At 72.5% G+C, this 57,240-nt stretch carries 51 protein-coding genes (1 of these 51 only partly in view); 36 read left to right on the forward strand and 15 right to left on the reverse strand.

Annotated features, from left to right (window positions below; translation table 11 throughout):
* The first annotated feature begins 99 nt into the window (after positions 1-99).
* The 9 genes from M1L56_RS10160 to M1L56_RS10200 all read left to right on the forward strand — a co-directional run bounded on the left by M1L56_RS10160 (position 100) and on the right by M1L56_RS10200 (position 6,202).
* A complete protein-coding gene (locus M1L56_RS10160) occupies positions 100-474 on the forward strand; it encodes a holo-ACP synthase (RefSeq protein ID WP_067948519.1) in 375 nt (124 codons plus the stop codon).
* Positions 471-1,610, forward strand: coding sequence for an alanine racemase (alr, locus tag M1L56_RS10165; protein ID WP_248599149.1), 1,140 nt, complete (start codon positions 471-473; stop codon positions 1,608-1,610). Before M1L56_RS10160 ends, alr begins: the two co-directional genes overlap by 4 nt.
* Complete coding sequence (gene tsaE, locus M1L56_RS10170; protein WP_248599150.1) at positions 1,607-2,170, forward strand: tRNA (adenosine(37)-N6)-threonylcarbamoyltransferase complex ATPase subunit type 1 TsaE; 564 nt, start codon at positions 1,607-1,609, stop codon at positions 2,168-2,170. The genes alr and tsaE overlap by 4 nt, the downstream gene beginning before the upstream one ends.
* A gap of 10 nt (positions 2,171-2,180) precedes the next feature.
* Positions 2,181-2,804: a tRNA (adenosine(37)-N6)-threonylcarbamoyltransferase complex dimerization subunit type 1 TsaB gene (gene tsaB, locus M1L56_RS10175; RefSeq protein WP_248599151.1), complete on the forward strand. Its 624-nt coding sequence runs from the start codon at positions 2,181-2,183 to the stop codon at positions 2,802-2,804.
* Complete coding sequence (rimI, locus tag M1L56_RS10180; protein WP_248599152.1) at positions 2,801-3,361, forward strand: ribosomal protein S18-alanine N-acetyltransferase; 561 nt, start codon at positions 2,801-2,803, stop codon at positions 3,359-3,361. The genes tsaB and rimI overlap by 4 nt, the downstream gene beginning before the upstream one ends.
* Entirely contained in the window at positions 3,358-4,407 is a 1,050-nt protein-coding gene (gene tsaD / locus M1L56_RS10185; RefSeq protein ID WP_067948513.1) for a tRNA (adenosine(37)-N6)-threonylcarbamoyltransferase complex transferase subunit TsaD, read from the forward strand. The genes rimI and tsaD overlap by 4 nt, the downstream gene beginning before the upstream one ends.
* Before the next feature lie 164 nt (positions 4,408-4,571).
* A complete protein-coding gene (locus M1L56_RS10190; protein ID WP_067948511.1) occupies positions 4,572-4,937 on the forward strand; it encodes a DUF4190 domain-containing protein in 366 nt (121 codons plus the stop codon).
* A gap of 27 nt (positions 4,938-4,964) precedes the next feature.
* Positions 4,965-5,720 (forward strand): DUF4190 domain-containing protein, encoded by a 756-nt coding sequence (locus M1L56_RS10195; protein WP_248599153.1) that lies wholly within the window; start codon positions 4,965-4,967, stop codon positions 5,718-5,720.
* An 11-nt stretch (positions 5,721-5,731) separates the two neighbouring features.
* The gene (locus M1L56_RS10200) at positions 5,732-6,202 is read left to right on the forward strand and encodes a hypothetical protein (protein WP_248599154.1); all 471 of its coding nucleotides are present in this window, start codon (positions 5,732-5,734) and stop codon (positions 6,200-6,202) included.
* A gap of 36 nt (positions 6,203-6,238) precedes the next feature.
* Here the strand turns inward: M1L56_RS10200 and M1L56_RS10205 are convergent, their stop codons facing one another.
* Entirely contained in the window at positions 6,239-7,426 is a 1,188-nt protein-coding gene (locus tag M1L56_RS10205) for an SAM-dependent methyltransferase (RefSeq protein WP_248599155.1), read from the reverse strand.
* Positions 7,427-7,555: 129 nt separating this feature from the next.
* Here M1L56_RS10205 and groES point away from each other — a divergent pair, with 129 nt between their 5' ends.
* The 3 genes from groES (at position 7,556) to M1L56_RS10220 (ending at position 10,538) form a co-directional block, all read left to right on the forward strand.
* Positions 7,556-7,852, forward strand: a complete 297-nt coding sequence (groES, locus tag M1L56_RS10210) for a co-chaperone GroES (RefSeq protein ID WP_067944992.1) — start codon at positions 7,556-7,558, stop codon at positions 7,850-7,852.
* A gap of 175 nt (positions 7,853-8,027) precedes the next feature.
* Positions 8,028-8,978, forward strand: a complete 951-nt coding sequence (gene rarD, locus M1L56_RS10215; protein WP_248599156.1) for an EamA family transporter RarD — start codon at positions 8,028-8,030, stop codon at positions 8,976-8,978.
* A 255-nt stretch (positions 8,979-9,233) separates the two neighbouring features.
* Positions 9,234-10,538: an ABC transporter substrate-binding protein gene (locus M1L56_RS10220; protein WP_067944994.1), complete on the forward strand. Its 1,305-nt coding sequence runs from the start codon at positions 9,234-9,236 to the stop codon at positions 10,536-10,538.
* 525 nt (positions 10,539-11,063) lie between these two features.
* Here the strand turns inward: M1L56_RS10220 and M1L56_RS10225 are convergent.
* Genes M1L56_RS10225 through M1L56_RS10240 form a run of 4 tightly spaced genes read right to left on the reverse strand, consistent with a single transcriptional unit; the run spans position 11,064 to position 14,998 of the window.
* Positions 11,064-11,834, reverse strand: coding sequence for an ABC transporter ATP-binding protein (locus M1L56_RS10225; RefSeq protein WP_248599157.1), 771 nt, complete (start codon positions 11,832-11,834; stop codon positions 11,064-11,066).
* Positions 11,821-12,735, reverse strand: a complete 915-nt coding sequence (locus M1L56_RS10230) for an ABC transporter ATP-binding protein (protein ID WP_067944998.1) — start codon at positions 12,733-12,735, stop codon at positions 11,821-11,823. The genes M1L56_RS10225 and M1L56_RS10230 overlap by 14 nt, the downstream gene beginning before the upstream one ends.
* A complete protein-coding gene (locus M1L56_RS10235; protein WP_067944999.1) occupies positions 12,725-13,705 on the reverse strand; it encodes a branched-chain amino acid ABC transporter permease in 981 nt (326 codons plus the stop codon). The genes M1L56_RS10230 and M1L56_RS10235 overlap by 11 nt, the downstream gene beginning before the upstream one ends.
* Positions 13,706-13,717: 12 nt before the next feature.
* Positions 13,718-14,998, reverse strand: a complete 1,281-nt coding sequence (locus tag M1L56_RS10240) for a branched-chain amino acid ABC transporter permease (protein ID WP_374256570.1) — start codon at positions 14,996-14,998, stop codon at positions 13,718-13,720.
* 297 nt (positions 14,999-15,295) lie between these two features.
* Here M1L56_RS10240 and guaB point away from each other — a divergent pair, with 297 nt between their 5' ends.
* Complete coding sequence (gene guaB, locus M1L56_RS10245; RefSeq protein WP_248599158.1) at positions 15,296-16,798, forward strand: IMP dehydrogenase; 1,503 nt, start codon at positions 15,296-15,298, stop codon at positions 16,796-16,798.
* 30 nt (positions 16,799-16,828) lie between these two features.
* Here the strand turns inward: guaB and M1L56_RS10250 are convergent, their stop codons facing one another.
* A complete protein-coding gene (locus M1L56_RS10250) occupies positions 16,829-17,995 on the reverse strand; it encodes a MalY/PatB family protein (protein WP_248599159.1) in 1,167 nt (388 codons plus the stop codon).
* Positions 17,996-18,134: 139 nt separating this feature from the next.
* Here M1L56_RS10250 and M1L56_RS10255 point away from each other — a divergent pair, with 139 nt between their 5' ends.
* Complete coding sequence (locus M1L56_RS10255) at positions 18,135-19,835, forward strand: ABC-F family ATP-binding cassette domain-containing protein (protein ID WP_248599160.1); 1,701 nt, start codon at positions 18,135-18,137, stop codon at positions 19,833-19,835.
* A gap of 12 nt (positions 19,836-19,847) precedes the next feature.
* Here the strand turns inward: M1L56_RS10255 and M1L56_RS10260 are convergent, their stop codons facing one another.
* On the reverse strand, positions 19,848-22,859 hold the full coding sequence (locus M1L56_RS10260) for a carboxypeptidase regulatory-like domain-containing protein (protein ID WP_248599161.1): 3,012 nt from the start codon (positions 22,857-22,859) through the stop codon (positions 19,848-19,850).
* A 230-nt stretch (positions 22,860-23,089) separates the two neighbouring features.
* Here M1L56_RS10260 and M1L56_RS10265 point away from each other — a divergent pair, with 230 nt between their 5' ends.
* The 4 genes from M1L56_RS10265 (at position 23,090) to M1L56_RS10280 (ending at position 27,975) form a co-directional block, all read left to right on the forward strand.
* Positions 23,090-24,217, forward strand: coding sequence for a GuaB3 family IMP dehydrogenase-related protein (locus M1L56_RS10265; protein ID WP_248599162.1), 1,128 nt, complete (start codon positions 23,090-23,092; stop codon positions 24,215-24,217).
* Between the two features lie 103 nt (positions 24,218-24,320).
* Complete coding sequence (locus M1L56_RS10270; RefSeq protein WP_067945011.1) at positions 24,321-26,051, forward strand: glycerol-3-phosphate dehydrogenase/oxidase; 1,731 nt, start codon at positions 24,321-24,323, stop codon at positions 26,049-26,051.
* Positions 26,052-26,137: 86 nt separating this feature from the next.
* A complete protein-coding gene (locus M1L56_RS10275) occupies positions 26,138-26,932 on the forward strand; it encodes an SURF1 family protein (protein WP_248599163.1) in 795 nt (264 codons plus the stop codon).
* 158 nt (positions 26,933-27,090) lie between these two features.
* On the forward strand, positions 27,091-27,975 hold the full coding sequence (locus M1L56_RS10280; RefSeq protein WP_248599269.1) for a S1C family serine protease: 885 nt from the start codon (positions 27,091-27,093) through the stop codon (positions 27,973-27,975).
* 20 nt (positions 27,976-27,995) lie between these two features.
* On the opposite strand, the gene M1L56_RS10285 is transcribed toward M1L56_RS10280, so the two are convergent.
* The gene (locus tag M1L56_RS10285) at positions 27,996-28,406 is read right to left on the reverse strand and encodes a VOC family protein (protein ID WP_248599164.1); all 411 of its coding nucleotides are present in this window, start codon (positions 28,404-28,406) and stop codon (positions 27,996-27,998) included.
* 86 nt (positions 28,407-28,492) lie between these two features.
* On the opposite strand from M1L56_RS10285, the gene M1L56_RS10290 reads away from it, so the two are divergent.
* From M1L56_RS10290 to M1L56_RS10320, 7 genes are read left to right on the forward strand one after another with little or no spacing between them, the layout of a single operon-like run.
* On the forward strand, positions 28,493-29,113 hold the full coding sequence (locus tag M1L56_RS10290; RefSeq protein WP_248599165.1) for a TetR/AcrR family transcriptional regulator: 621 nt from the start codon (positions 28,493-28,495) through the stop codon (positions 29,111-29,113).
* A gap of 10 nt (positions 29,114-29,123) precedes the next feature.
* A complete protein-coding gene (locus M1L56_RS10295) occupies positions 29,124-29,618 on the forward strand; it encodes a DUF3817 domain-containing protein (RefSeq protein WP_248599166.1) in 495 nt (164 codons plus the stop codon).
* Positions 29,615-31,192: a glutamine-hydrolyzing GMP synthase gene (gene guaA / locus M1L56_RS10300; RefSeq protein WP_248599167.1), complete on the forward strand. Its 1,578-nt coding sequence runs from the start codon at positions 29,615-29,617 to the stop codon at positions 31,190-31,192. Before M1L56_RS10295 ends, guaA begins: the two co-directional genes overlap by 4 nt.
* A gap of 18 nt (positions 31,193-31,210) precedes the next feature.
* Positions 31,211-32,158: an L-lactate dehydrogenase gene (locus tag M1L56_RS10305; protein ID WP_248599168.1), complete on the forward strand. Its 948-nt coding sequence runs from the start codon at positions 31,211-31,213 to the stop codon at positions 32,156-32,158.
* Positions 32,159-32,166: 8 nt separating this feature from the next.
* A complete protein-coding gene (locus M1L56_RS10310) occupies positions 32,167-32,979 on the forward strand; it encodes a hypothetical protein (RefSeq protein WP_248599169.1) in 813 nt (270 codons plus the stop codon).
* A gap of 46 nt (positions 32,980-33,025) precedes the next feature.
* Positions 33,026-33,457 carry a YciI family protein gene (locus tag M1L56_RS10315; RefSeq protein ID WP_067945026.1) on the forward strand — a complete coding sequence of 144 codons (432 nt, stop codon included), beginning with the start codon at positions 33,026-33,028 and terminating at the stop codon, positions 33,455-33,457.
* A gap of 25 nt (positions 33,458-33,482) precedes the next feature.
* The gene (locus tag M1L56_RS10320; protein WP_248599170.1) at positions 33,483-34,790 is read left to right on the forward strand and encodes an RNA polymerase sigma factor; all 1,308 of its coding nucleotides are present in this window, start codon (positions 33,483-33,485) and stop codon (positions 34,788-34,790) included.
* Positions 34,791-34,868: 78 nt separating this feature from the next.
* Here the strand turns inward: M1L56_RS10320 and M1L56_RS10325 are convergent, their stop codons facing one another.
* Positions 34,869-35,678 carry a Bax inhibitor-1/YccA family protein gene (locus tag M1L56_RS10325; protein ID WP_067945030.1) on the reverse strand — a complete coding sequence of 270 codons (810 nt, stop codon included), beginning with the start codon at positions 35,676-35,678 and terminating at the stop codon, positions 34,869-34,871.
* 158 nt (positions 35,679-35,836) lie between these two features.
* On the opposite strand from M1L56_RS10325, the gene M1L56_RS10330 reads away from it, so the two are divergent.
* Positions 35,837-36,907, forward strand: coding sequence for a glycerophosphodiester phosphodiesterase family protein (locus tag M1L56_RS10330; RefSeq protein WP_248599171.1), 1,071 nt, complete (start codon positions 35,837-35,839; stop codon positions 36,905-36,907).
* Positions 36,908-37,055: 148 nt separating this feature from the next.
* On the forward strand, positions 37,056-39,566 hold the full coding sequence (locus M1L56_RS10335; protein ID WP_248599172.1) for an ATP-dependent helicase: 2,511 nt from the start codon (positions 37,056-37,058) through the stop codon (positions 39,564-39,566).
* Between the two features lie 46 nt (positions 39,567-39,612).
* Here M1L56_RS10335 and M1L56_RS10340 read toward each other — a convergent pair whose 3' ends face one another.
* The 3 genes from M1L56_RS10340 to M1L56_RS10350 form a co-directional block, all read right to left on the reverse strand.
* Positions 39,613-42,078, reverse strand: coding sequence for a hypothetical protein (locus tag M1L56_RS10340; protein ID WP_248599173.1), 2,466 nt, complete (start codon positions 42,076-42,078; stop codon positions 39,613-39,615).
* Positions 42,079-42,157: 79 nt separating this feature from the next.
* Positions 42,158-43,042 carry a DUF72 domain-containing protein gene (locus M1L56_RS10345; protein WP_248599270.1) on the reverse strand — a complete coding sequence of 295 codons (885 nt, stop codon included), beginning with the start codon at positions 43,040-43,042 and terminating at the stop codon, positions 42,158-42,160.
* A gap of 10 nt (positions 43,043-43,052) precedes the next feature.
* Entirely contained in the window at positions 43,053-43,778 is a 726-nt protein-coding gene (locus M1L56_RS10350; RefSeq protein WP_248599174.1) for a VIT family protein, read from the reverse strand.
* A 226-nt stretch (positions 43,779-44,004) separates the two neighbouring features.
* On the opposite strand from M1L56_RS10350, the gene sucC reads away from it, so the two are divergent.
* From sucC to ddaH, 9 genes are all read left to right on the forward strand, one after another.
* A complete protein-coding gene (gene sucC / locus M1L56_RS10355; protein WP_248599175.1) occupies positions 44,005-45,171 on the forward strand; it encodes an ADP-forming succinate--CoA ligase subunit beta in 1,167 nt (388 codons plus the stop codon).
* 16 nt (positions 45,172-45,187) lie between these two features.
* On the forward strand, positions 45,188-46,096 hold the full coding sequence (sucD, locus tag M1L56_RS10360; protein WP_067945041.1) for a succinate--CoA ligase subunit alpha: 909 nt from the start codon (positions 45,188-45,190) through the stop codon (positions 46,094-46,096).
* Positions 46,097-46,198: 102 nt separating this feature from the next.
* Complete coding sequence (locus M1L56_RS10365) at positions 46,199-46,705, forward strand: hypothetical protein (protein ID WP_067945043.1); 507 nt, start codon at positions 46,199-46,201, stop codon at positions 46,703-46,705.
* Between the two features lie 97 nt (positions 46,706-46,802).
* Positions 46,803-48,260, forward strand: coding sequence for a hypothetical protein (locus M1L56_RS10370; RefSeq protein WP_248599176.1), 1,458 nt, complete (start codon positions 46,803-46,805; stop codon positions 48,258-48,260).
* 30 nt (positions 48,261-48,290) lie between these two features.
* Entirely contained in the window at positions 48,291-49,559 is a 1,269-nt protein-coding gene (locus tag M1L56_RS10375; RefSeq protein ID WP_248599177.1) for a DUF6350 family protein, read from the forward strand.
* A 67-nt stretch (positions 49,560-49,626) separates the two neighbouring features.
* A complete protein-coding gene (gene purN / locus M1L56_RS10380; RefSeq protein WP_067945049.1) occupies positions 49,627-50,217 on the forward strand; it encodes a phosphoribosylglycinamide formyltransferase in 591 nt (196 codons plus the stop codon).
* On the forward strand, positions 50,214-51,824 hold the full coding sequence (purH, locus tag M1L56_RS10385) for a bifunctional phosphoribosylaminoimidazolecarboxamide formyltransferase/IMP cyclohydrolase (protein WP_248599178.1): 1,611 nt from the start codon (positions 50,214-50,216) through the stop codon (positions 51,822-51,824). Before purN ends, purH begins: the two co-directional genes overlap by 4 nt.
* A 121-nt stretch (positions 51,825-51,945) precedes the next feature.
* The gene (locus M1L56_RS10390) at positions 51,946-53,037 is read left to right on the forward strand and encodes a Glu/Leu/Phe/Val dehydrogenase dimerization domain-containing protein (RefSeq protein ID WP_248599179.1); all 1,092 of its coding nucleotides are present in this window, start codon (positions 51,946-51,948) and stop codon (positions 53,035-53,037) included.
* 144 nt (positions 53,038-53,181) lie between these two features.
* Positions 53,182-54,441 (forward strand): dimethylargininase, encoded by a 1,260-nt coding sequence (gene ddaH, locus M1L56_RS15940; RefSeq protein WP_282573485.1) that lies wholly within the window; start codon positions 53,182-53,184, stop codon positions 54,439-54,441.
* Here ddaH and M1L56_RS10400 read toward each other — a convergent pair.
* The 3 genes in view from M1L56_RS10400 to M1L56_RS10410 are tightly spaced (at most 2 nt apart) and all read right to left on the reverse strand, a layout consistent with a single transcriptional unit that may run on beyond the window.
* Positions 54,428-55,111 carry an ABC transporter ATP-binding protein gene (locus M1L56_RS10400; protein WP_248599180.1) on the reverse strand — a complete coding sequence of 228 codons (684 nt, stop codon included), beginning with the start codon at positions 55,109-55,111 and terminating at the stop codon, positions 54,428-54,430. The genes ddaH and M1L56_RS10400 overlap by 14 nt on opposite strands.
* The gene (locus M1L56_RS10405; RefSeq protein ID WP_248599181.1) at positions 55,108-56,070 is read right to left on the reverse strand and encodes an ABC transporter ATP-binding protein; all 963 of its coding nucleotides are present in this window, start codon (positions 56,068-56,070) and stop codon (positions 55,108-55,110) included. The genes M1L56_RS10400 and M1L56_RS10405 overlap by 4 nt, the downstream gene beginning before the upstream one ends.
* Positions 56,071-56,072: 2 nt before the next feature.
* A protein-coding gene (locus tag M1L56_RS10410) for an FtsX-like permease family protein (protein WP_248599182.1) crosses the window boundary here: on the reverse strand, positions 56,073-57,240 show its end. The gene runs 1,625 nt beyond the window's last position; the window shows 1,168 of its 2,793 coding nt (coding positions 1,626-2,793); its start codon lies off the right edge, out of view — the gene reads right to left on this strand; it ends in the stop codon at positions 56,073-56,075.

Here is a 57,240-nt window from a genome sequence, read left to right on the forward strand (position 1 = left end):
GGGGGGGGGGGGGGGGGGGGGGCCGCGCGCCCCCCCCCCCCCCCCCCCCCCACGGCACGGGTACGGCAGACTCGGAAACGTGGAGTCGAGGAGGATCGCGTGATCGCGGGCATCGGCATCGACGTGGTCGACATCGCGCGCTTCGAGCGCTCGCTCGAGCGCACCCCGGCCCTGCGCGACCGGTTGTTCGCTGAGAGCGAACGCAACCGTCCCGCGCGGTCGCTCGCCGCCCGCTTCGCCGCCAAGGAGGCGCTGATCAAGGCGCTCGGGGGGCACGCCGTCATCCGCTGGCACGACATGCGCATCGTGAACGACGCCGACGGCAATCCCGACTTCGCGCTGTCCGGCGCGCTCTCCCGACACGTCGCCGACCTCGGCATCGACCGGGTGCACCTCTCCATGAGCCACGACGCCGGCATCGCGAGCGCCTTCGTGGTGCTCGAGCGAGCCGAGACCCGAGGAACCACGCCGTGACCGACCGATCCCTGCCCGGCCCCTTCCGCGAGGCGGTCATCGACCTCGATGCCGTCCGCCGCAACCTCCGCACCATCGGCGAGCGGGTGGCCCCTGCCGCCGTCATGGCGGTCGTCAAGGCCGACGCGTACGGTCACGGCGCCGTGCCGGTCGCCCGCGCCGCGCTCGAGGGTGGCGCCGGATGGCTCGGCGTGGCCGACCTCCACGAGGCGCTCGCGCTCCGCGCCGCGGGCATCGACGCGCCCGTCCTCGCATGGCTGCACGACCCCGACGCCCGGTTCGCCGACGCGATCGAGCGCGACGTCGACCTCGGCGTCTCGTCCGTCGCCCAGCTCGAGGCGATGGCGGATGCCGCGGCATCCGTCGACCGCACGGCGAACGTGCACCTCAAGCTCGACACCGGCCTCAGCCGCAACGGCATCGCCCCCGAGGACTGGCCGGCCGCCGTCGAACGCGCCGCGGAGCTCGAGACCGCCGGACGCATCCACGTGCGAGGGATCTTCAGCCACCTCGCGAACACCTCGCCGGACGCCGACGCCGAGCAGCTCGCCGCGTTCCTCCGCGGCGTCGACGAGGCGCGCCGGGCGGGCCTCCGCCCCGAACTGCGGCACCTCGCGTCCACGGCCGCGGCCCTGCGGTTCCCCGAGGCCCGGCTCGACCTGGTCCGCATCGGCATCGGACTCTACGGCGTCCCCCCGTTCGGCGACGGCACGACCGCGGCCGACCTCGGCCTGACGCCCGTCATGACCCTGCGCGGCCGCGTCGCCGCGGTGCGGCGGGTCGGCCCCGGCACGGGGGTCTCGTACAACCACGTCTGGCGCGCGGAGCGCGAGACCACGCTCGCGCTCGTGCCGCTGGGCTACGCGGACGGCGTGCCGCGGCAGGCGTCGGGTCGGGCCGAGGTCCTCATCGGCGGACGCCGCCATCCCGTGGTGGGCCGCATCGCGATGGACCAGTTCCTGGTGGACGTGGGCGACGACGAGGTGGCCGTGGGCGACGAGGTGGTGCTCGTCGGCGACCCGCAGGCGGGAGCGCCCTCCGCCGACGAGTGGGGCGCCGCCGCCGACACGATCGGCTACGAGATCGTCACGCGCATCGGGCCGCGAGTTCCGCGCATCCACGTGGAGGACGCATGAGCACCCGCATCGTGCCCGACGCCGACGCGATGGAGGAGCTCGGCCGCGAACTCGGCCGGCAGCTGCGTGCGGGCGACCTCGTCGTGCTCACCGGACCCCTGGGCGCCGGCAAGACCACGCTGACGCGCGGCATCGGCGACGGACTCGGGGTCCGCGGTCCGGTGCAGAGTCCGACCTTCGTGCTCGCCCGCACGCACCCCAGCCTCGCCGGCGGGGCGCCGCTCGTGCACGTCGACGCCTACCGCCTGTCCGGGGCGGCCGAACTCGAGGACCTCGACCTCGACTTCGACCACGCGGCCGTCGTCGTCGAGTGGGGCGCGGGCCTGCTCGACGGGGTCAGCGACTCGTGGCTCGAGGTGGTGATCGCCCGACGGCGGGGCGGCGCCGCGACCGACGGAGACGACGCGGAGCACGCGTCGGACGCCGAGGAGGACCTCGAGTCCGACGAGCCCCGCACCGTGGAGCTCGTCGGGCACGGGCCGCGCTGGGCGGACACGCCGTACGCCACGGCGGTTCGGCTCGAGGCCGGACCCGGCTCCGCACGCGACGCCGCGAACTAGGCTGGAAGCCATGCTCCTCGCGATCGACACGTCCACGGGCACGAGCGTCGCCGTGGTCGACCGGGAGGCCGGCGTCCTCGCCGAGGCGGGCACGGCCGACACCATGCGGCACGCCGAGGTCGTCGGCGGGTTCATCCGCGACGCCCTGGCGGCCGCGGGCGTCCGGCCCGCCGACCTCTCCGCCGTCGCGGCGGGCATGGGGCCCGGTCCCTTCACCGGCCTGCGCGTCGGGATCGCCGCCGCCCACGCCTTCGCCCTCGGCGCCAACCGGCCGTTCGTCCCGGTGGTGAGCCACGACGCGATCGCCCTCGCCTGGTACGTCGACGGCGGCACCGGGAGGCTGCAGGTCGTCACCGATGCTCGACGGCGCGAGTCCGCCGTGTCCGAGTACGACGGACTCGACGCCGACGGCCTGCCCGTGCGCAGCGGCGGTCCGCGCCTCGCTCCGCGGGACGCGGTGCCCGAGGCCGGCGGCATGCGCCTCGACGCCGACCGCGTGTCGGCCGGCGCGCTCGGACTGCTCGCCGAGCTCGCGTACGCCACCGGGCGCCTGCCGCTCGCCGACGACGAGCCGCTCTACCTCCGCGCACCCGACGTGACCGTGTCGGCCGGCCCGAAGCGGGTGCTCGGATGAGCCTCATGCTGCGGCACGCGCGTCCCGACGACCTCGACGCCGTCATGGCGCTCGAGCGCGCGACGTTCGCCTCCGACGCCTGGCCGGAGTCGGCGATGCGCTCGGAGCTGTCGGCGCAGCACACCCACTACCTCGTGGCGATCGACGACCGGGACCCCGAGGCGATCCTCGCCTATGCCGGGCTCCTCGCCCCGCGGGGCTCCGGCCAGGGCGACATCCAGACCATCGCCGTCGACCCGTCGCGTCGCGGTGCCGGGCTCGGGCGCGCCCTGATGCACGCGCTCATCGACGAGGCGCGACGCCGCGGCGTCACCGAGCTCTTCCTCGAGGTGCGGGCCGACAATCCGGTCGCTCGCGGCCTGTACGAGTCGCTCGGCTTCGTCGAGATCGACGTGCGCCGCGGCTACTACCAGCCCGACGGCGTCGACGCGGTCGTCACGCGACTGGCGGTGCCGCCGGCGGTCGCCCGCCCCGCGTCATCCGTCGCCATCGTCGACGACGCACGCGACCCGGCCCCGACGCCCACCACGCAGACCCCCGCAGGAGACGCCCCGTGAACCGCGACGCCCCGCTCGTGCTCGGCATCGAGACCTCGTGCGACGAGACCGGCGTCGGGATCGTCCGAGGCACCGAGCTCCTCGCCAACGCGATCGCCTCGTCGATGGAGGAGCACGCGCGCTACGGCGGCGTGGTGCCCGAGGTCGCCGCACGCGCGCATCTCGAGGCCCTCGGCCCGACCATCCGGGCGGCCCTCGACGAGGCGTCCGTCGACCTCGCCGACCTCGATGCGGTCGCCGTGACGAACGGGCCCGGGCTCGCCGGGGCGCTGATGGTCGGGGTGGGGGCGGCGAAGGCGCTCGCGCTCTCGCTCGAGAAGCCGGTCTACGCCGTGAACCACCTCGTGGGCCATGTCGGCGCCGATCTCATCGGCGACCGCCCGCTCGAGACGCCGAGCGTGGCCCTGCTCGTGTCGGGCGGGCACACATCGCTGCTGCTCGTGCGCGACCTCGACTCCGACGTCGAGCTGCTCGGCGAGACCATCGACGACGCGGCGGGCGAGGCGTTCGACAAGGTCGCCCGGCTGCTCGGGCTGCCCTACCCGGGCGGGCCCGAGATCGACCGTGCCGCCGTGGGCGGCGACCCCGACGCGATCCGCTTCCCGCGCGGACTCACGCGGCCCAAGGACCTCGAGCGCCACCGCTACGACTTCTCGTTCTCGGGCCTGAAGACCGCGGTCGCCCGCTGGGTCGAGCAGCGCGAAGCGGCCGGCGAGCCCGTGCCGCTCGCCGACGTCGCCGCGAGCTTCCGCGAGGCCGTCGTCGACGTGCTCGTGTCGAAGGCGATCGCCGCGTGCACCGACCTCGGCGTGCCGCGGCTGCTCCTCGGCGGCGGCGTCGTCGCCAACCGGCGACTGCGCGAGGTGGCCGAGCAGCGAGCGGATGCCGCGGGCGTGGCCCTGCGCATCCCGCCGCTGTCGCTGTGCACCGACAACGGCGCCATGATCGCGGCGCTGGGTGCACGGCTCATCATGGCCGGGCACGAGCCGTCGGGACTCGACTTCGGTGCCGACTCGACCCTCCCGGTCACCGACATCCAGGGCTGAACGCGAATGGGGAGTCCTCCCCGATGCGCGGCGCCCGAGCGGGGCGCTACTGTGGCGTGTGCGCCCCCATGACGGGGTGCGTCGACCCGCGTCGCCGGTCGTTGACATCACCCGGTGGCGCTGCCAGCATGGCCGGGTCCAGGCAACCACACGAGGAGTCCAGCATGACCGACCCCAACGAGCCCAACCGCTCCGACGTCCCGCCGCCCCCGCCCGCGCCCGCGCCCGCCTACGGCAGCGCGCCCTCGTACGGTTCGGGTACGGAGTCCTACGGCGCCCCGGCGTCGCAGAAGACCAACGTCCTGGCGATCGTCTCGCTGGTGTCGTCGTTCTTCATCCCGCTCGTCGGCATCATCACGGGCCACATCGCGCTCAGCCAGATCAAGAAGACGGGCGAGCAGGGCCGCGGCCTCGCGATCGCCGGCCTGATCATCGGATACGTCCTCCTGGTCGTCGGCATCATCATCGCGATCGTCTGGTTCGCCATCCTCGGCGCCGCCATCAGCAGCGGCAACGTCACCACCTACTGATCGAAGGAAGTACGAGAGGGGCTCGACATGAGCGATCCCAGGCAGCCCGACGAGCCGGCAGAGCCGCTCACGCCGTCCGAGCCGTCGGTCCCGGCCGAGCCGGTCGAGCCCACCGTACCCGCCGAGCCGAGTGAGCCGGTCGGGCCGACGATCCCCGACGAGCCCAACCCGCCGAGCGAGCCCGAGACGCCCGCCGTGCCGGTCGAGCCGTCGGAGCCCGTCGGACCGGCCGAGCCGCTCGCGCCCCCGGCTCCGCCGGCGCCTCCCGCGCCACCGGCACCGCCCGCTCCGCCTGCGCCGCCGGCTCCGCCCGCCTACGGCGGCGGGTCGCCGTTCGACACCGGCGCCGCCGAGTCGCCTGCCGCCGCCGCAGCGTACGACGGGATGCCCCAGTCCGCCTACGGCGCCGCGCCGAGCGCGGCCTACGGCTCCGCGCCGGGGGCCCCGGACGCGGGATACGGCGCCGGATACGGCTCCGCGCCCTACCAGCCGGCCCCGGCCAAGCCCACCGCGGTGTTCAGCATCATCTCGCTGATCGCGGGCATCATCGGCATCATCGGCTCCGGCATCGTGATCATCCCCTTCGTCGGCGGCATCCTGCAGCTGATCGTGCCCGCCGCGGCCGTCGTGCTGGGCTTCATCGGCCGCCGCAAGGAGCCCTGGGCCAAGGGCATGTGGCTGACCGGCATCGTGCTCGGCTTCGTCGGGATCGCGATCGCGCTCATCTCGATCGTCGCCTGGGCGGCGCTCTTCGCGGTCAGCGACACCTCGTACACGTACTGAGGACGGCGCGGGTGAGCGACGAGCGGATGCCCCGCGGCGACGAGCGCGCCGCGCCGGGCGGATCGCCGTCGCCACCCGAGCCCGACGCGCTCCGCGGGATCGACACGTCCCCGCCGGCGCCCCAGCGGGAATTCGACGTGCCGTACGACACGGGCGAGCTGCACGGGCTCCCCACGGGGCAGCTCCTCGCGCTCGGGCGCCCGGCCCCCGAGCCGGAGTACGTCGAAGAGGAGGAGCAGCGTCGGTTCTGGAGCCGGCTCTCGGCGGGGCTCGGCATCCCGGGCGCCGTCGCGTCGCTGTTCGTCGGCTGGATGCTCCCGCTGTCGATCGCGGCGATCGTGTTCGGGGTGATGGGCCTCCGCCGCGAGGAGGGCGCGCGCGTCCCGGCCTTCATCGGCATCGGCACCGGCATCACGGGGCTCGTCTTCTCGGGCGTGTGGATCGGCTACTACGCGATCGTCTTCGGCGCGCTGCCGCGCTGAGTCGTCCCGGCGGATGCCGCGGGCGATCCTCGCCGGTCAGAGCCGCTCGACGAGCAGGGCGACGTGGCGACCCTCCTCGCGCGTCAGCACGACGGTCGCCGCGGTGTCGCCCTTCAGCTTCAGGCGCGTGCGGAGCGCCGCCGGGTCGACGTCGACGCCGCGCTTCTTGATCTCGAGCGTGCCGACCCCGCGGGAGTGCAGCGCCTGGCGGAGGTGCCGCTCATCGGCGGGCAGCCGCTCGATCACGCGGAATCCCCGGGCGAACGGGCTGTCGATCTCGCGATCGGCCGTGAGGTAGGCGATGCCTTCGCTGAGCATCCAGCCGCCGTTGGCCCGCGCGAGGTCGCCGATCAGCCGCGCTCGGATGACCGCGCCGTCGGGCTCGTACAGGTAGTCGCCGAGCGGGCCCACGGGCGCGTCCTCGCTGTCGGCCGGGGCGACGAGCTCGTGCGCCGCGTCCCCGCGGATGACGAGGGCGGCGCGTCCGACGCCCGGCCGGGCCAGCGGCCCGGTCCAGACCGCGAGCTCGACCACGTCGCCGTCGACCGACACCCACTGCGCCTCGGTGCCGGCGGGGACGAGGCCGCGGTCGGTGCCGGGCCCGAGCTTCACGCCGACCGGCATCCGCTCGGCCAGGCCGAACGCGAAGTCGAGCGACGGCGAGTAGTCGGCGGCATCCGCGATCCGCTTGGTCGTGCCGCCCGCGGTGGTGCGTCGCGCCGGGTCGAGCCACGCGGCGTCGATGCCGCCGAGGGGCACGTCCTCTGCCGCGGAGTGCAGCACCTGCGCATGCGGGAACGGCGTCAGGTTGAACGCGGCGATCGCCGCGGTCACCTCGTCGGCGTCGGCGGCGGTCACCTCCAGGTCCATCGCGGCGAACGCCAGCGCGTCGCCGCCGATGCCGCAGCCGAGGTCGGCGACGTGGCGGAGGCCGGCCCGCGCGTACCGGCCGGCGTGGAGGGCGGCGACGCGGAGCCGGGTCGCCTGCTCGAGCCCGGGCTCGGTGAAGAGCATGCGGTCGGCGAACTCGCCGAACTTCGCGCGCGCCCTGGCCCGCAGACGCGACTGCGTCAGGACGGCGGCGACGAGGCCGGGGGAGTGCCCCCTGCGTCGCAGGTCGGCGACCGTCTTCACGACGTCCTCGCGGCCGGTCCAGGCGGGCAGGGAGTCGAGCAGGTCGAGCCCTTCGGGTGAGAGCAGTTCGACGAGCTCGGCGCGTTCCACGCGGACACGCTAGCACCGCGGCATCCGCTGGCACTCACGTTGCACGAGTGCCAGAACCGCCCTAGACTCCTGTTAGCACTCTCATTCAGAGGCTGCTAACCCCAGTCTTCGTCAAGAAAGAGGTCAACCGTGTCGGTTTCCATCAAGCCGCTCGAGGATCGCATCGTCATCAAGCAGGTCGAGGCCGAGCAGACCACCGCGTCGGGTCTGGTCATCCCCGACACCGCCAAGGAGAAGCCCCAGGAGGGCGAGGTCGTGGCCGTGGGCCCGGGCCGCATCGACGACAACGGCAACCGGATCCCGCTCGACGTGGCCGTCGGCGACAAGGTCATCTACTCCAAGTACGGCGGCACCGAGGTGAAGTTCGGCGGCGACGAGTTCCTCGTCCTCTCGGCCCGCGACGTGCTCGCGGTCGTCGTCCGCTAGTCGGTCCGACAACCTCCGCGGCCCGGATGCCACACGGCATCCGGGCCGCGTCGTCGTCTCCGGCGGGGGATCGTCCCCGGGGCCGACCGGGCGGGAGCGCCTGCGGCGGGATGTCGACGAATTCCGGCAGTCCCGCAGCGTCGGGCGTGTCGGCCGCCGAGCGTAGGCTTTCCCGGTGAGCACCGCACCCACCGTCGCCGACGCCCGCCCCTCGCCCGCGGGCGTGAGCCGGAGCGGGCTCGTCTACGCCGTCGCGGCCTACGGGCTCTGGGGATTCCTGCCGATCTACTTCATCGCCCTGGCGCCTACGGGGCCGGTCGAGATCGTCGCCTGGCGCATCCTGCTCTCGCTCGTGTTCTGCGCCCTCCTCATCGCCGTCACGAGGTCCTGGCGGGCCTTCCGCGCGCTGCTGCGCGACCGCCGCGTCGTGCTGACGATGGGGGCCGCCGGCGCGCTCATCTTCGTCAACTGGCTCACCTACGTCTTCGCGACGCTCAACGGGCAGGTCGTCGAGGCTGCGCTCGGCTACTTCATCAACCCGATCGTCACCGTCTTCCTCGGGGTGATCGTCCTGCGCGAGCGCCTCAACGCGACGCAGTGGACCGCCGTCGGGATCTCGATCGTCGCGGTCGTCGTTCTCGCCGTCGGCTACGGGCAGCTGCCGTGGATCGCGCTGGTGCTCGCCTTCAGCTTCGGCTTCTACGGGCTCATCAAGAAGCGCGTGGGCCACCGCGTCGACGCCGTGTCGGGACTGACGCTCGAGACCGCGTGGCTCGCCCCGTTCGCCGCCGTGCTGCTCGTGGTCGTGGGCGCGACCGGCGCCATGACGATGGGAACTGCGGGGGTGTGGCACACGGTGCTGCTGCTCGCCGCGGGGGCCGTGACCGCGATCCCGCTCCTGCTGTTCGCCGCCGCATCGCGCCGGCTGCCGCTGACCTACATGGGCTTCATCCAGTACTTCGCGCCATTCATCCAGTTCCTGGTCGGCGTGGTCGTGCTGCGCGAGCCGATGCCGCTCGAACGGTGGATCGGGTTCGGACTGGTCTGGGTCGCCCTCGCGGTGCTCACGTTCGATCTCCTGCGGGGGGCTCGCGCCCGTCGTGCGGCGGCCGTCGAGCCCGTCTGACCCGCCCCCGATCTGGGGGTCCGAGCGCGGCTGCGGGCCGGATTCCGCTTTGCCGGAAGCGTGCGCGAACCGGCTGGTCGACGCGGGTTTCGTGCGCAGAACGACGCATGCGCGGCGATGTCGTCGCGAAGCGGTGGGTGTTACCGGGTTGTGATCCGATGTCCTTGTTTCCGCATTGGCCGGGCAATACTGTCAAGACCATCGGTGTCGCAAGGCACCGGGAAGTGTCCCAATCCTTCAGTCCCAAGGAGCAACATGAGCGTATTCGCGAAGGCACGGGCCTCGCGCTCGGGTCGCGCAGCTTGGACGGGCATCGCCATCGCCGGCGTCAGTGCCCTCCTCCTGACCGCGTGCAGCACGGGCGGCACCAGCGAGCCCGAGGAGTCCGAGGCGCCCGCCGAGACCGGCGACGCCCAGCCCATCGAGGCGGGCGAGCGCGACCTCACCCTCAAGGTCGGCACGATCCTCCCGCAGTCGGGTGCGCTCGCGTTCCTCGGCCCGCCCGAGGAGGCCGGCGTGGCGCTCGCCGCGCAGGACATCAACGACGCCGACCTGGGCCTCCAGGTCGAGGTCGTCTACCGCGACTCCGGCGACACCACGACCGACACCGCGACCGTCTCGGTCACCGACCTCCTCTCGCAGGACGTGTCGGCGATCATCGGCGCCGCCTCGTCGGGTGTGTCGAAGACCGTCATCGACCAGATCGTCGCCGCGGGCGTGGTGCAGTTCTCGCCCGCCAACACGTCGGCCGACTTCACCAACTACGACGACAACAACCTGTACTGGCGCACGGCTCCGTCCGACGTCCTGCAGGGCGAGGTGCTCGGCAACCTCATCGCCGAGGACGGCAACGCCACGCTCGGCATGATCGTCCTGAACGACGCCTATGGCACGGGCCTCGCGCAGTTCACGCGCGACGCGTTCGAGGCCGCGGGCGGCGAGGTCGTCGCCGAGGCGCTCTTCAACGAGGGCGACTCGAGCTTCGACGCGCAGATCTCCGAGGTCACGGCGGCCAACCCCGACGCGATCGCGCTGATCACGTTCGACCAGGCGAAGATCATCACGCCGGCCCTCGTCGGCAGCGGCTACCCCGGCGACAAGCTGTACTTCGTCGACGGCAACCTGTCCGACTACAGCGCGGACTTCGCGCCCGGCCTCGTCGCCGGCTCGAAGGGCACGCTGCCCGGTCTCGACGTGGGCACCCTCGGTGACTTCACCGACCGCCTGCTCGAGGTCGACCCGGCCCTGCAGGACTACAGCTACGCGGCTGAGTCCTACGACGCGCTGGTCCTCATCGCGCTCGCGGCCTACGCGGCCAACAGCGTCGAGGGCACCGACATCGCGTCGTACCTGCGCCAGGTCTCGGGCGGTTCGGGCGAGGGCGAGAAGGTCGACACCTTCGCCGCCGGTGCCGAGGCGCTCGCCGAGGGCAACCAGATCGACTACGACGGCCCGTCCGGCCCGGTCACGTTCGACGAGAACGGCGACCCGACCGAGGCGACCATCGGTATCTTCCAGTACCTCGACGACAACACGTACGAGCGCATCGGCGACGGCTGATCCACTCGCACACGAAGGGCCCCGGCTTCCGGCCGGGGCCCTTCGGCGTGTTCGGGGGTCGGTGGCCGGAGGCGGCGGCATCAGGAACCTCACGCGGGGCGGCACCACCCGACGCAGGTGTACCGGGCGCAGCTCGGCGGCCGTCAGCGGGGCGTCGGCCATGTACCGATGACGGACGCGCAGGCGACCGCATGCGGCCGGCGCGGTCGCATGCGGCTTCATGAGGCCGCGCACGCGGCACGCGGCCATACGCGACCGGCACGTGACCCGGCACGCGGCCGTACGCGCCCGTACGCGGCCGCACACGGACGCTCCGGACGAAGACCGCTCATTCCCATCGACGCGCTCAGCGCCCCGCTGGCGGCCCGTGCGTCCTCGAGCAGGTCCCGGCCGCCTGCCGCGCCGCCTCGGGCGCGACGTCGGCCCGTGCGGCCTCCTCCGTTGCCCCGGGCCTCGGGGCGCAGACAGACGAACGGGGCGGAGGATGCCGTAGCATCCTCCGCCCCGTCGTGTGCGAGTACGGTCCTACTCGTCCGTCCCGAGCGTGCCCAGGTAGAGCCCGATCACCTTGGGATCGTTGAGGAGGTCGCGACCGGTGCCCGTGTAGGCGTCGCGGCCCTGGTCGAGCACGTAGCCGCGGTCGCAGATCTGCAGGCAGCGGCGCGCGTTCTGCTCGACCATGATGGTCGTCACCCCGGCGCGGTTGATCTCCTTGACCCGGAGGAACGCCTCGTCCTGGCGCACCGGCGAGAGGCCGGCGCTCGGCTCGTCGAGCAGCAGCACGTGCGGGCCCATCATGAGCGCCCGCGACATCGCGACCATCTGCCGTTCGCCGCCCGAGAGCGAACCGGCGCGCTGGCCGAGTCGCTTCTTGAGGTCCGGGAAGATCTCGGTCACGAACTCGAGCCGCTGCTTGAGATCCTTGGGCTTCTGGAAGACGCCCATCTCGAGGTTCTCCTGGATGGAGAGCGAGGGGAACACGTTGTTCGTCTGCGGAACGAACCCGACGCCCTTGGCGACCAGCTTGTTCGCCTTGAGGTTGGTGATCTCCTCACCCTGCAGGAAGATGCCGCCCTCGCGGACCTTCACGAGACCGAAGATCGACTTCAGCAGCGTCGACTTGCCGGCGCCGTTCGGCCCGATGATGCCGATGAGCTCGCCCTCCCGGGCGGTCAGCGAGCAGCTGTTGAGAATGTTGACGCCCGGCAGGTAGCCGGCCGTGACGTCCCGCACCTCGACGACCATGTCGCCCGTGGGCTCGAGCACCGGGCTCGCGGTGGGTTCACTGTTCGTCATCGATGAGCTCCTTGATCGCCTCGACGTGGCCGGTGTCGGTCGAGCCGAGGTCCGTGTCGTGGTGGGCGCCGAGGTAGGCGTCGATCACGGCCTGGTCCTGCATGACCTCGTGCGGGTCGCCCTCGGCGACCACGCGGCCCTCGGCCATCACGATCACCCAGTCGGCGATGTGACGGACCATGTGCATGTCGTGCTCGACGAACAGCACGGTCATGCCCTGGGCCTTGAGGTCGAGGATGTGGTCGAGCAGCGACTGGGTCAGCGCCGGGTTGACGCCGGCCATCGGCTCGTCGAGCATCACGAGGGTCGGGTCGCTCATGAGCGCCCGCGCCATTTCGAGGAGCTTGCGCTGTCCGCCCGAGAGGCTCGCCGCGTAGTCGTCCTTCTTGGCGTCGAGCTTGAACCGCTTGAGCAGGTCCAGCGCCTTGTCCTCGATCTCGCGATCCTGCTTGCGCCACAGCGACGGGATCAGTCCGCGGAAGATGTTCTCCCCGGTCTGGTCCTTGGCGCCGAGCTTCATGTTCTCCATGACGGAGAGCAGGCCCAGCGACTTCGTCAGCTGGAACGTGCGGATCAGGCCCATGCGCGCGACCCGGTAGGCCGGGATGTGCGCGAGCGAGCGGCCCTCGAAGGACCAGTCGCCCGTGTCGGGCTTGTCGAAGCCGGTCAGCAGGTTGAAGAAGGTCGTCTTGCCGGCACCGTTCGGCCCGATGAGCGCCGTGATGGCGTTGCGCGGGATCTCGACGTGCTCGACGTCGACGGCCGTGAGGCCGCCGAACGTGCGCTTGACGCCGTCGGCGATGAGGATCGGGTCGACCTTCTTGACGCCCGGGGCGGGGTCGCCGACGTGGAGCCCGGTCGACTTGACGGGCTTGGCCTTGGGTGTGATTTCACTTGACAAAAGCAAGCTCCTTCTTGTTGCCCAGGATGCCCTGTGGCATGAACACCACTATCAGCATGATCGCCACGCCGACCAGGATGAACCGGAGCTGACCGGCCTGCACCTGCGTCATGAACGGCAGCCACCCCGCCTCGACGGCTCGGGCGATGAAGCCCGAGAAGAACGAGAGCAGCACCCAGAAGACGATGGAGCCGAGGATGGGCCCCAGGATGGTCGCGGCCCCGCCCAGGAGGAGGATCGCGTAGATGAAGAACGTCAGCGTCGGCTGGAAGTAGCTCGGCACGACCGCGCGTGGCATCACGAAGATGATGCCGGCGACGGTGCCGAACAGGCCGCCGAGGATGAGGCTCTGCATCTTGTAGGAGTAGACGTTCTTGCCGAGCGCGCGCACGGCGTCCTCGTCCTCGCGGATGCCCTTGATGACGCGGCCCCAGGGGCTGCGCATCAGCAGCCACGTGAGCAGCGCCGCGAGGATCACGACGATCCATCCGAGGATGAGGAAGAACCACGCCCGGTCGCTGAACACCCACGGGCCGAAGCCGTAGCGTCCGTCGGGCAGCGGGTTCAGCGTGAGCAGGTCGCGCTGGTACTCCGAGAGGCCGTTCGCCGAGCCCGTGACGGGGGCGAACTCGTTGGTCGTGAACGTCAACCGCAGCACCTCGGCCGCGGCGATCGTCACGATCGCGAGGTAGTCGGCGCGCAGGCGCAGCGTCGGGATACCCAGGATGAGTGCGAAGATCACCGACGCCAGCAGCGACGTCAGGAGGCAGGCCCACCACGGCCAGCCGAGCTTCAGTGCCGGGATGGCGTACCCGTAGGCGCCGAGCAGCATGAAGCCCGCCTGTCCGAAGTTCAGCAGGCCCGTGAAACCGAAGTGGATCGCGAGACCCAGTGCGGCCAGTGCGTAGGCGGCGGTGGTCGGGCTGATCAGCTCGACGGCCGCGTTTCCGAAGATTGCTCCCCAGTCCATATCGTCGCCCTCCTATCCGATTCGCTCTCGACGACCGAGGATGCCCTGCGGTCGGAACAGCAGCACCACGATCAGGATGACCAGGGCGCCCACGTACTTCATGTCGCTCGGCAGCCACAGCGTGGAGACCTCGACGAACAGGCCCACGATGAGCGAGCCGACGAGGGCGCCGAACGCCGTGCCCAGGCCGCCGAGCGTGACCGCGGCGAACACGAGCAGGAGGATCTGGAAGCCCATGTCCCAGCTGACGCCGGGGCGGAAGTAGGCCCACAGGATGCCGGCGAGACCGGCCAGCAGCGCGCCGAGCACCCAGACGATGCGGATGACGCGGTCGACGTCGATGCCGCTCGCCGAGGCGAGGGGCGCGTTGTCGGAGACCGCGCGCGTGGCCTTGCCGATGCGGGTGCGCAGCAGGAAGAACGCCACGGCGAGGAGCACCACGATGCTCACGCCCATGCTGACGAGGTCGACCCACGACAGCGCGACGGCGCCGAAGCGGATGTCGGACGGCAGCGTCGCGCCCGGGAGCTGGCTCGTCGAGCCGCCGTAGAAGAACTGGTACGTGTACCGGAGGGCGAGCGAGAGACCGATGCTGACGATCATCAACTGGATCAGGCCGACCCCGCGCCGTCGCAACGGCTTCCACAGGGCGGCGTCGAGCGTCCAGCCGAGCGCCGCGCTGAGCACCAGCGCCACGATGATCGCGAGCCACAGCGGCCACGCCAGGTTCACGCCGAATGTCAGCACCATCAGCGCACCGAACGTGACGAGCTCCGCGTGGGCGAAGTTCGACAGTCCGGTGGTGCCGAAGATGAGCGACAGGCCGATCGCCGCGAGGGCGAGGAGGAGGCCGAAGTTCAGACCGCTCACCACGCGTTGGACGACCTGGTCGAAGTAGTTGACGGTGACCCGCTGACCCTCGCCGAGGAAGAAGTTCACCGCCTTGCGGCTGGTCAGTCCGAACTCGGCGGTGACGGTGTCCTGGCCCTCGAGCACGACGACGCCCTCGGGGAGCGTGTCCTGGTCGAGGGTGACCTCGTACTCCGCCTTCTCGGGCACGCCGATCGTCCAGCGCCCATCGGCGTTGCTCTCGGTCTCGGCGTCGAATCCGTTGCCCTCGACGGTGATGAGCACGCCCTCGAGCGGCTCACCCTCGAACTGCACGTTCCCGGTGAAGAAGTACTCGTACTCCTCCTCGGTGGCCGGATCGTCCGTACCCCCTTCGTCCGCCACCGCAGGGGACGCTGCGATGCCGGACAGAGTGAGTGCGGAGATCAGTATTCCGAGGAGGATGAGCCACCTCCCGCGAGAACGTGTGGGGACTGTTCGCGTGGGTTCCACTGCACCTCCAAAGGTCCCGACCGCGGATGGGGTCGGGATCTGGCTTCCTGACGACGACGTCGTCGACAGTACGTGCCGATTATGTCCCAAGTGTTTCGCACGAGAGCACAAACGGCCCTCGATTGTTATCCGGGGAATGCCGACGGCGCAAACTCGCTTAAGATCGATGTACCGCACCGACGCTCGCACCCGGCAGATCCGCCGGGTAGACGGCTCGTGCGCCCGACTCCACTCAGACGAAGGGGCGACATGGATCAGGCAGATCCGTTCGGTTTCACCGGGCTCACCTATGACGACGTCCTGCTCCTGCCGGGGCACACCGACGTGATCCCGAGCGAGGCCGACACGAGTTCTCGCCTGACCAAGCGGATCACCGTCGCGACGCCGCTCCTGTCGGCCGCAATGGACACGGTGACCGAGGCGCGCATGGCGATCGCCATGGCCCGCCAGGGCGGCATCGGCATCCTGCACCGCAACCTGTCGATCGCCGAGCAGGCCGAGATGGTCGACCGCGTGAAGCGCAGCGAGTCGGGCATGGTCTCGAACCCCGTGACGACGACCCCGGATGCCACCGTGGCCGAGGTCGACCAGCTGTGCGCCACGTACCGCGTCTCGGGTCTGCCCGTCGTCGACGCCGAGGGCACCCTGGTCGGCATCATCACCAACCGCGACATGCGGTTCGTCTCCGACTTCGAGAAGCCGGCGACCAAGGTCGCCGACGTCATGACGCGGATGCCGCTCATCACCGGACGCGTCGGGATGGACCCCGATGAGGCGATCGCGATCTTCGCGCAGCACAAGGTGGAGAAGCTCCCGCTCGTCGACGAGCAGGGCCGGCTGACCGGGCTCATCACGGTGAAGGACTTCGACAAGTCCGAGCAGTACCCCAACGCCACGAAGGACGCCGAGGGCCGGCTGCGCGTCGGCGCGGCGATGGGCTTCTTCGGCGACGCGTGGGAGCGCGCCGAGGCGCTGCGCGACGCGGGCGTCGACGTGCTCGTCGTCGACACGGCGAACGGCGAGTCGGCGGGCGTGCTCGACATCATCCGTCGGATCAAGGCCGACCCCACCTTTGCCCACATCGACGTGATCGGCGGCAACGTCGCGACCCGCGAGGGCGCCCAGGCGCTGGTGGACGCGGGGGCGGACGCCGTGAAGGTCGGCGTCGGGCCGGGTTCGATCTGCACGACCCGCGTGGTCGCGGGCGTCGGCGTGCCCCAGGTCACGGCGGTCTACGAGGCCTCGAAGGCGACCAAGCCGGCCGGCGTGCCGCTCATCGCCGACGGCGGCCTCCAGTACTCGGGCGACATCGCGAAGGCGCTCGTCGCGGGCGCCGACACCGTCATGCTCGGTTCGCTGCTCGCCGGCACCGCTGAGAGCCCGGGCGAACTCGTCTTCCAGAACGGCAAGCAGTTCAAGACGTACCGCGGCATGGGCTCGCTCGGGGCGCTGCAGACGCGCGGCAAGAAGACGTCGTACTCGAAGGACCGCTACTTCCAGGCCGACGTGCCGAGCGACGAGAAGCTCATCCCCGAGGGCATCGAGGGCCAGGTGCCGTTCCGCGGCCCGGTGTCGGCGGTGGCGTACCAGCTCGTGGGCGGGCTGCGTCAGTCGATGTTCTACGTCGGCGCGCGAACGGTCGAGGAGCTCAAGGCGAAGGGTCGCTTTGTTCGTATCACGCCGGCCGGGCTGAAGGAATCGCACCCGCACGACGTGCAGTTCGTCGTCGAGGCTCCGAACTACACGAGGTAGGTCTCGGTACGCGCCGGCCTGCGGCCGGTGCTACTCGGCCGCCGATCCCCGGGCCTCGGCGAGGCGCGTGATCGCCTCCGAGAGCACCTCGGGCGAGCACGCGAGGTTGAGCCGGGCGTGCCCGCGCCCCGCCTCGGCGCCGAACATCGGTCCGTTGGCGAGCGCGACGCGGGCCCGCTCGAGTGCGACGGCGGCGGGGTCGTCGCCCCAGCCGAGCGCCGAGAGGTCGAGCCACGCGAGGTAGGTGGCCTGCGGCATCCGGTACCGCACCTCGGGGAGCTCGTCGGCGAGGAGGTCGGCGAGCAGGCGCCGGTTGTCGTCGATCGAGCCGAGGACCCCGTCGAGCCAGCGGCCACCGTGCCGGAACGCCGCGATCGACGCGATCGCCCCGAACTGGCTCATCCGCCATTCCACCTCGTACGGGAACGCCGTGCGCACCGCGTCGCCGCGCTCGCTCGCGCTCAGCACCAGCGCCGCCTTGAGGCCGGCGATGTTGAACGCCTTCGTGGCCCCGGCGACCGTGACGCCGTGCTCGCGGGCGGCGTCCGACACCGTCAGGAACGGCACGTACGGCGTCTCCGGCTGCGAGAGCGGCCCGTGCACCTCGTCGGACACGATCACGGCGTCGAAGCGCGCCGCGAGGTCCGCCAGCGCGGCGAGCTGCTCGCGCGGGTGCACGAGCCCCACCGGATTGTGCGGGTTGCACAGCACCATCGCGCGCGCACCCGCGGCGAACGCCGCCTCGATGCCGTCGAGGTCGAGCGCCCACCCCTCGTCGATGCCGCCCGCGAGGGGCACCTCGACGACCGCGCCGCCCGCCTCGGTGACGAGGTCGAAGAACGGGGGGTAGATGGGCGGGTTCACGATCACGCCCTCGCCGGGGGAGATCACCTGCCGGAGCACCTCGACGATGCCCATGCTGACGTCGGCCGTGCAGGTCACGCGGGCCGGGTCCGGCTCCCACCCGAGACGCGCCGCCGCGAACTCCGCGAACGCATCGGCGACGGGCCGACTGCCCGAGTTGTAGCCCGTGTCGGAGCGGCGCACGGCCGCGTGGAGCGCCTCGGCGATCGGCTCGGCGAGCGGGTAGTCCATCTCGGCGACCGGCAGCGGCAGCACGTCCGGGTCGTAGGAGCGCCACTTCGCGCTGGTGCGCGTGCGGAGCTGGTCGAGCGGGTCGGCGGCGACGCGATGCATGGCCCCCAGCCTGCCGCACCGGGTCGTGCGGCGACAGGGTGGCGGAAAGGCGTGCCGCGGCATCCGTCGCTGTGTATTCTGGTCGGCTGCCCGATCGGGCGCCGCGGCGGATGCCGCGTACCGAACGGATCGCACACCCATGGGCTTCATCGACGTCAACGGCGTCTCCTTCTCGCTGCCCGACGGCCGCCCCCTGCTGTCGGATCTCGCCTTCCGCGTCACGGAAGGGCGCACGACGGCCCTCATCGGCCAGAACGGGGCGGGCAAGACCACGCTCCTGCGCATCATCCGCGGTGACGTGCGGCCCGACGAGGGCAGCGTGCAGGTCGACGGGGGACTCGGGGTCATGGACCAGTTCGTCGGCCGCGGGGAGGTCGTCGACGGCGTGGACCGCACCGTGCACGGGTTGCTCGTGTCGGTCGCCCCGACGCGAGTGCGGGCGGCGGCCGTCGAGCTCGAGCGGGCCGAGAACGCGCTCATCGAGACGGATGACACGGCCGCGCAGATGCGGTACGCGTCGGCGCTCGCCGAGTACGCCGAAGCCGACGGCTACGACCAGGAGGTGATCTGGGACCACTGCACCACGGCCGCGCTCGGCGTGCCCTTCGAGCGGGCCAGGTGGCGCGAGCTGTCGACCCTCTCGGGCGGCGAGCAGAAGCGGCTCGCGCTCGAGGCACTGCTGCGCGGACCCGAGCAGGTGCTCATCCTCGACGAACCCGACAACTCGCTCGACGTGCCGGGCAAGCGGTGGCTCGAGCAGCAGCTGCGGGCCACCCCGAAGACGGTGCTGCTCGTGTCGCACGACCGGGAGCTGCTCGCGCGGGCGGCCGACCGGATCGTGACCCTCGAGGCGGGCGGTGCGGGCAGCACCGCGTGGGTCCACGGGGGTGGCTTCCGGGGCTACCACGAGGCTCGCGAGGAGCGGTTCGCGCGGCTCGACGAGCTGCGCCGGCGATGGGACGAGCAGCACGCGCAGCTGAAGCAGCTGGTGCAGAACCTCAAGGTGAAGGCGACGTACAACGATGGCATGGCCTCCCGCTACCAGGCGGCGCTCACGCGGCTGCGGAAGTTCGAGGAGGCCGGTCCGCCCGAGGAGCGGCCGCCCGCGCAGGCCCTGTCGATGCGCCTGCGCGGATCCCGCACCGGCAAGCGCTCGGTCGTGTGCGAGCGGCTCGAGCTGACCGGCCTCATGAAGCCCTTCGACCTCGAGGTCTGGTACGGCGACCGCGTGGCGGTGCTCGGGTCGAACGGCTCGGGCAAGTCGCACTTCCTGCGCCTGCTCGCGGGCGGCGGCAGCGACCCCGACGCGGCGAAGGGCCACGTGACGGATGTCGGCGCCACGCTCGCCCGCGTGCCGCATACGGGTTCGGCGGTGCTCGGCGCCCGCGTCGTGCCGGGCTGGTTCGCGCAGGGCCACGAGCTGCCCGGGCTGCGCGGACGCACGCTCCTCGACATCCTGCACCGCGGCGACGCGAACCGCGACGGCATGGCCCGCGAGGCGGCGAGTTCCGCACTCGATCGGTACGGGCTCGCGGCATCCGCCCAGCAGCGCTTCGAAGACCTGTCGGGCGGCCAGCAGGCGCGGCTGCAGATCCTCCTGCTGGAGCTGTCGGGCGCGACCCTGCTGCTGCTCGACGAACCGACCGACAACCTCGACCTGGTCTCCGCGGAGGCGCTCGAGGACGCGCTGTCGCGGTTCGACGGCACCGTGCTCGCCGTCACCCACGACCGCTGGTTCACGCGCTCGTTCGACCGGTTCCTCGTGTTCCGCTCCGACGGCGAGGTCGTCGAGACGGATCAGCCGGTGTTCGACGAGGCGCGCGTCGCGCGCGCCCGCTGACGTCGGAGTCGATCACGGCGCCACGAGCCGGCGGATCGGCCGTGGTTCGGCGCCCGGCGCGGCGTCGATCGCCGAGGTCGAACCGGGCAGCACCTCGGCGGTCGACCCGGAGGTTCTCGAGACGCTCGGGTATCCCACCTTGGTACCGGTCACCTGCACGCTGATCTTCTTGCCCGCGTGGGCCCCGGTGGGGACCAGGGTCGCGCCGGTGGCGTTCGGGATGGTGACTCCGTCCGCGAACCATCGGTACGACAGGGTCGTTCCGGATGACCAGGAGCCGGGCCGGGCGGTCAGGGTCGAGCCGATCGTCGGCGTGCCGTCGATCGTCGGGGTCGAGACGCGGAGCACAGGGGCCGTCGACGCCGAGGTCCTCGAAACGGTCGCATAGCCCCACTTGGCCCCGGTCACCTGCACCGTGATCGGCTCGTCCTCCTCGGCGGCGCCGAGTGCGAGCGAAGTTCCGGTGGCGCCGACGATCGGCGTCCCACCGGCGAACCACTGATAGGTCAGCGTCGTCCCTCCGGTCCACGTCCCGGCGGACGCGCTGAGCGTCGCGCCGCTCACCGGAGCCCCGGTGATCGTCGGGACCGCAGCGTCCAGCGTGCCGGCGATCACCTGACTCGTTCTCGCCGACTCGCTCGACTGGGACGCGTACCCCGGCGCGGACGCCGTCACGCGAACCGAGATCCGGCGGCCGAGTGCCTCGGCGTCCAGCGTGAGCGTGGGCGCGGTCTCATCGATCATCGTGTTCCCGTCGGCCAGCCACTGGTAGGCGAGCGTCGCGCCCGGCGTCGTGGAGGCGGCCGTCGCACTCAGGGTCGAACCGACGGCCGCCGTGCCCGACACCTTCGGGATCGACAGGTTCGTCTGCGGCATCGCCGTGACGGCATCCGTCTGCGGCGATTCCTGGACCTGGGTGACGTAGCCGGGCATGGACGCGGTGACCGTGACGCTGATGCGGGCACCCAGGTGGTCATCGGTGAGACGGAGGGCCTGGCCGACCTGGCCGACGAGTTCGACGCCGTCGGCGAACCAGGCGTACGCGAGCTCGGCCTCGGGATCGGTGGTCGTCGTCGACGCGGTCAACGTCGATCCGACCGTGGCGGTGCCCAGGAGGGTCGGGGTCGAGAGCGAGACCAGTCGGGTGAGGGTCGCATCGACGCCGGGGATCGCCTGGCCGGCGACCACGTCGACCGGGGTCGAATGCGCCGAGTCGGTCTGGTCGTCCCACCACTCGCGGACGTACGGGGAGAGCGGCGGGGGTCGGAACTCGATCACGTAGGACCCGGTCATGAGGCTGAGCAGCGAATAGCGACCGTCGGCATCGGTGTACGCAGATCCGGAGGGTCGGTAGAGACCGCTCGCATCTTGCCGGTAGGACTGCACGAGGACGTTGAGCAGGGGCTTGCCGTCGATGCCGACGACCTCGCCGACGATGGAACCCGCGCGCGCGAGAACGACGTCGCGACCGCCCGCGACGTCGCCGAGCGCCACCGAGATGGGGTCGGCGGAGGCCTTGTCCGGCTTGTCGTTCCAGCATTCGAAGAGCAGGTTCGCCGCGTTCGGTGGGGTGAAGCAGAGCACGTAGGCGCCGGCTTCGAGGCCGATGAACTCGTATCGTCCCTGCGCGTCGGTGCGGCCTTCGGTGAGGTGTCTCCTCGCGTCATCCGCGTCGTACACGTAGACCCGCACGCTCCCGACCGGCTCGGCCCCCTCGTTGCGCACCTGACCCGAGATGGAGGCTCCGGCGAGGAGCTCGACGTCGATCCGCCTCTGCTCGAGCGCGTCGAGCACCATGGTGTCAGCCGAGGCGGCATCGACCTGGCCGTTCCACCACTGATCCGCGTACGGCGAGACGAAGGGCGCCTCCACGCGGACGGTGTAGGGGCCCGGCTCCATCGCCATGAACGCGAAGGCGCCGGTCGCGTCCGATTCCGTGAAGCGCTCGAACACCGGCTCCCCGTCGACCATGGAGTGCAGTTCGACGCGGGCCCCGGACACGGGCTCTCCGTCCGATCCCCGTACGTGGCCCGACAGGGAGGTCCGCAGCGGGAGCGCGAGATCGATGCCGGTGATGACCTCGTCCTTCCCGACGTGGATCACCTCCGCCGTCGCGCGTTCGACGGAATCGTTCCACCACTCGTCGGCGTACCATGACCGATCCGACACCGCCGACCTCACGACGTAGTCGCCGCGGGGCAGGCGGGGGAACTGGAAGCCGCCGGTCGAGGAGTTCGAGATCGTACTCCCGACGCGGTGGTCGCCGTCAGCTCGGACCTCGTACAGCCAGACGTCCTCGTGTGGAACCGGGGCGCCGGCCTCGTTGCGGACGGTCCCGGAGATCGACGCGCCGGGGTCGAGTTGCACGTCCAGGCCGCTGACGACGCCTCCGGTCTCGATCTCGATACGGTCGGCGAGGTCGTTTCGCGGCTGGTCGTTCCACCACTCCTCGGCGTAGGGCGTCGACGACCGCGGGACGGCGTGGAACGTGTACGACCCAGCGAGCAGATGATCGAACCGGTACGTGCCGTCGGATCCGGCGTGCCACCGACCGCGGTAGGCGAGCTTGCCGTCGTCGCCGACGACATAGAGGTAGAGCTCCGTGAACAGCACGCTCGTCGTGCCGTCGCCGCGCACCACGCCGCTGATCGAGGCCTCCGGGCTCAGACGCACGTCCATCCCGGTCACCGTGGCCCCGGCGCCGACGTCGAACCGGGCGGCTGAGAAGGCGTCCGCCGTTCCGCCCCACCACTCCCAGGCGAAGGGACCCGTCGGGCGGAACTCCATCGTGTAGGTCCCTGCTTCGACTCCGGTGAACCGGTACGATCCGGCGCTGTCCGAAGAGGCCCACTTCGTGACATGTGTGGTGTCGTCCAGCCACGCGAGCCGCACCTCCACACCGGAGACCGGGCGGCCGTCCGGGTCGGTGATGGTACCGGTGATCTCCGCACCAGTGGCGGCATCGCCGACCGCGGCCTGGATGCCCGAGGCGCCGAGCACGACGGCGAGGAGAGCCGCGAGCACGGTGCGGACGAGGGTTCGGGCAGGGGAGCGGCGGGGGGCGCTGCCGGGCAATCGGGTCTCCAGGGCGTTCGGGTCGAAGAGGGCCCGCGTCGTGGAGTGGCGTCGAACGAGGGTGCCACGATCGAACCACAGATCCCCGGTGCGGTGGTAGTGACATCCGCTCGGCCCGCGGATGTCGGTTCGCCGACTTCGACGAGGCGCGCGTCGCGCGCGCTCGGTAGGGTTGAACGGTGACTCAGGAGATCGAGATCGGCCGCTCCAAGCGGGGCCGTCGCGTGTACGCGTTCGACGACATCGCCATCGTGCCGAGCCGGCGCACGCGCGACCCGGAGGACGTGTCGGTGTCGTGGAGCATCGACGCCTACCAGTTCGACATCCCCTTCCTCGCGGCGCCCATGGACTCCGTCGTCTCCCCGCAGACGGCGATCATGATGGGTCAGCTCGGCGGCATCGGCGTACTCGACCTCGAGGGCCTCTGGACCCGCTACGAGGACCCGGAGCCCGTACTCGCCGAGATCCGGAACCTGCCCGACGACCGGGCGACCGCGCGCATGCAGGAGCTGTACTCCGAGCCGATCAAGCCCGAGCTCGTGACCCAGCGCCTCGCCGAGGTGCGGGCGGCGGGCGTGACGGTCGCCGGGGCGCTCTCGCCGCAGCGCACGCAGGAGCTCTACGAGACGGTCGTCGCGGCGGGCGTCGACCTGTTCGTGATCCGCGGCACCACGGTGTCGGCCGAGCACGTCTCCAAGAACCAGGAGCCCCTGAACCTCAAGAAGTTCATCTACGAGCTCGACGTGCCCGTCATCGTGGGCGGCGCGGCCACCTACACGGCGGCGCTCCACCTCATGCGCACGGGCGCGGCCGGCGTCCTCGTCGGGTTCGGCGGCGGTGCGGCGTCCACGACGCGCACCGCGCTCGGCATCCACGCGCCGATGGCCACGGCGGTGGCGGATGTCGCGGGTGCGCGCCGCGATTACCTCGACGAGTCCGGCGGCCGGTACGTGCACGTCATCGCCGACGGCGGCGTCGGCGCGGCCGGCGACATCGTGAAGGCGATCGCGTGCGGTGCCGACGCGGTCATGCTCGGTGCGGCGCTCGCCCGGGCGACCGATGCACCCGGCGGCGGATGGCACTGGGGGCCCGAGGCGCACCACGCCAAGCTGCCGCGCGGCGAGCGCGTCCAGGTGGGCCAGGTCGCCCCGCTCGAGGAGATCCTGTACGGCCCGGCGCCCGGCGCCGACGGCAAGGCGAACCTCGTCGGCGCGCTGCGCAAGTCGATGGCGACGACCGGCTACTCCGACCTGAAGGAGTTCCAGCGCGTCGAGGTCGTCGTCGCGCCCTACCACCACACGGTCTGACGGCGCACCCCCAGCGGATTCCATGGTGCCCGCGCGACCGGCTCGGGTAGCGTGGGTGACGACGGGCGGCACCGCCGCGGTCCGCCCGGGATGGGGAGCGACGATGGCGAGACTGAAGTCGGTGACGCGTTCGAACAAGCTCGGACCCGAGGAGCGCGAGGCGGCGATCGCCCGCCTGAAGGACAAGGAACTCGACATCCTCGTCGTCGGCGGCGGCATCGTGGGCACGGGCGCCGCGCTCGACGCGGTGACCCGCGGGCTGTCCACGGGGCTCCTCGAGGCGCGCGACTGGGCCTCGGGCACGTCGAGCCGGTCGTCCAAGCTCGTGCACGGCGGCATCCGCTACCTCGAGCAGCTCGACTTCCGGCTCGTCCGCGAGGCGCTCATCGAGCGAGGGCTGCTGCTGCAGCGCATCGCCCCGCACCTGGTCAAGCCGGTGCGGTTCCTCTACCCGCTGAAGCAGCGGCTCTTCGAGCGCCTGTACATCGGCGCCGGCATGCTGCTCTACGACATCTTCAGCTACTCCGGCGGCGGGCACCCGGGTGTGCCGCACCACCGCCACCTCACCAAGCGGCAGGTCCTGCGCGCCGCGCCGTCGATCGCCCCGAGCGCCCTCATCGGCGGTCTCACGTACTACGACGCACAGGTCGACGACGCCCGCTACGTGGCATCCCTCGCCCGCACCGCGTCGTTCTACGGCGCGCACGTCGCGAGCCGGGTCAAGGTCGAGGGCTTCGTCAAGGTCGGCGAGCGGGTCGTCGGCGTGAAGGCGCACGACCTCCAGACCGACGAGCACTTCGAGATCCGCGCCAAGCAGGTCGTGAACGCGACCGGCGTGTGGACCGACGACACCCAGCGCATGGTGGGGGAGCGCGGCACGTTCAAGGTGCGCGCCTCGAAGGGCATCCACCTGGTCGTCCCGCGCGACCGGTTCCAGTCGAACATGGGCCTGCTGCTGCGCACGGAGAAGAGCGTGCTGTTCGTCATCCCGTGGGGTCGTCACTGGCTCATCGGCACGACCGACACCGACTGGAACCTCGACAAGGCCCACCCGGCCGCGACGGCCGCCGACATCGACTACCTCCTCGAGCGGGTCAACGAGGTCCTCAACGTGCCGCTCACCCGGGAGGACGTGGAAGGCGTGTTCGCGGGCCTCCGCCCGCTCCTGGCGGGCGAGAGCGACGAGACGTCGAAGCTGTCGCGGGAGCACATCGTGGCGCACACGGTCCCGGGACTCGTCGTCGTGGCGGGCGGCAAGTGGACCACGTACCGGGTGATGGCGAAGGACGCCATCGATGCCGCGGCCGACGCCCTCGACGGCAAGGTGCCGCCCTCGACCACGCAGCGCATCCCGCTGCTCGGTGCCGAGGGCTACCAGGCGGCCTGGAACAAGCGCGGCAAGATCGCCCGGGCGTTCGGGGTGCACAAGGTGCGCATCGAGCACCTCCTCAACCGCTACGGCACGATGACCGACGACCTGCTCGACCTGATCCGCGAGCGGCCGGAACTCGGCGAGCCCCTGCCGGGCGCCGACGACTACCTCCGCGCCGAGGTCGTGTACGCGGCATCCCACGAGGGAGCGCTGCACCTCGACGACGTGCTCGCGCGACGCACGCGCATCTCCATCGAGGCCTGGGACCGCGGGGTCTCGGCCGCGCCGGTCGCCGCGAGGCTCATGGCGGAGGTGCTCGGCTGGGATGCGGCTCGCGAGGCGCTCGAGGTCGAGCGGTACGAGCAGCGGGTGCAGGCCGAGATCGCGTCGCAGCAGCAGCCCGACGACGAGTCTGCCGACCGGGTGCGGCTCGAGGCGCCCGACATCGTCCAGGTCGACTGACCCGGTGGTCGAGGAGCACCGAGGGCGCGTACCGAGGCCCCGCTCGCAGGGAGCGCGCATCCGGCGCCGATAGAATCGCGCACGACATGCTCCGGATGATGCTGCGCCCGCGGTGGGTGCTCGCCCTGCTCGCCGCGCTCGGCATCGCGGCGGCGTTCGCGATCCTCGCGCAGTGGCAGGTGAGCCGCGCGGTCGAGGAGGCCAAGGTCGTCGAGCGTCCCACCGAGCAGGTCCGGCCGCTCGCGGAGGTCGTGGTGCCGGACGCCCCGACCGAACAGGCGGCCACCGGCCAGCGCGTCTCGGTCCGGGGCACGCTCGTCGCCGGCGACACCGTCCCGGTGCAGGGCCGCGTCAACGACGGCGCCACCGGCTGGTGGGTGGTCGCCCACCTCGAGGTGACGGATGCCGCGCCCGGCGGCCTCCCGGTCGCGCTCGGGTGGACGCCCGACGAGGCGACGGCTCGCGAGGCGCTCGCCGAGGTCGACGCGGCCGCGCGCTCGGGCGGGGACGTCGAGGTCGTCGGACGGTTCCTGCCGAGCGAGGCGCCCATCCAGCCCGAGGACGACGAGGACCCGCAGGTCATGCGGACCGTTGCGGTCGCGCATCTCATCAACCTGTGGGCGGACTACGACGAGCGGCCCGTGTACTTCGGCTACGTCACGGCCGCCGAGCCGGTCGCCGGTCTCGAGGCGATCTCGTCGCCGCCGCCCGAGCAGCAGGCCGAGCTGAACTGGCTCAATGTCTTCTACGCCATCGAGTGGATCGTCTTCGGCGGGTTCGCCGTCTACCTCTGGTACCGGCTCGTGCGCGACGCGGTCGAGCGCGAGCGCGAGGAGGCCGCCGAGGCGGCGGCGGCGAGCGAGGCGGCGGCGCGGGACTGAGCGGCGTTCCGCCTGCGGCGAACTCCGGCAGCGGCATCCGCTCACGGGGTGAGGATGCCGGTGTGAGCGATGACGACCGCACCCGGCTCGACGGGACCCCGGATGGCGAGTCCGCGCACGAGCACGACGAGGACCCCCTCGACGCGTACTCGCGGGTCGTGACGCGCGTGGCGCGCGAGCTGCTTCCGAGCATCGCGAGCCTCGCCGTCCGATCGGGGCGCGGCCAGGGCACCGGCAGCGCGAGCGTGGTGTCGGCCGACGGGGTCCTGCTCACGAGCGCGCACGTCGTCGTCGGCGCCGACCGGGCCGAGGCCGCCTTCGGCGACGGCACCGCCGTGACCGCCGACGTGATCGGCCGAGACCCGCTCTCCGATCTCGCGGTGCTGCGGGCGCGCGGTCCCGTGCCGCCTCCGGTGCCGTTCGGCGACGCCCGAGAGCTGCGGGTCGGCCAGCTCGTCGTCGCCGTGGGCACGCCGTTGGGGCTCGCCGGCAGCGTCACCGCGGGCATCGTGTCGAACCTCGGGCGTTCGCTGCCGACGGCCGCCGGCCGGGTGGTCGACGAGGTGATCCAGACGGATGCCGCGCTGAATCCCGGCAACAGCGGGGGAGCGCTCGCCGACGGCCGTGGTCGCATGGTCGGCGTGAGCACGGCCGTCGCGGGCGTCGGGCTCGGCCTCGCGGTCCCCATCAATCCGGCGACCCGGGCGATCATCGACGCCCTCGTCAGCCGCGGGCGCGTGCGCCGCGCGTGGCTGGGCATCGCCGGAGCCCAGGTCCGGTTGGCGCTGGAGCTCGCGGAGCGGGTGGGCTCGCCGACGGGCCTGCAGGTGACCGCGGTGGTGGCCGGGAGCCCGGCCGAGGCCGCCGGCATCCGGCCCGGCGACATCGCGGTCACCCTCGACGGCACCGGCATCGTGACGGCGACCTCGATCCAGCGGCTCATGGCCGAGGACGCGATCGACCGCGAGGTCGAGATGACGCTGTGGCGCGGCGGCGCGCTCGTCGACGTCTTCGTGGTGCCGCGCGAACTCGTGGGCGCCTGACCGCGTCGGCGGCCGACCCCTCAGGCGTCGCGGCCGAACGCGGCGAGGAACGCGGGGGCGGGTTCGATCTCGGTGATCACGTCGACGAGCACGCCGCCGGGGTCGCGCACGATCACGTGGCGCTGCCCGAACGGCTCGCTACGGAGCGGCTGGACCACGGGGACGCCGGCTGCCTCGAGTCGCGCCGCGACGGCATCGACGTCATCGAGCTCCAGGTTCACCAGGACCCCGCGGGCGGGCGTGCCGTACCCCGACGGGACCGACTCGTGCGCCGGATCGAGCAGTGCGAGCTCGGTGCCGGAGTCGGGGTGCCGGAGGCTCACGTACCAGTCCGACTCGAACGTCGACTCGAACCCGAAATGCTCGCGGTAGAACCGCGAACTCGCCTCGAGGTGCTCGGAGCACAGGACGGGGTAGGTCGATCGGAGCATCGCTTCCTCCTCTGATACATACAGTGTGTATGTGTCTCAGCGTGACTGACATACAGTGTGTATGTCAAGACGCGGGAGGACCGGGCATGCCGACCAAGGCCGAGCAGCGCGAGCGCACGCGCGAGGAGATCCTGCGCATCGCCACGCGCCGGTTCGCCGAGTCGGGCTACGCCGGGGTCGCCCTCGAGGACCTCGTCGCCGAGGCGGGCCTGACCCGCGGGGCCCTGTACCACCACTTCGGCAGCAAGCAGGGCCTGTTCGCCGCCGTCGTCGAGCGCGCGCAGTTCGCCGTCGCCGAGGCCGTGGAACGCGCGGCGGCCGCCGACGTCGCCCCCCTCGAGGCGTTCCTCGCGGGATGCCGCGCGTTCCTCGAGGCGAGCCTCGCGCCCGAGGTGCGGCGCATCCTCCTCGTCGACGGGCCCGCGGTGCTCGGCTGGGGCGACTGGCGGGACGGCGATCTGGAGTCGAGCGCCCGACTGCTCGACGCCGGCGTGGCGGAACTCGCCGAAGCCGGGGTCATCGGATCGGCCTCACTCGGCACCGTGACGACCATGATCTCCGGCGCGCTCAACGAGGTCGCCATCGCCAACGTGACCGCCGCCGAACCCGAGCGCGGCATCGACGACGCCGTGACGACCCTCGCCCGCATGATCGCGGGCCTCGCGCCCTCGGCCGACCCGGGATTCGCCCAGCCGCCCGGCCCGTAGACTGGAGGGCATGCCCCTCGAGCCCAAACCGGCTGATTTCCCGCGCATCCGCGGGGCGTTGAAGTTCTACATGATCGCCTCGGTCATCACCGGCACCATGCTGCTGCTGCTCTGCGCCGAGATGCTGCTCAAGTACGTGTGGTTCCTCGAGCTCTACGCGTTCGGCCCCAACGGCCTGCTCTCGCTCGAGCCGGTCGTCGAGACGCCCGAGGGCCTCGAGTCCACCGGCGTCGGCGTGAACCTCTCGACCGGCATCCTGATCGCCCACGGCTGGTTCTACGTGGTGTACCTGTTCAGCAACTTCCGGCTCTGGAGCCTCATGCGCTGGCCGTTCTGGAAGCTGCTCCTGCTCGCCTCGGGCGGCATCGTGCCGTTCCTGTCGTTCATCCTCGAGGCCCGGATCGGGCGCGAGGTCCGCGAGTACCTCGCGAAGCGCGAAGCGGATGCCGCGGCCGCGCGTGCATCGTCCGACCCCGACTCCGAGCCCGTGGAGGCCGCCCAGTGAGCGAGACCCAGCAACGTCCCGTCCTCGTCGTCGACTTCGGTGCGCAGTACGCGCAGCTGATCGCCAGGCGCGTGCGCGAGGCATCCGTCTACTCGGAGATCGTGCCGCACACGATCACCGCCGACGAGGTGCGCGCGATGGACCCGATCGGGATCGTCCTGTCGGGCGGCCCGTCGTCGGTCTACGAGGAGGGCGCGCCGCAGCTCGACCCGGGCGTCCTGCAGCTCGGGGTGCCGACGCTCGGCATCTGCTACGGCTTCCAGGTCATGGCGCAGCAGCTCGGCGGCGAGGTCGCGCACACGGGCCGCCGCGAGTACGGGGCGACCGCCGCGACGGTGCGCACCGACGACGGCAACGCCCTGCTCGGCGGGCAGCCCGAGCACCAGACGGTGTGGATGAGCCACGGCGACTCGGTCGCCGTCGCGCCCGACGGGTTCGAGGTGCTCGCCTCGACCGCCGACACCCCCGTCGCCGCCTTCGCCAACGACGAGCAGGGCTTCTACGGCGTGCAGTGGCACCCCGAGGTCAAGCACTCGCCGTTCGGCCAGGCGGTCATCGAGAACTTCCTGCACCGGGCGGCGGGCATCCCCGCCGATTGGAACTCGGGCAACGTCATCGCCGAGCAGGTCGCGCGCATCCGCGAGCAGGTCGGGTCCGCCCGGGTCATCGCAGGCCTGTCCGGCGGCGTCGACTCCGCCGTCGCGGCCGCGCTCGTGCACGAGGCCGTCGGCGACCAGCTCGTCTGCGTCTTCGTCGACCACGGGCTCCTCCGCAAGGACGAGCGCAAGCAGGTCGAGGTCGACTACGTGGCCGCCACCGGCATCCGTCTCGTCACCGTCGACGCGGCCGACACGTTCCTCGCCGCGCTCGCCGGGGTCACCGACCCCGAGAAGAAGCGCAAGATCATCGGCCGCGAGTTCATCCGCGCGTTCGAGCGCGCCGAGCGCGACCTCGTCGCCGAGGCGGCGGCCGACGGCGAGCCCATCCGCTTCCTGGTGCAGGGCACGCTCTACCCCGACGTGGTCGAGTCGGGCGGCGGCGCCGGCACGGCGAACATCAAGAGCCACCACAACGTCGGCGGCCTCCCGGAGGACCTGCAGTTCGAGCTCGTCGAGCCGCTGCGGACCCTGTTCAAGGACGAGGTGCGCGCGATCGGTCGCGAGCTCGGCCTGCCCGAGGCGATCGTGGCGCGGCAGCCGTTCCCCGGGCCGGGGCTCGGCATCCGCATCGTCGGCGAGGTCACCCGCGAGCGGCTCGAGGTGCTGCGCGAAGCGGATGCCATCGCCCGGGCGGAACTGACCGCCGCGGGCCTCGACCAGGAGATCTGGCAGTGCCCCGTCGTGCTCCTCGCCGACGTGCGCTCGGTCGGCGTGCAGGGCGACGGCCGCACCTACGGCCACCCGATCGTCCTGCGCCCCGTGTCATCCGAGGATGCGATGACCGCCGACTGGACCCGACTGCCGTACGACGTGCTCGCGCGCATCTCGAACCGCATCACCAACGAGGTGCCCGACGTGAACCGCGTCGTGCTCGACGTCACGTCGAAGCCGCCGGGCACCATCGAGTGGGAGTAGCGCGCTAGCCTGACCCGCATGGGTGTGGTCGAGAACTCGAAGCTGACCGTCGTCGGAGCCGGGAGCGTGGGTGCGAGCCTCGCGTACGCGGCGCTCATCCGCGGATCGGCGCGACACGTGGCGCTGTACGACGTGAACACGGCGAAGGTCGACGCCGAGGTGCTCGACCTCGCGCACGGCACGCCGTTCGTCGGATCGAGCACCATCGCGGGCGGTGACGACCTCGCCGTCGTCGAGGGCTCGCACGTGGTCGTGATCACGGCCGGTGCCAAGCAGGAACCGGGCCAGTCCCGACTCGATCTCGCGGGCACCAACGTACGGATCCTCGAGGATCTCCTGCCGAAGCTGCTCGAGCGCGCGCCCGACGCGATCTACATGCTCGTCACGAATCCCTGCGACGTGCTCACGGTCGCGGCGCAGAAGATCTCGGGCCTGCCGTCGGACCGGGTGTTCTCGTCGGGCACCGTGCTCGACACGGCGCGCCTGCGGTGGTTGCTCGCGAAGCGCGCTGGCGTGGCGACGTCGAGCGTGCACGCTCACATCGTGGGCGAGCACGGCGACACCGAGTTCCCGCTCTGGTCGAGCGCGAACGTCGGCACCGTGCCGATCCTCGAGTGGGCGCACGGACAGGGTTTCCGGCGCGAGGAGCTCGACCAGATCGCCGCCGAGGTGCGCGACGCCGCCTACCGGATCATCCAGGGCAAGGGCGCCACGAACCACGCGATCGGCCTGTCCGGCGCCCGCATCGTCGAGGCCCTGCTCGGCGACGAGTCGGCCGTGCTCCCCGTGAGCGCCGTGCTGGGCGGAGTGCACGGCGTCGACGGCGTCGCCCTGTCGGTGCCGAGCATCGTGAACTCCTCGGGCGTCACCCCCCTCGGCGAGACCCCGTTCTCCGACGAGGAGCGTCGGAAGCTGCACGAGTCGGCCGACGCGCTTCGTGCCTCGATCGCGTCGCTCGGCATCTGAGGGCCCGGATGTCCCGGCTGATCCGCGTCGTCGCGACACTGGTCGCCGCGGCGTGGGCCGTCCTCGGGTTCGCACTCGCCGACCTGGCGGTCCTACTGCTGTGGAACCCGGCATTCGTCTCGGTGTTCGCGCTCGAGGCGAGCTGGGGCGCGCTGCTGATGTTCTTCGTGGTGGTGCCGTGCATCCACGTCGCCATCCGCCCCGGCCGCTGGGCCGATGCGCTCGTGACGGGAGGCATCGCGCTCGCGTCGATCGTCGCCGGCTCGCTGCTGGCCGGCGACCCCGCGACCCTCATCCTCGCCGGGCTGCTCGCCGCCTCCCTCGCGGCCATCGCCGTGCCGGGCGTCATCCGGGCGCGCTCCGGCGCGGCGGACGCGGGCGTGCCGTGGCATCCGCGACTCGACGTCCCCCTGCTGGTCCTCGCGCTGGCGGGCATGGTCCTGTGGGCGCCGTACCTCGTGAACGCGACCGTCGGAGCGGACGGGCTCCCGCGCGACATCACCATGGGACTCGACCACTGGCCCGTCCACATCGCCGCCGGCATCGCGATCCCGCTCGGCGCACTCGTCGCGGCCGTGCTCGGGCGGGTGCGCACCCTGGCAGCCTGTGCGTCTGCGCTCTCGGCGGTCTCCATCGGCACCGCCATGGCGGTCTCGCAGGGCGCGCCGTCGGCGACGGAATCCGCGCACTGGAGCGTGCTGGCCGTGACGTGGGGCACGCTCCTGCTCCTCGCGCTCGTGTGGTCGGGTCGTCGGAACGAGAAGATCGAGGACGACATCGTCGACCGTGTCGATCGGGCGCCTTCCCGTTCGACGTCATGAATGAGAGGGTCGAACAGCGATCCGGACACGCGAGGAGCGAACCACCATGGCGAAGTACATGCTGATCATGCGGGCCACCGATGAGGCCGTGCAGGCGTACCAGGACATCCCCTTCGAGCAGGTCATCGAGGCGATGGGCCGGTACAACGAGGAGCTCATGAAGGCGGGCGTGCTGCTCGCCGGCGAGGGCCTGTCCGACGCGAGCGAGGGCTTCGTCGTCGACTTCTCCGCCGAGCCGCCGCTCGTCACCGACGGCCCCTACGGCGAGACGAAGGAGCTGTTCAACGGCTTCTGGATCCTCGAGGTCGCCTCGAAGGAGGAGGCGGCGGAGTGGGCCAAGCGCTGCCCGCTCGGCCCCGGCTCGAAGCTCGAGGTGCGCCGCGTCACCGAGATCGAGGACTTCCCGCAGGACAACGAGTGGATCCAGAAGGAGGCCGGCTGGCGCGAGGAGCAGGCCCAGCGCGCCGCGCAGGCGTGACCGGCCGCACGACCGCCTGCCCGACGTGACCGACGAGACGGATGCCGCGACGGCCCGCCCGGTGGACCCCGAGTCCGCCCGGCGGGCCGTCGCCGCCGTCTGGCGCATCGAGTCGGCCCGCATTGTCGCAACGCTGACGCGCCTGGTCGGCGACTTCGCGCTCGCCGAGGACCTCGCCCAGGACGCGCTCGCCGAGGCGCTCGCGCAGTGGCCCGCCGGCGGCATCCCCTCGAACCCGGGGGCGTGGCTCACCGCGGTCGCCAAGCGTCGCGCGATCGACGGGTGGCGGCGCCGCGAGCGGTACGACGAGCGGCTCGCCGCGATCGCCCACGACCTCGAGCGCGAACGGGACGAGGCGACGGATGCCGCGGGCGGCCTGCCGTACGACCCCGATGCGATCGACGACGACGTGCTGCGCCTCGTGTTCGTCTCGTGCCATCCGGTGCTCTCGCGGGAGGCACGCGTCGCGCTCACGTTGCGCGTCGTCGCGGGCCTCACGACCGAGGAGATCGCGCGGGCATTCCTCGTGCCCGTCTCGACCGTGCAGCAGCGGATCGTGCGCGCGAAGAAGACCCTCGGCGACGCGGGCGTGCCGTTCGAGGTGCCGCCGCGGTCCGAGTTCCCCGAGCGACTCGGCACCGTGCTGGGCGTGCTGTACCTGATCTTCAACGAGGGCCACTCGGCGTCGGCCGGCGCCGACCTCATGCGCCCGGAGCTCAGCCGCGAGGCGCTCCGGCTCGCGCGCGTGCTCGCCGGACTCGTGCCGCGGGAGCCCGAGGCGCACGGGCTCGTCGCGCTCATGGAGCTGACCGCGGCGCGGTTCCCCGCCCGCCTCGACGCGAACGGCGACCCGGTGCTGCTCGCCGACCAGGACCGACGGCGGTGGGACCGCTCGGCGATCGCGCGGGGGCGCGCCGCGCTCGCCCGCGGCGATGCGCTCGGGCGCGGGCGCGGCCCCTGCGCGCTGCAGGCCGCGATCGCGGAGCAGCACGACCTCGCGGCATCCGTCGACGACACCGACTGGGGTGCGATCGTCGCGCTCTACGAGGCGCTCGGGGCGGTCGCGCCCTCGCCCGTGGTGGAGCTCAACCGCGCCGTCGCGGTCGCCATGGCCGACGGTCCCGCCGCCGGACTCGCCATCGTCGACGAGCTCACGGCCGACCGCCGGCTCGCGACGTACCACCCGCTGCCGGCGGTGCGCGGCGAGCTGCTCGAACGGCTCGGACGAACGGATGCCGCACGCGAGGCCTTCGCCGAGGCGGCCCGCCTCACCGCGAACGAGCGCGAGCGCGCGGTCCTGCTCGCGCGCGCGTCGCGTCCGAAGTCGCGGTGAGGAGCCGGGCGCGGGCGCCGTGGAACGCGGAACGGGCCGCCCCGAAGGGCGACCCGTTCACGTGCGAGGCATCCGCTGCTAGTCGCTGGACTGCATGATCGCGAGCATGCGCAGGATCTCGAGGTACAGCCAGATGACGGTGACCATGATGCCGAAGACACCGGTCCACGCGTACTTCTTCGGGGCGCGGTTGCGCACGCCCTGCTGGATGAAGTCGAAGTCGAGCACGAGCGAGTACGCCGCCATGATCACGACGAAGATGCCGAGGATCACGCCGAGCGGAATGCCCATGATCTCGGCGCTGCGAAGACCCCACGGGTCGTCGTTCACGCCGAAGATCATCAGGCCGAAGTTGACCAGCGAGAACACGAGGTAGCCCACCATGGCGATCAGGAAGATCTTGGTGGCCTTCTTCGACGCGCGGATCTTGCCCGACGCGAAGAGCGCGAGCGTGACGCCGACCACGACGAGCGTCGCGACGACGGCCGGGGCGACGACGCCAGGCCACATCACCTCGTAGAACGCGGAGATACCGCCGACGAACACACCCTGCACTGCCGAGTAGGCGAGCACCAGGCCGGGCGACGGCTCCTTCTTGAAGATGTTGACGAGCGCGAGGACGAAGCCCACGATGCCCGCGCCGATCCACAGGAACGGCAGCGACGGCATGGTGATCCAGCCGATGGCCGCACCGACGAGCAGCAGGCCGAACGCGGCGACCGACTTCTGGACGGTGTCCTCGATCGTCATGACCTCACGGTCGGGAAGGGTGGCGGGCTGGTTGTAGATGTCCTGCAACTGCTGGGCGGACATGTCCTGCGCGACAGCCACCGCCCCCTGGTTGGAGAACGCCTCGTTACGTGAGAAGGCGGGGTTGTTGAGAGCCATTGCTGTGGTTCCTCTGCTTTCGGCTTTCCGTCGGGTGGAGGGGAATCGAGTGCACCCGGTGGTGCGTTCCTTCCAACCTACCGGGTCCACCAGTGTCAACGCCGAGAATCCACGGTCCATTCCGCGGAGCGCCGCGCGGGCGTGGCTACGCTGAGGGGATGCTGCCAGGGCCCGCCGAGCATCCGCTCGTCATCGGCCACCGCGGTGCGCCCGGCTACCGACCCGAGCACACCGAGGCCGCGTACCGCCTCGCGTTCGCGCTCGGCGCCGACGCGGTCGAGCCCGACCTGGTCGCCACGCGCGACGGCGTGCTCGTGCTCCGGCACGAGAACGAGATCTCCGGCACCACGGATGTCGCGTCGCGCGCCGAGTTCGCGTCGCGCCGCACCACGCGCGAGATCGACGGCCGGGCGCTGACCGGCTGGTTCACGGAGGACTTCACGTGGGCGGAGCTGTCCACCCTCCGTGCGACCGAGCGGCTCGGCGGCATCCGCCCGCAGAGCGCCACGTTCGACGGCCGCTACCCGGTCATCCGGTTCCGCGACCTGCTCGCGCTGCTCGATGCCGCGACCGAGGAGTCGCGGCGCGACATCCGCCTCGTCGCCGAGTTCAAGCACGCCGCGTACTTCGCCTCGCTGGGGTTGCCGCTCGACGAGCTCTTCGCGGCCGAGCTCGCCGCCGCAGGGTGGGGTCGCGGCGACGACCGCCTCATCTCCGAGGCGTTCGAGCCGACGCTGCTCGACCGGCTCCGCGATGCCGGGATCGGCGGCACGCGCGTCCTGCTGCTCGAGGATCGCGGGGCGCCCTGGGACCTCGTGGCGGCCGACGGGGCGGCGGCGCGCACGTACGACGCGTTCGCGACCGCGTCGGGGCTCGCCGGGCTCGCGGGCGTCGTCGACGGGGTGAGCGTCGGCAAGGCGCGTCTCGTGGGCGGTCCGGCGTCGTCGACGGATGCCGCGGGCGCGGCCCGCCGGGTGCGGCCCGATGCGCCGCTGCGCGGGTCGGCGCTCGTCGACGCGGCGCACGCCGCCGGGCTCGTGGTCTACACGTGGACCCTGCGTCCCGAGAACCGGTTCCTCGCCCCGCCGTTCCGCCGCGGTGCGGCACGCTCCGCCTGGGGCGACTGGCTCGGCGAGTTCACGCGCATCCTGCGGACGGGCGTCGACGGCGTCTTCCTCGACCACCCCGACCTCGGCATCGAGGCGCGGCGCGCGCTCGCGGAGGCGTGACGCCCCCCGCGCGTCGGCGCCGGACGCGAATCGTCGCTCCGCGCCCGCCCGAGCGACGATCTGCGTCCGCCCTGCGGCGGGCGCCGGTGGGCAGGCGGGGCGGTCCGCCGGGAGCGCTGTCGGATGGCGCGCCTAGACTTGACGGGACATGACGCTGATCCTCGACCCCGACGACCCGACCGGCTGGCGCGAGGCGCCCGTCTCGGCCACCGACGAACCCAGCGGGGCCGCGCACGGCGCCGGCCACGCGGCATCCGATCGGCTGACGGCCGGGCTGAACCCGCAGCAGCGCGAGGCGGTCGAGTACCGCGGCCCCGCGCTGCTCATCGTCGCGGGCGCGGGGTCGGGCAAGACGCGCGTGCTCACCCATCGCATCGCGAGCCTCATCGACGGGCGCGAGGCGTGGCCCAGCCAGATCCTCGCCATCACGTTCACGAACAAGGCGGCGGCCGAGATGCGCGAGCGCGTCGAGGCGCTGCTCGGCGAGGCGGCCGGCGGCATGTGGATCTCGACGTTCCACTCGGCCTGCGTGCGCATCCTCCGCCGCGAGGCCGAGGCGATCGGCCTCTCGAGCACGTTCACGATCTACGACTCCGCCGACCAGCGCACCATCCTCAAGCGCATCATCAAGGAACTCGACGCCGACACGCTCGGCTTCACGCCCGCGAGCGCGCAGGCCAAGATCTCCAAGCTCAAGAACGAGCTCTCCGACGTCGAGACGTTCGCGCGCAACGTGAACACGAACGACCCGAACGAGGTGATGTTCCTCGAGATCTTCCGGCAGTACACGCGCCGGCTGCGCGACGCGAGCGCGCTCGACTTCGACGACCTCATCAGCGAGACCGTCTACCTGTTCCGCGCCTTCCCGAAGGTCGCGGCGCTCTACCAGCGACGGTTCCGGCACATCCTCGTCGACGAGTACCAGGACACCAACCACGCGCAGTACGCGCTCATCCGCGAGCTGACCCGGCCCGTCGAACCCGACGTCGTCGCCGAGCTCGACGCGCACGGCGTGCTCGTGCGGGGCATGACGGATGCCTCGGGGCGCATCCCCGGCGCGAGCCTCACCGTCGTCGGCGACTCCGACCAGTCGATCTACGCCTTCCGCGGCGCCGACATCCGCAACATCGTCGAGTTCGAGCGCGACTTCCCGGGCGCCAAGGTCGTGCTGCTCGAGCAGAACTACCGGTCGACCCAGAACATCCTGTCGGCGGCGAACGCGGTGATCTCGAACAACTTCGACCGGAAGGACAAGAAGCTCTGGACCGCCGACGGCGACGGCGACAAGATCACCGGGTACACCGGGTACACCGCGCACGACGAGGCGCAGTTCGTCGTCGATGAGATCGAGGCGCTGCACCGAGCGGGCGTCGCCTACCGCGACATGGCCGTGTTCTACCGCACCAACGCGCAGACGCGTGCGCTGGAGGAGATCTTCGTCCGCTCGGCCGTGCCGTACCGCGTCGTCGGCGGCACGAAGTTCTACGAGCGCGCCGAGATCAAGGACGCGATGGCGTACCTCATCGCCGTCGCCAACCCGCTCGACGAGCTCGCCCTGCGCCGCATCCTGAACACGCCCAAGCGCGGCATCGGCCCCGCGACCGAGACCAGCCTCGCGAGCTTCGCCGAGCAGAACGACCTGTCGTTCCGCCAGGCGATGCGCGCGGCCGACGGGCTGGGGCTCGGCCCGAAGGTGACGAAGGCGATCACCGACCTCGCGAACGTGCTCGACGAGGCGGCGGCGATGCTCGTGCCGTCGCAGAAGGGCATCGACGAGGGCACGAACGAGGGCGCCGCGAAGGTCTCCGACGTGCTCGCGTTCCTCCTCGACCGTTCCGGACTCGTCGCCGCCCTCCGCGGCAGCCGCGACCCGCAGGACGAGACCCGGGCGGAGAACGTCGAGGAACTCCTCGCGCAGACCAAGGACTTCGACCGCGAGAACCCGGGCGCCACGCTGGTGGACTTCCTCACCCAGGTGTCGCTGGTCGCCGCCGCCGACGAGCTCGACGACGCATCCGGCACCGTCTCGCTCATGACCCTGCACACGGCCAAGGGCCTCGAGTACCACGCCGTGTTCCTCACCGGGCTCGAGGAGGGACTGCTGCCGCACCAGATGTCGGCCTCCGAACCGGGCGGCCCCGCCGAGGAGCGACGCCTGTTCTACGTGGGCATCACGCGCGCCCGCAAGCGGCTCTTCCTCTCGCTCGCGATGAGCCGCGCCCAGTTCGGCGAGGTGTCGGTGGCGATGCCGAGCCGGTACCTGCAGGAGATCCCCGACGAGCTCGTCGACTGGAAGCAGTCGCCCGGCATGGCCAACAGCCGAGGCGGCAGCCAGCCCCGCGCGCTCAACGCGCGCCGCGGCGGCTACGGCGGCGCCGGCGGCGGTGCCTGGGGCACGCGCGACCGCGACCTCGAGCGGTTCAGCGTCACCAAGTCGGCCGCGACGAAGACGGAGTGGGCGAACCGGGTCACGGGCACCGTCCGCGACAACGGCGACCTCACGCTCGAGGCGGGGGACCGCATCCGGCACACCGACTTCGGCGAGGGCACCGTGCGGCAGGTCACCGGCGAGGGCAGCAAGCGCATCGCGCACGTCGCCTTCGACGCCGCCGGGCAGAAGAAGCTTCTCATCAAGATCGCGCCGATCGAGAAGCTTTGACGACGGCCGAGCGGCGCCTGCCGGAGTGACTCCGGCGGTCGTCCGATCAGCGCCCCGACGCGGCCCGGAGCCGCTGGCGAAGCTCGTCGAGCGCGCGATGGTACGCCGGAGTGCGCGAGTACCAGCGGTGCGTGTCGACGACGCCGACGTAGCCGCTGAGGTCGATCTCCTCCGTGTACCGGTCGCGGTCGTTCCCGGCCGACCCGACCGAGCGCGCGGGGAAGCCGAGGTAGTCCGTCAATCGCCACAGGCTCAGCCAGGCCGACGCCGGGAACCCGCCCGGGACCTCGGAGGCCGTCGAACCGAGGTCGGCGCGTGCCCAGGGGTCCCTGGCCCACGGGCTCGGGCGCCCGCAGGGCACCGCGCCGATCACGCCCGGACCGAGCACCTCGGGGAAGAACCGCCCGAAGAAGGGCCGCAGCTGCACGCCGAAGGTGAGCAGGGCGATGCGGTCGCGGTACGACGCCCACGCCGGATCGTTGCGCAGCGCGTAGAGCGCGGCGACGGCCACGACCGCGCCCATGCTGTGGGCGGCGAGGATCACCGAGCGCGGCTCGGGCGTCCCGTCGTGGTCGACGGGCGGCAGGTCGAGCCACCAGCGCACGCGACGCGCGACCTCGGGGACGGCTCGCTCGGCGTAGCAGGGCGCGCCGAAGGGGTGTCCGGCGCGGGGGAGGAAGCATGCGAGGTCCCACACGAGCGCGAGCGGGCGCGACGATCGGCGCCCGCCGAGGACCAGTCCGGCCGTCACGGCGAGACCGATCACGACCCAGACGATGAGCGAGGCGTCGATCCACCGCGCGAACGCCGTCGCGACGGCCGCGGCGGTCCCCGACGGGAGCACGGCACCGAGGAGGCCCGGGAACGCGGCCAGCGCGACCGCGAGCACGGTCGCCGCGAAGAAGGCGACCGCGAGGGCGCCGACCATCGGCTCGGCCAGGTGCAGGCGTGCGGCGAGTGCGCGCTTCTGAGCGATCTCGCGGCCCAGCAGTTCCGTGAGCGCCGCGCGGGCCGACGCGTCATCCGTCGCCGACGCCGCGTGCGGTGCCCGGGCGCCGACGTCGCGAGGGCGGATCATCATGGCGCCCACGACCACCGCGGCGACCACGATCGCCAGGAGCGTCAGGCCGAGGAACGGCGCGAAGAACGGGCCGATCGTCATCTCCCCGGGCAGGCAGTCCTCGCCCGAGCAGTCGGGGTAGGGCTGGTCGAGCCGGTTCGCGGCGGCGGGGCCGTTCAACCAGTCGCCCGCGAGGACGTTGAGCAGCGAGCCGAGCAGGAGCTCGATGGCGAGTCCGAGCGTGAGGAACACTGCGGCCCCGCGGCCACGCCAGGCCCGCCGCTCGCGCTCGCGGGCCGGCAGCGCCCACGCGACCACGATGAGCAGCAGCGCCGCGGCGACCACGACGAGCAGGATCCGGTCCGACGCCTGTCCCATGATGCGAGGCTCGAGACGGATGTCGCCGTGGAACCCGAGCACGACCGCCGGGGCCGCGTAGAGCACGGAGGCCGCGGCGAGCAGCGCACCGGGGATCCGCCGATCGGCGCGCGTGAGCTCGTACGGAGTGGAGTCCGTCGTGGCGACGAGCGCCGCGCACACGACCACCACGAGGATGGACGCGCCGGCGAGGAACGGGGTGACGCCGGTGGTGTCGCTCGCGAACGCGAAGCTCGTCACGAGCGCGACGGTGGCGATGCCCGCCGCGAGGTGCAGCGTCGCGAGTCGGTCGGTCTCGGTGCGGGTGAGCCAGAAACGGGGTTCGGCCAGCAGCGGGCGCTCGCCGTCGTCGGTCACCGCGCCGCCGAGGATCCGGCCCGCGACGTTGTAGCGCAGGATCGACAGCCTGGCGACGAGGAAGACGGCGACGAGGGCGAACACCGGCAGGAGCGAGAACAGGGCGACGCGTCGCTCGTCCTTCCATGCGGCGAACGTCGCGCCGGCGTCACCGAGGGGCGCGCACACGGTCTGTCCGCCCCGGAAGCACTGCAGCGCGAACAGGTCGATCGCCACCGAGGCGAGGGAGAGCGCGAGCACGAGCGTCAGCGTCAGGCACGCGGTGCGCACGACGGCCGCGCCGAGGCGGATGCGACGGCCGGCGGCCGGCGACGGCAGCTGCCATGCCCAGATCGCGGCGTTCGCGATGCTGAAGGGCAGCAGCAGCGTCCAGGCGGCGCGGGCGAGCACGGCGAGCACGATCCCGCCGAGACCCGACTCCGGCGGCGCGGTCCGCACCATGCCGCCCCACGAGTACGTCTCCCGGTGGATCCCGTGCGGCACGCGCCCGCGCGGCGGTTCGTCGGGATCGACGACGCCGCGGGACGTCTCGCCGTGCACCCGGTCGATCCGGCCGCGGTCGACGGCGTCTGGCGTCGGATGCCAGAAGCTGCCGAGGTCGTCGCCGAACGCGAGTTCGACGTCGCCGGGCGGCAGGTCGAGCATCTCGTGCGGCGGCGTGTTGTTGACCCCGTGGATGCGGAGCTCGAGCACGGGTTCCGATTGCGATGTCGACATCGTGCGTACCGCCTCTCTGCGGCGTGCGGGCGTCAGCCCCCGACGCGCGACATGCTAGTCCCGCGATCGCCGCCGGGCGTCAGGGATCGCCCGGAGCCGGCGCCGCAGCCGCCGCGGACGACGACGCCGGCCGGGGCAGGCGCGCGATGAGCCCCATCGCGTCGTACGGCGCACGCACCTTGATGTCGTTGTCGAAGTACAGGTAGGCGTCCCGCCCGGCCTCGAGGTGCGCGCGGGTCCACTCCGCCCAGCGGTCGAGCGACGGATCGTCGTAGCCGGAGGCGTACAGCTCCTCCTCGCCGTGGAGGCGCGCGTACGCGAAGTCCGCGGTGGTGCGGTCGAGCCGTGGGTACTTGCCGGCCGTGTCGGCGGTCACCGACGCCACGCCGTGGCGCGTGAGCAGGGCCGACCACTCGTCGGCGGCCTCCTCGAACGACGGATGCCGCACCTCGACGGCGTACCGGATGGGGGTCTCGCCCGTGGCGCCGGCCGCGGCCGCCGGGAACGAGGCCCGACCCGACATGCGGTCGTCGTGCCGGGCGGCGAGCGTCGCGGCATCCGCTCGGGTTCGCGGAAGTCGGGCGAGGAACGCGTCGAGCAGGCCCTCGTCGTAGCGGAGCGTCGGCGGCAGCTGCCAGAGCACGGGACCGAGCTTGGTCCCGAGGTCGAGCACGCCGGACGCGAAGAAGTTCGCCAGCGGCGCGTCGACGTCGCCGAGGCGCTTGACGTGCGTGATGAAGCGCGGACCCTTCACGGCGAAGACGAAGCCGTCGGGCGTGCCGTCGCGCCAGCGCAACCAGCTCGCCGGTCGCTGCAGGGAGTAGAACGAGCCGTTCAGCTCGATCGAGGTCATGCGCTCGGCCGCGTAGGCGAGCTCGTCGGCCTGCCGGAGGCCCTTGGGGTAGAACACGCCACGCCACGGCCGGTACCGCCAGCCGGAGATGCCGATGCGCGCCTCGACCATGTCCACGCGCCTAGGCGACCGCGCCGCCGAGCAGCGCGCCGATCGCCCACGTCACCGCGAGCGCCAGGGCGCCCCCGACGACCACGCGCGCGACGGCGCGGCCGCGCGGCGCGCCGCCGATCCACGCGGACAGCCAGCCCGTGATGGCGAGCGCCGTGAGCACGGCCGCGAACGTGGTGACGACCCGCCACTCGGGCGGCGGGAGGAGGATGGCGACCATCGGCAGGATCGCGCCGGCGAGAAATGAGGCGGCTGACGCCCACGCGGCGTGCCACGGGTTCACCACGTCGGCCTCGGCGATGTGCAGCTCCGCCTCGAGGTGGGCGGCGAGCGCGTCGTGCGCGGTGAGCTCCTCGGCGACCCGCGCCGCCGTCGCCTCCGACAGGCCCTTGCCGCGGTAGATCTCGGCCAGCTCGGCCAGCTCCTGGTCGGGCATCGTGGCGAGCTCCGCGCGCTCCTTGGCGATGAGCGCGCGCTCGGTGTCGCGCTGGCTCGACACCGACACGTACTCGCCGAGGCCCATCGAGATCGCGCCCGCGGCGACGGATGCCACGCCCGCGACGAGGATCGCGCCGAGGTCGGTGGTGGCCGCGGCGACGCCGACCACGAGGGCGGCGACCGAGACGATGCCGTCGTTCGCCCCGAGCACGGCGGCGCGGAGCCAGTTCAGCTTCTCGTGCACCTTGCCGTCGTGCGGATCGGTGCGGTGCAGGGGTTCGGCAGCGGCATCCGTCATGGGGGCAGTCTCGCAGCGCCGAGGGGCGGATGCCACCGGCCGGAGGTCCCGTGACGCGGGGCGCCCGACGTGCGAGGATCGGCCGGTTCGGGCGCGCCGCGGGGGAGGGGTACCATGGTCGCGGCCCGTTTATCTCGACATCGAGGTATCTCGATGTCGAGAGGTCACCCGGGCCCCCTCACCCACCATCCCTACGCGCGAACCGCGGAACGATTGGAAGCAGAGCGTGGATCTTTACGAGTACCAGGCCAGAGACCTCTTCGAGAAGTACGGAGTGCCGGTGCTCCCGGGCATCGTCGCCGACACGCCCGAAGAGGTGCGCGCGGCGGCCGAGAAGCTGGGCGGCGTCGTGGTCGTCAAGGCGCAGGTGAAGACCGGCGGCCGCGGCAAGGCCGGCGGCGTGAAGGTCGCGAAGAACGCCGACGAGGCGGAGGAGGCCGCGAAGGCGATCCTCGGGCTCGACATCAAGGGTCACGTCGTCAAGCGCGTCATGGTCGCCGCGGGCGCGAAGATCGCCCAGGAGTTCTACTTCTCGGTGCTGCTCGACCGCGCCAACCGCTCGTACCTCTCGCTGACCAGCGTCGAGGGCGGCATGGAGATCGAGCAGCTCGCCGTCGAGAAGCCCGAGGCGCTCGCGCGCGTCGAGGTCGACCCGATCGCAGGCATCACCCCCGAGAAGGCGCGCGAGATCGCGACCGCCGCGAACTTCCCCGCCGAGCTCGTCGACCAGGTCGCCGACGTCTTCGTCAAGCTGTACGAGGTGTACGAGAAGGAGGACGCGACCCTCGTCGAGGTGAACCCGCTCATCCTCGACGAGGACGGCAAGGTCATCGCGCTCGACGGCAAGGTCACGCTCGACGAGAACGCCGAGTTCCGTCACGCCGGCCACGCGCTCCTCGAGGACAAGGCCGCGACCGACCCGCTCGAGGCGAAGGCCAAGGAGCTCGACCTCAACTACGTCAAGCTCGACGGCGAGGTCGGCATCATCGGCAACGGCGCGGGCCTCGTCATGTCGACACTCGACGTCGTCGCGTACGCCGGCGAGAACCACGGCGGCGTGAAGCCCGCCAACTTCCTCGACATCGGCGGCGGCGCGTCGGCCGAGGTCATGGCCAACGGCCTGTCGATCATCCTCGGCGACCCGCAGGTGAAGGCCGTGTTCGTCAACGTCTTCGGCGGCATCACCGCCTGCGACCAGGTCGCCAAGGGCATCGTCGGCGCGCTCGCCGAGCTCGGCTCGACCGCGAACAAGCCGCTCGTCGTGCGACTCGACGGCAACAACGTCGCCGAGGGCCGCCGCATCCTCGAGGAGGCGGCGCACCCGCTCGTCACCCTCGCCGAGAACATGGACCAGGGCGCCGACAAGGCCGCCGAGCTGGCGAACGCCGCGTAGTAAGGATTCGAGAGCAATGACCATCTTTCTGAACAAGGACTCCAAGGTCATCGTCCAGGGCATCACCGGCGGCGAGGGCTCGAAGCACACCGCGCGCATGCTCGCCGCGGGCACCCAGGTCGTCGGCGGCGTCAACGCCCGCAAGGCCGGCACGACGGTGCTGCACAAGGACGCCGACGGCAACCCCGTCGAGCTGCCCGTCTTCGCGACCGTGCAGGAGGCGATCGAGCAGACCGGCGCCGACGTGTCGATCGCGTTCGTGCCGCCCGCCTACACGAAGGACGCCGTCGTCGAGGCCATCGACGCCGAGATCCCGCTCCTCGTCATCATCACCGAGGGCGTCCCGGTGCAGGACTCGGCCGAGTTCTGGGCCTACGCCAAGCAGAAGGGCGAGAAGACCCGCATCATCGGGCCGAACTGCCCGGGCATCATCAGCCCCGGTGAGTCGCTCGTCGGCATCACCCCGGCGAACATCACGGGCAAGGGCCCGATCGGCCTCGTCTCGAAGTCGGGCACGCTGACCTACCAGATGATGTACGAGCTGCGCGACCTCGGCTTCTCGACCGCGATCGGCATCGGCGGCGACCCCATCATCGGCACCACGCACATCGACGCGCTCGCCGCGTTCGAGGCCGACCCCGAGACCAAGGCGATCGTCATGATCGGCGAGATCGGCGGCGACGCCGAGGAGCGGGCCGCCGACTTCATCAAGGCCAACGTCACGAAGCCGGTCGTCGGCTACGTCGCGGGCTTCACCGCGCCCGAGGGCAAGACCATGGGTCACGCGGGCGCGATCGTGTCCGGCTCGGCCGGCACCGCGCAGGCGAAGAAGGAGGCCCTCGAGGCCGCCGGCGTGAAGGTCGGCAAGACGCCGTCCGAGACCGCGCGCCTGCTGCGCGAGGTGTACGAGGCGCTGAACGCGTAGCGAGCGGATGCCGCGGCCGGGCGGGATCGCCCGGCTCGCGCACCGCACCTGACGGCCCCGTCGGCGATGCCGGCGGGGCCGTCGGCGTGGCAGCATGGTCCCATGACCGAGCCCCGCGGCGCCGTGCACCTCCTGCGGGCGAGCTTCGTCACCGAGGAGTCGGTGTACGGCGTCCTCCTCGTGTCGGGCATGATCGTCGTCGCGGGGGGCCATCGCGACAGCTCGTGGACGACGTTCGTCACCGTCGTCGTCACCGTGCTGGTCTTCTGGGCGGCGCACGTGTACGCCGGGACGGTCGCGCACCACGGCATGGACGACCACCGCATGGTCGGGCTGCGCGAGGCGTTCCGCATCTCGTTCCGACGCTCGCTGGGGCTGCTCGTCTCGGCGCTCATCCCGTCGGTGATCCTGCTGCTCGGGGCGACGCGGGCCGTTCCTGATGCGGTCGCGCTGTGGGCGGCGCTGTGGGCGGGCGTGGTCGTGCTCGCGGTGCTCGGCTTCGTCGCGTTCCGCCGCCGCGGCGCCAGTCCCCTCATGCAGGTGGCCGGGTCGCTCGCCACGGCCGGGTTCGGGCTGGCGATGATGCTGCTGAAGGCGTTCGTGCACTGAGCGCCGGCGCGGCATCCGAATCACGGGACCATCGTCCCCTCGCGCACGGGACCGGCCGGTAGCGTCGGCGCCAGGGGACGCATGACGGGAGCACGCGATGAGCGACGCGACGGCCGCTGCCGACGACCTGAGGGCGCAGATCGCCCGCCTCGAGGCTGAGAACGCACGGCTGAGGGCGGCGGCGCCGACGGATGCCGCGCCGCCGGGCGGCGCACCGCCGGTCCGTCCCAGGCGTCGACGGGGGCGCACCGTCGCCGCGGTCGCACTCGTCCTCCTCGGGCTGCTGCTGGCGCCCGTCGCGGTGGTCAGCGCGTGGGCGAGGCTGCAACTGGTCGACACCGACCGCTTCGTCGCCACGTTCGCGCCGCTCGGCGAGGACCCCGCCGTGCAGGCCTTCATCGGCGATCAGGTGGTCGACGCGATCGAGGAGCAGGTCGACATCCCGCAGCTCACCGCCGACGTGTTCGACGGCATCCGGTCGCTCGACCTGCCGCCGCGCGCCGAGCAGGCGCTCGGCCTGCTCGAGGGTCCGGCCGCCCAGGGCCTCAGCTCGCTGCTCCGGCAGACCGTCGACCGGGTGGTGACCTCCGAGGCGTTCGAGGACGTCTGGACGGCCGCCCTGCGCGGCAGCCACCGGCAGTTCATCGCGGCGCTGCAGGGCGATCCGGATGCCGCGCTCGCGATCGGCGACGACGGCAGCCTGTCGGTGCAGCTCGGTCCCATCATCGAGGAGGTGAAGTCGCGGCTGGCGGACCGCGGCGTCGACTTCGCCTCGGCGATCCCCGTCATCGAGCGGAGCGTCGTGGTGGCGAAGGTGGACTCGCTCGTGCTCGTCCAGACCGTGTACGCACTGGCCGTCGCGGTCGGCACGTGGCTGCCGGTGCTGGTGCTGGTGCTCCTCGCTGCGGGCGTCCTCGTCGCCAAGCGGCGCAGCGCCGCCCTCGTCTGGACCGCGGCGGGCCTGGCCGTCGCGATGCTGCTCACCCTCGCGGGCTTCGGCACGGGACGGCTGTTCTTCGTCGCGACCGTGAGTCCGTCGATCATGCCCGCCGGCGCCGCCGAGGCGATCTACGGCGGGCTCACCGAGCTCATGGTCTCGACGCTCGTCGCGCTCACCGTGCTGGCCATCGCGATCGCGCTCATCGCGTGGTTGTCGGGCCCGTGGCGCCCGGCCCGGACGGCGCGCGGCATGGCCGACGACGCGTTCGGCGCCGTGCGGCGGGCCGGCGAACGGCGCGGGGTCACGACGGGACGGTTCGGGGTCGCGCTGCACCGGTATCGCGTGGGGGCCTACGTCGTGATCGCGGTGGTGGCCTCGCTCGTCCTGCTGTTCAACCGCCCGATCCAGGTATCGACCGTGGTGTGGACCGTCGTGCTCGCCCTGCTGGCCGTCGCGCTCGTCGAGCTGCTGCGCCGACCGCCGGCGGGGGAGGCGGACGACGCCGTCGCCGACGCCGCGACCACCGGCGCCCCCTACGGCGAGGCGATCGCCGAGGCGGACGCCGACGCCCGGGCGGCCCTGGGTCGCATCGATTCCGCACGTCCTGCGGGCTGATCCCGTCGCAGCGCATTAAGGTCGAGTGCGATGAGACGCACGACGATCGCCCTGCTGGCCGCCCTCGAGGCGTCGGTGTCGACGCTCATCGGGTACGGCGTGGCCCTCGTGCCGCTCATGCTCCTCTGGGCGATCGCGTTCGAGCTCGCCGCGCCCATCGACGTGTTCTTCCGCGTCGCCGGCGACCTGTGGCTGCTCGGGCACGGCGTCGACGTCACGGTCCGGCTCGATGCGGTGACCGCCGCGACCGTCGGGCTGCCCGGCGCCGACGAGGCGTTCACCGTGACGCTGCCGCTGCTCGGCTTCGCCGTGCTCACGTTCGCCTTCGCGCTCCGCATCGGTCGGCGGGCGACGCAGGGCGGCAACCCCGTCGTGGGCGCCGCCGCGGCCGTCGTGACCGTCGGGATCCTCGGCGGGGTGATGGGTGCGCTCGCCGCCACCGAGGCCGCGGTGCCGTCCCCGTGGCAGTCGGCGGTGCTGCCGGCCCTCGTCATGGCGGCCGGGACGCTCGTCGGCATCGCCCGCGCCTTCGCCCGCCTCGGGTGGGCGACGGATGCCACGACCAGCGTCGTCCGCGGCTGGGTGGACCGGTTGCCGCGGGTCGCGGTCGACGGCGTGCGCACCGCGGTCCGGGTCGGGGTCGGCGCGGCGTTCGGCGTCATCGCGGTCGCCGCGCTCCTGGTGGTCGTCCGGATCGTGCTCGACCACGCCACCATCGTCGGGCTCTACCAGACGCTCGGCGCGGGCGTCGACGGCGATGCGACGATCACCATGGTCCAGCTCGCCCTCGTGCCGAACCTCGTGATGTGGGGCGCGGCCTGGATCCTCGGCCCCGGCTTCGCGCTCGGCGCCGGCACCACCGTGTCGCCCGCCGTCACGCTCATCGGTCCGGTCCCCGGCCTGCCGCTGCTCGGGGCGCTGCCGCCCGAGGGCGCCCCGCTCGGGGTGCTGTGGCTCGCGCTGCCCGTGCTGCTCGGGTTCGCGGGCGCGATCGCCGTCGCGGCATCCGTCCCGGTGCACGAGGAGGCGCCCTGGTGGACGACCCTCGTCGTCGGGCTCGGTTCGGGCGTGGTCGCGGGGGCGCTGCTCGGGGTGTTCGCGGCGTGGTCCGGTGGGGCCGCCGGTCCGGGCCGGCTCGCCGAGGTCGGACCGGACGCGCTGCTCGTGGCTGCGGCGGCGGCGGCGAGCGTGGGCGTCGGGGCGCTCGCAGGGGTGTTCGCTGCGCGGGCACGCGCCCGGAACGCGATGGTCGACGCCCCGCGCGAGCCGTGGGTCGAGGACCCGTCGCCCGTCGGGTAGGTGCACGGGCGCCGGCGCGGCGGTCACGTGGCCGAGGGCGGCGTCCGCCGACCGGTACCCTCGTAGGGTGCTGAAGCTCGTCGTGCTGATCTCGGGCACGGGATCGAACCTCCGCGCGCTGCTCGAGGCGTCGGAGGACGCAGAGTTCCCCGCTCGCGTCGTCGCCATCGGCGCCGACCGCGACTGCGAGGGGCTGGGGCTGGGCGAGGAGTTCGGGATCCCGGCCTTCACCGTGCCGTTCACCGCCTACGACTCCCGTGACGAGTGGGGCGAGGCCCTCATCGAGCAGGTGCGGCGCTGGCAGCCCGACCTGGTCATCCTCTCCGGGCTCATGCGGCTCGTGCCGCCCGCCGTGGTCGACGCGTTCAGCCCGCACCTCATCAACACGCATCCCGCCTACCTGCCCGAGTTCCCCGGGGCGCACGGCGTGCGCGACGCGCTCGCCGCGGGCGTGACCGAGACCGGTGCGAGCCTCATCGTGGTCGACAACTCCGTCGACGGCGGGCCGATCATCGCGCAGGAGCGCGTGCCCGTGCTGCCGGGCGACACCGAGACCACCCTCCACGACCGCATCAAGCCCGTCGAGCGCCGCCTGCTGATCCAGACCGTGCTCGACATCGCCAACTCGCACCTCGACCTGAAGGAGCTCGCCCGATGAGCGGAGCCAGCATCGACCCGAGCCTGTACCGCGAACGCGACCTCGTCCCGGTGCGGCGTGCGCTCATCGCCGTGAGCGACAAGACGGGCCTCGTCGACCTCGCCGCGGCGCTCGTCGAGGCGGGCGTCGAGATCGTCTCCACCGGCGGCACGTCGAAGGCCATCGCCGACGCGGGCCTGCCGGTCACGCAGGTGGCCGAGGTCACCGGCTACCCGGAGCACCTCGACGGGCGCGTCCGCACGCTGCACCCGGGCGTCCACTCGGGCCTGCTCGCCGACCTCCGACTCGAGAGCCACGAGCGCGAACTCGCCGAACTGGCCATCAAGCCGTTCGAGCTCGTCGTCGTGAACCTCTACCCGTTCGTCGAGACGGTCGCGTCGGGAGCCGAGCCCGACGCCGTGGTCGAGCAGATCGACATCGGCGGCCCGGCCATGGTGCGCGCGTCGGCGAAGAACCACGCCAACGTCGCCGTCGTGGTCTCGCCCGATCGCTACGACGAGGTCCTCTCGGCCGTCCGCGCCGGCGGCACCACCCTCGCCCAGCGGCGCGACCTGGCGCGCGAGGCGTTCCGCCATACCGCGAGCTACGACATCGCCGTCGCGTCGTGGATGGGCAGCGTCGTCGCACCCGACCAGGCGGTCGACGAGTCGCCGTTCCCGGCGTGGGTGGGCGCGGCCTGGACCAAGGACGCCGACCTCCGGTACGGCGAGAACTCCCACCAGAAGGCGGCGCGCTACTCCGCGGTCGGCGGCCGGCCGGGCATCGCCCAGGCCGTGCAGCACCACGGCAAGGAGATGTCGTACAACAACTACGTCGACGCGGATGCCGCGGTGCGGGCCGCGTACGACTTCGAGGCGCCCGCCGTGGCGATCATCAAGCACGCCAACCCGTGCGGCATCGCCGTCGCGTCATCCGAGGCGGCCGACGCCATCGCCGATGCGCACCGCCGCGCGCACGAGTGCGACCCGGTTTCGGCGTTCGGCGGCGTCATCGCCGCGAACCGCTCGGTGACGCGCGAGATGGCCGAGACGGTGGCGGGCATCTTCACCGAGGTGCTCGTCGCGCCCGGCTTCGAGCCCGCGGCGCTCGACGTGCTCACGCAGAAGAAGAACCTCCGGCTGCTCGAACTGCCCGCCGGCTTCGAACCGCCCGCGGTCGAGATCCGTCAGGTGTCGGGCGGCCTGCTGCTGCAGCAGGCCGACCGGGCCTTCGCGGATGCCGGCGACTGGACCCTCGTCGCCGGCGAGCCCGCCGACGAGGCCACGCTCGCCGACCTCGCCTTCGCGTGGCGCGCGTGCCGTGCCGTGAAGTCCAACGCGATCCTGCTCGCCTCCGGCGGCGCCTCGGTGGGCGTCGGCATGGGGCAGGTCAACCGCGTCGACTCGTGCAAGCTCGCGGTCGAGCGGGCGGGGGAGCGCGCGGCCGGCTCCGTCGCGGCATCCGACGCCTTCTTCCCGTTCGCCGACGGGCTGCAGATCCTCCTCGACGCCGGCGTGAAGGCCGTCGTCCAGCCCGGCGGATCGGTGCGCGACGAGGAGGTCGTCGCCACCGCGACGGCCGCCGGCGTGACGATGTACTTCACCGGCGAACGGCACTTCTTCCACTGACGCCCCGCCGCGTCAAGGGTGCCCGAAGCGGCATCCGCTCGGGAGTACCCTTGGGGTGAAGGGCGCCCACGAAGCGCCCGCACCGCCGCGCCCACAAGGCGATGAACAAGGAGAACGATCGATGACGATCACGCACGACCCGGCACCCTCCGCAGAGGTCCACGCCGCACTTCCCCTCGACGCACCCGACCACGAGCGCGTGCTCATCACGCGCGGTCCGCGCTCGGGCCTCACCATCATCGTCGCGGTGCACTCGACCGCCCTTGGCCAGGCCCTCGGCGGCGCCCGCGTCTGGCACTACGAGCACTGGACCGACGCGCTCGCCGACGCCCTCCGCCTCTCGCAGGCGATGACCCTCAAGAACGCCGCCGCTGGCCTCGCCCGCGGCGGCGGCAAGTCCGTCGTGTGCATCCCCGCCGGAGTCACGCTCGACGAGGCCCGTCGCCACGACGCCATGCTCGACCTCGGCGACGCCGTCGAGTCGCTCGACGGCGCCTACATGACGGCTGAAGACGTCGGCACGAGCGCCGAGCTCATGGCCGTCGTGCACGAGCGCACCGAGCATGTGTGCGGCCTGCCGGCCGAGCAGGGCGGCGTCGGCGAGCCCGCCGACGCCACGGCCGCGGGCGTCCACGCCGGCATCCTCGCGACGCTCGACCACGTGTTCGGATCGCGCGACGTCGCCGGCCGGCACTTCGTGGTCGCCGGGCTCGGCCAGGTGGGCGGACGCCTCGCGCGCGCGTTGGCCGCCGGCGGCGCACGCCTCACGGTGACGGATGTCGCGACCTCGAAGCGCGCACTGGCCGAAGAGCTCGGCGCCGCGTGGGTCGAGCCCGCCGACGCGCACCGCGTCGAGGCCGACGTGTTCGTGCCGTGCGGCCTCGGCGGGGTGCTGACGCCGCAGGTGGTCGAGGAGCTGCACGTCCGCGCGGTCGTGGGCGCCGCGAACAACCAGCTCGCCGAGCGCGACGTCGCGCGCAGCCTCCGCGCACGGGGCATCGCCTGGGCGCCCGACTTCGTCGTGAACGCCGGCGGCGTGGTGTACCTCGACCTGGCTTCGACCCCGGGCATCGGGCAGGACGAGCTCGACCAGCGCATCGCCGGCATCGGCGGCGTCGTGGCGGCCGTGCTGCGCGACGCCGACGAGGCGGGCATCACGACGCTGGAGGCCGCCGAGCGCATCGCCGAGGCCCGCCTGGCCGCCGCGCGCTGAGCCACCGGGCCCGCCGCGCCGGGCCGGCGCGGACCCTCGCCCGCCGCTGAGGCGTCGTCGCACGAGGATCGCCCGCCGCTGAGGCGTCGTCGCACGACGACGGCCCGGCGGCGGGCGAGTCCGCGCCCCCGATAGGCTGGCGCCATGACGACGCCCCCCGCGATCCGCCTGCCCGCCGTCCCCGATCGGACCCCCTCGCAGGCGTCCGTGGCCCGGCGGAGCATCGCGGCGATCGCGTCGGCCGCGGCGGTCGCCCTCGTCGCGTTCGCGGCGGGCGTGCTCGCGACCTCGCTCGCACAGGGGCAGAACCCGGCCGTGGTCGGCCAGGCGGTCGCGTACTTCTCGCTCGCGGCGCTCGCGCTGTGGGCGCTCCTCTGCGTCGCGAACGCCGCCGGCGCGCTGCGCGCGTGGTTCCTCGCCGCGCTCGCCGGCCTCACCTCGGCCGTGCTCGCCGCACTCCTCGCCGCGAGCACGAACGTCCTCGCGCGAGGCATCGAGGTCACCGGCCAGGTCTTCTCGGTCGTGCTGGGCTCCCTCGTCGGCATCAACCTCGTCTTCATCGTCGCGGCGGTCCTCGGCGAGACGTTCCTGGCTCCGCGGGTCGAGCGCGCGGTGCTCCGGCACCGACCCCGCCGGCCGCAGCGGCGGGTCGCGCTCGTGCGGATCCCCGCCTCGAACCTCGCCGACGGCGAGCTCACCCACCTCGAGCGCCGACCGGTCGACAGCGCCCGTGCCGACGAGCAGTGGGACGACTACTGCGCCGCGCTCGTCGCCGAGGGATGGGAGACGGTCGAGGTCGACGCCGCCCCCGACCTGCCCGACTCGGTCTTCATCGAGGACACCGTGGTGTTCTTCGACGACCTCGCCGTGCTCGCGAACCCCGGCGCCGACTCGCGCAAGCCCGAGGTCGAGGCCGTCGAGCGAGCCGTCCGCGCGATCCAGGGCGTCTCGGTGGCGCGCATCGCCGCACCGGGCACCCTCGACGGCGGTGACGTGCTCAAGGTCGGCGGCACCGTCTACGTCGGCGCCTCGACGCGCACCAACGCCGAGGGCATCCGCCAGCTCCGCGGGATCCTCACGCCTCGGGGCTACACGGTCGTGGCGGTCCCGATGACGAAGGCGCTGCACCTGAAGAGCGCCGCCACCGCACTGCCGGACGGAACCGTCATCGGCTACCCCGGCCTGCTCGAGACGACCTCGCTGTTCCCGCGGTTCCTCGCCGTGCCCGAGCCCGAGGGCGTCGCGGTCGTGCTCCTCTCCGACGAGACGCTGCTCATGTCGGCGTCCGCGCCGCGCACGGCCGAGCTCCTGTCGCATCTCGGCTACCGCGTCGTGACGGTCGACATCAGCGAGTTCGAGAAGCTCGAGGGCTGCGTCACCTGCCTGTCGGTCAGGGTGCGCTGACGCGAGTGACGCGGCCGTCGTGCAGCTCGACCACCCGGTCGGCGCGCTGCACGAGGTTCGGGTCGTGCGTGGTGACCACCGCGCCGACGCCCCGCGCGTGCACGAGCTCGGTGATGAGGCGCATCACGGTCGCGGCCGTGCCGCTGTCGAGCTGGCCCGTGGGCTCGTCGGCCAGCAGCACCGACGGTCGGGCGGCGAGCGCGCGGGCGATGCCGACGCGCTGCTGCTGCCCGCCCGAGAGCTCGTAGGGGCGCTGCGCCGCGTGCCCGGCGAGTCCCACGACCTCGAGCGCGTCGGCCACGCGCGCCTCGCGCTCGGCGGCGGGGACGCGCTGCAGCCGCAGCGGCACCTCGACGTTCTCGGCCGCCGAGAGCACGGGGATGAGTCCGAACGACTGGAACACGTAGCCCACGCGGTCGCGCCGGACCGCGGCCAGCGCGTCGTCGTCGAGGTGCGACAGGTCGTCGTCGCCGAGCACCACCCGGCCGGCGGTGGGCCGATCGAGCCCGCCGAGCAGGTTCAGCAGGGTCGTCTTGCCCGCGCCCGAGCGCCCCGTGACCACGACGAGCTCGCCCGGGCGCACCTCGAGCGACACGGCGTCGACGGCGGTGATCGCGCCGGCGCGGCCCTCGTAGACGCGGGTCACCGCATCGGCTCGCAGGGTGGTCATCGTGCCTCCTCGAGGTCGTCGTCGTCCGTCGCGAGCGCGGATGGCGCGGGCCGGCCCCCGCCGGGCGGCAGGGCGCCGTCGTGGCCCGGTCGCACCTGCACGTGGTCCGGTTCGAGCGAGAGACGCACGCGATCGCGCAGGCCGAGCCCGGTCACGAACTCGTGGGGGAGCTGCAGCCGCCCGACCCGGTCGAGCACCGCGAACTCCTCGGCGATCGCCTGCTCGGTGCCGTGCTCGTCGATGCGCGTCGAGCGCAGCACCTCGGTGGAGGTGCGCCCGTCGCGGATCTGCACCGTGCGGCGCACGTGCTCCGACACCGAGGGGTCGTGGGTGACGATGAGCATCGTCACGCCGAGCCGTTCGTTCACCGAGCGCATGGCCTCGAGCACCGAGCCCGACGTCGCCTCGTCGAGCTCGCCGGTGGGCTCGTCGGCGAGGAGCACCTTCGGGTCGTTGGCGAGGGCGACGGCGATCGCGACGCGCTGCTGCTCTCCGCCCGAGAGCTCGGCGGGGCGCCGGTCCGCGGCCGCCGCGACGTCGAGCAGGTCGAGCAGCTCGGCGACCCGCGCGGCGCGCGCCCCGCGCCGCGAGCCGCCGGCCACGGCCATCGCCATGGCGACGTTCTCGGCCGCCGTGAGGTAGGGCAGGAGGTTGCGCGAGGTCTGCTGCCAGACGAATCCGACGGTCCGCCGGCGGTAGGCCACGCGCTCGCGCGCGCCCATCCCGAGCAGGTCGTGGCCGGCCACGCGGGCGACACCGGCGGTGGCGGTGTCGAGGCCCGAGAGGATGGTGAGCAACGTCGACTTCCCCGATCCGGATGCGCCGATGAGCGCCACGAGCTCGCCGGCCTCGATCCGCAGGTTGAGGCCCTGGAGCGCCTGCACCTCCACGCCGTCGGCGCTGAAGATGCGCACGAGGTCCGAGCACAGGATGTGCGGTTCCGCGATGGACTGCGTCATGGTCAGCCTTCCTCCTCCTTGCGCATGGCGCGGGCCGCGCTCACCCGGCCGCCGATGTGGGCCGCCGTCACCGCCGCGCCTGCCGACACGATGACGGATGCCGCGACCACCGCCCCGATGACCGCCCAGTCGTAGGCGACGACCGGCGCCTCGACCCCGCCGGTGAACGCCCGGAGGTCGACACCGGAGAGCACCACGATCGGGACGGTCATGCCGAGGACCACGCCCGCGACGACGGCGACCGCGGTGACCGGGCCGATCTCCCACGCGACAATGGCGCGCTCGCCGCGTCGGCCGAGGCCGAGCGTCGCGAGCAGCGGCAGCAGCCTCGATCGGGCCGCCTGGCCGACGAGCAGCGCGAGCGCGAGCGCGAGGGCGGTGAGGAACGCGGCGATGGCGATCGACGCCACGAGCCCGGTCCGGAGCCCGCCCGCGTCGGGCGTCGAGGCGATCTCCTCGGTCAGCCGTCGAGCGTCGGTGACCGCTGCGCCCTCGCCCGCGATCGCCGCGAGGGCTTCGCCGGTCCTGGCGGGATCCGCGCCCGGTGCGAGGCGGACGAGCACGCTGCGGGGCACGAGCGAATCGACGAAGGGCGCGGCGTTCACGCGGTCGACGAGCATCCACGACGCCCGGGTCGTGAACGGGCTCTGGGACTCGCTGGTCGCGACCACGTCGATCGCGCGGCCGTCGAGCCCCACGTCCTCGCCGCCGGCCATGAAGTCGGCCACGGCGGCCGACGCGACGATCGGGATCGGGTCGCCCTCGTCGCCGAGCGCCGACGGCAGCGTGAGCGCGTCGAACCGGCCCTCCTGCACCGTCGTGAGCTCCTCGCGGTCGACGACGACCAGCACGACCGGGCGGTTCCTCCCATCGACCTCGAGGACGGCGGGCCTCGCGGAGTACACCGGGGCGGTGGCGGCGACGCCTCGGGCCGCGCCCATCTCCTCGAGCTGTGCGCGGGTGAGGGGCACGCCCGACACCACCAGGTCCGACCCCGCCCGGCGCTCGCTCGCCGTGTCGGTGCCGGCATCGAGCGTCGAGAGCATGACCGCCGAGGAGACCGCGACCGACATGCCCACCACGACGGCGAGCACCGGCACGAGGCCGGCGCTCGGGTCGCGCAGGGCCCGCGCGGAGCCGAGGAACGGGACGAGGTCGCGGCGGCGCGAC

It is taken from the genome of Agromyces sp. C10 (genome assembly GCF_023217995.1).
Lineage (GTDB): Bacteria > Actinomycetota > Actinomycetes > Actinomycetales > Microbacteriaceae > Agromyces > Agromyces indicus.

Coding starts and splice junctions, on each gene's coding strand:
- M1L56_RS10365 (WP_067945043.1), top strand. CDS start 46,199: ATGACCGAGCCCCGCGGCGCCGTGCACCTCCTGCGGGCGAGCTTCGTC.
- M1L56_RS10390 (WP_248599179.1), top strand. CDS start 51,946: ATGACGATCACGCACGACCCGGCACCCTCCGCAGAGGTCCACGCCGCA.
- M1L56_RS10295 (WP_248599166.1), top strand. CDS start 29,124: ATGCCCCTCGAGCCCAAACCGGCTGATTTCCCGCGCATCCGCGGGGCG.
- M1L56_RS10330 (WP_248599171.1), top strand. CDS start 35,837: ATGCTGCCAGGGCCCGCCGAGCATCCGCTCGTCATCGGCCACCGCGGT.
- M1L56_RS10305 (WP_248599168.1), top strand. CDS start 31,211: ATGGGTGTGGTCGAGAACTCGAAGCTGACCGTCGTCGGAGCCGGGAGC.
- M1L56_RS10220 (WP_067944994.1), top strand. CDS start 9,234: ATGAGCGTATTCGCGAAGGCACGGGCCTCGCGCTCGGGTCGCGCAGCT.
- M1L56_RS10255 (WP_248599160.1), top strand. CDS start 18,135: ATGGGCTTCATCGACGTCAACGGCGTCTCCTTCTCGCTGCCCGACGGC.
- M1L56_RS10275 (WP_248599163.1), top strand. CDS start 26,138: ATGCTCCGGATGATGCTGCGCCCGCGGTGGGTGCTCGCCCTGCTCGCC.
- tsaE (WP_248599150.1), top strand. CDS start 1,607: ATGAGCACCCGCATCGTGCCCGACGCCGACGCGATGGAGGAGCTCGGC.
- M1L56_RS10340 (WP_248599173.1), bottom strand. CDS start 42,078: ATGTCGACATCGCAATCGGAACCCGTGCTCGAGCTCCGCATCCACGGG.
- M1L56_RS10370 (WP_248599176.1), top strand. CDS start 46,803: ATGAGCGACGCGACGGCCGCTGCCGACGACCTGAGGGCGCAGATCGCC.
- M1L56_RS10350 (WP_248599174.1), bottom strand. CDS start 43,778: ATGACGGATGCCGCTGCCGAACCCCTGCACCGCACCGATCCGCACGAC.
- M1L56_RS10310 (WP_248599169.1), top strand. CDS start 32,167: ATGTCCCGGCTGATCCGCGTCGTCGCGACACTGGTCGCCGCGGCGTGG.
- M1L56_RS10400 (WP_248599180.1), bottom strand. CDS start 55,111: ATGACCACCCTGCGAGCCGATGCGGTGACCCGCGTCTACGAGGGCCGC.
- M1L56_RS10195 (WP_248599153.1), top strand. CDS start 4,965: ATGAGCGATCCCAGGCAGCCCGACGAGCCGGCAGAGCCGCTCACGCCG.
- M1L56_RS10190 (WP_067948511.1), top strand. CDS start 4,572: ATGACCGACCCCAACGAGCCCAACCGCTCCGACGTCCCGCCGCCCCCG.
- M1L56_RS10225 (WP_248599157.1), bottom strand. CDS start 11,834: ATGACGAACAGTGAACCCACCGCGAGCCCGGTGCTCGAGCCCACGGGC.
- tsaB (WP_248599151.1), top strand. CDS start 2,181: ATGCTCCTCGCGATCGACACGTCCACGGGCACGAGCGTCGCCGTGGTC.
- sucD (WP_067945041.1), top strand. CDS start 45,188: ATGACCATCTTTCTGAACAAGGACTCCAAGGTCATCGTCCAGGGCATC.
- M1L56_RS10285 (WP_248599164.1), bottom strand. CDS start 28,406: ATGCTCCGATCGACCTACCCCGTCCTGTGCTCCGAGCACCTCGAGGCG.
- M1L56_RS10235 (WP_067944999.1), bottom strand. CDS start 13,705: ATGGACTGGGGAGCAATCTTCGGAAACGCGGCCGTCGAGCTGATCAGC.
- M1L56_RS10325 (WP_067945030.1), bottom strand. CDS start 35,678: ATGGCTCTCAACAACCCCGCCTTCTCACGTAACGAGGCGTTCTCCAAC.
- guaB (WP_248599158.1), top strand. CDS start 15,296: ATGGATCAGGCAGATCCGTTCGGTTTCACCGGGCTCACCTATGACGAC.
- rimI (WP_248599152.1), top strand. CDS start 2,801: ATGAGCCTCATGCTGCGGCACGCGCGTCCCGACGACCTCGACGCCGTC.
- M1L56_RS10315 (WP_067945026.1), top strand. CDS start 33,026: ATGGCGAAGTACATGCTGATCATGCGGGCCACCGATGAGGCCGTGCAG.
- M1L56_RS10250 (WP_248599159.1), bottom strand. CDS start 17,995: ATGCATCGCGTCGCCGCCGACCCGCTCGACCAGCTCCGCACGCGCACC.
- ddaH (WP_282573485.1), top strand. CDS start 53,182: ATGACGACGCCCCCCGCGATCCGCCTGCCCGCCGTCCCCGATCGGACC.
- M1L56_RS10270 (WP_067945011.1), top strand. CDS start 24,321: ATGGCGAGACTGAAGTCGGTGACGCGTTCGAACAAGCTCGGACCCGAG.
- purH (WP_248599178.1), top strand. CDS start 50,214: ATGAGCGGAGCCAGCATCGACCCGAGCCTGTACCGCGAACGCGACCTC.
- M1L56_RS10405 (WP_248599181.1), bottom strand. CDS start 56,070: ATGACGCAGTCCATCGCGGAACCGCACATCCTGTGCTCGGACCTCGTG.
- M1L56_RS10345 (WP_248599270.1), bottom strand. CDS start 43,042: ATGGTCGAGGCGCGCATCGGCATCTCCGGCTGGCGGTACCGGCCGTGG.
- M1L56_RS10290 (WP_248599165.1), top strand. CDS start 28,493: ATGCCGACCAAGGCCGAGCAGCGCGAGCGCACGCGCGAGGAGATCCTG.
- M1L56_RS10375 (WP_248599177.1), top strand. CDS start 48,291: ATGAGACGCACGACGATCGCCCTGCTGGCCGCCCTCGAGGCGTCGGTG.
- M1L56_RS10335 (WP_248599172.1), top strand. CDS start 37,056: ATGACGCTGATCCTCGACCCCGACGACCCGACCGGCTGGCGCGAGGCG.